This window comes from Ancylomarina salipaludis, assembly GCF_004122035.1.
In the GTDB taxonomy this organism is placed as follows: domain Bacteria; phylum Bacteroidota; class Bacteroidia; order Bacteroidales; family Marinifilaceae; genus Ancylomarina; species Ancylomarina salipaludis.
Genome location: NZ_SAXA01000004.1, coordinates 1 through 57,671, shown reverse-complemented (window position 1 = coordinate 57,671; position 57,671 = coordinate 1). Strand labels below are relative to the sequence as shown.

Below are 57,671 nucleotides of genomic sequence, written 5' to 3'. Positions count from 1 at the left end.
TACAGTCCATAAACGGTCATAATTTGATGGTGCTGTCTCACGGGTTGAAGCGTACAATACCCGTTTGCCATCAGGTGTCCAGCCACGTACATTCGATGCTGCAGGATACCATGTCAATTGTTTAAGCTCTCCTCCCGTAACAGAAACCGTATAAACGGCATCCACACCCGAACGGTTCGACGTAAAAGCAATGGTTTGGCCATCCGGTGAGAAATGCGGATCGCTTTCAACAGCAGGTGTACTGGTTAAACGCAGAGTTTGTCCTCCATTGATATCGGAGACCCATAAATCGCCTGCATAGGTATAGGCAATATGTGTTTCAGATAATGTGGGCTGCCTCAAAAGACGCGTACCCTGCGCCTGTACATAGGCCGTAAACACTATAAAACAGACAAGAAACAGACTCAGTTTCTTCAAATAATTGTCATTCATATCAATTAATTTGGGTTCGTATAATATATGTAATCAAAATATCTATTAGACAATAAAAATAGTCTTTGAGTTACAATCAAAAACCCAAAATAGACCAATTATTTGAGCATTTCAATTCTATTCTATATCCTATAGGCCTTTCTCGTTATACGCGACAAATCACAGGCTTATCATTATTATAGATCCTCATCCAAAAAAAATAGAGTCACAATAATTGCAACTCTATTCCTAATTTCTTCAAACTTCGCCTAGCTCTTGGTATCCACCTCCGCCAAGAGATCAGACTTTAAAAAATCGTCGTAATATATAATCAATGTTTCTTCCATTTCAATTATTGATGAAATAAAAACTTGTCGCTTTACAAGTAAATCTTTTTTATTTTCTTCAGGGATAGACGTCATCCTTTCTTGAGAATAAACTTTTATTAAACTATCGTAATACTTTTGATATTCATAAATTCCGGAAATCTCTGTAACTAAAGCAAGATTCATATTAGCTACAGCTTGTGTTATTTTTGCTGTCTCCCATGATGTCGAACTTAGTAAGCACAGATCCATATTCGCTGTTCGGTTTGTTACCTTTATTGAGTCTTTTATTTCAAGTATTAAGCTATCCACTGTGATCAAAAGCTCTTTATGGGCTTTTAAAAGTTTAGCGACTTCTTCTTTGTTATTTAATATTTCAGTTTTTATATTTTGTACTGATTTTTCGGCAAGTTCAGAGTTATCTCGTGCTTCTTTCCATGTATTCAACATCATACCTAAAAATACCGCAAAGCTTATCGATACAAATTCAAAAAGAACTCTTTTATTGATGATTTTTTTTCTCATAAATATTTTGTCACGTTTAATATTACTGTATTAATTATTTAAAATCTCACCATCATTTGTAAGATGTGTATCAGGAAAGGTCTATTATCAGACTTGAATTAATGTTTTAATTGATAATACAAAACACCCGATTCAGGTTTTTTAATGACACCTTTCTTTATTAATTGGTTTGTTGCTTCCGTATAAATCAAATGATAATACCAGATAAAGAACTCCTCAAAACTAATTTTCCCCGAATACCCATAATCAATGTAGAGCTTCTGAAATTCCGCCCTGTTCTTCTCTAAAATATCAATGAGTGTTGGAAGAAACTGTTTATTGAATTCATTGAACAGGATATTGAAATCGTTCTTGCTAAAGCAATACATCTCTTTGTTTTTATAATCGTCCCAATCAGCTTTCTGAAATCTTGTATTTCCATAAACCCCGATATAAATAGAGTCATTATTTACTAAGCCTTGATTTCCATATATGCCCAATGCTTCTTCACCTCTCGTTGTATCCTTTTCCATGATAGAAAAATAGTACTGCTTACCATTTCTCAAGGGTCTTTCTTTTTTCAAATAAAGCCTTTCCACATCTCTAATCTGTCCCATATCCAATACAATATCACTCAAGTAAAAGAATGACAAATCGTGAAATGAATATTGTTTCGATATATCCATTTTATCATGCAAGGCTTTAAACCTGCCTAATTGGGCAATCATACCATCAGCAATTTCCTTAGCAATTGAGTTGGATTCTTCCATTAAGGCAAGCCCCTCTTTCAGTGGTAAAACAAAGACAGTTGGTGTATAAACGCCATTCTTCTCGCTAAGCATCCCATTCTCTATAAGCAAGTTTGTTGTTTCGGTCATTTTAGAATCATCCCATCCTAAAACACGATTGATCTCTTTAAGTGTTTTTCCATAAAACAAAGAAACCATTAAAGCATCAACATCATCCTCGTAAACAATCCGATTCGGATTATTGTCACCTCTTGATATCTGTTTCTTATCAAAACTCGCATTCCGAATGTCTTCGATACTTCTACCATTATGATGGCTACAAGCAGCAAATACCAACATAAGGCATAATGCCATTAAATGTATTTTTATCCTATTCATTAAGTCAGTCAATTATTTATTTTTATACTGGTAGTCCCAAAGTGAACTTCAGCGACACGATTAGCTGTAGCTTCTATGCCTTGATAAGCCTTTGTTGATTCCTGATCCAAAAAGGCTTTATCATTTTATTGTATTTACGACACAAAACGAATAACACAAGGCTTGCACATAAACAAAACAAGGTCGCCTGCACGGAGCCTTCCGGTCCAAATGCTCCACCGGTAAACCATTCGGCACCAGTTATCTTTGTATTTAACAAGGATTTGCTTAGTGAACCTCCTGATACATTTGCGCCAAATATACCTGCTTGTGTAAAGTTCCAGGCAAAATGTATCGCGATAGGAAACCATAATTTTCGTGTATAGATATAGGCTATACCCAACAAGAGCCCTGCCTGTATAGCAATTCCCAATGATGCAACAAATGAGCTGTGAGGATTAGCTAAATGCATTAAACCAAATAATAATGCCGACAATGCTAAAGCCAGATAACTGCCCAGTTTTTCTTCCATAATTCTAAACACAATTCCTCTCAGTAAGAGTTCTTCTAAAACTGCTGTCGAAAATGCCATCGTCAAACCCGGAATTACAAAAAGAAAGCTGTTAACCGACTCAACAACAAAACCACCCTTTAAATAAATTACCCCAATGGTTAGAGACTGCAAAACAGCCCCCAACAAAACACCCAGAGCTAAGTCGCGACCTATTCTGTTTACCGATAATTCAGTTACTTTTCTTTTCTCATAAAACCTGTACAAAAACAGATAGGACAAGACAGCTAATGCCGCAGGAACGATACCAATGCACAAATAAAAAAATTCACGACCTAATGGCGTTTGGTATAATACCTTTGAAAGGAAAGCTTGCGATAGATTAAACAGACCTACTACGAATACAAATCCGATGACAATACGTGTCAATGGGAAGTTTAAAATCCGATATCCTATATTTTTCATCCAATATTTTATTTTAAGTTATATATTACTGTATCAGGCTGCCTTATCTGTTAGAACTTTGAATCACGTCTATGGCTTTTTCGAGGATTAAATCTTTACCCTCTTTCATCGATTCTTCCGTATTTGTTACCAGTATATCTGGAGCAATGCCCTGATCTTCGATCAGCTGATGCCTTGCTGTTGTTGCCTGCCAGCTCGACACCCGATATTTCCATCCATTGGCTAAGGTAAACTCTTTAGGATTGGCCGTAGCACCTCGTGTTGTATCACCAATTAAAGTTGTATTAGGCAACACCATCATCATGCTAACAAAACCTTCACCCGAGCTTACAACAAAACGATTGGTTAATACCGTAATGGGTTTGTTAAAGTCAACGGGATTATCAGATATCAGCTGTCGGGCCTGCCATGCTCCAAAATCATCTCTCCCCGCCCCGTTTCTGACACGTACATAGCCGTGAATCAAATTTTTATGTGTGAGCCGATTTACAAATTGCTTCGCGATGCCATCATTCCCGCCATAATTATCTCTAAGATCGAGAATTAAGCCATCCTTCGAGGGCAATTCGGTTAAAACCGAATTCAGAGGATTAAAATCGCCTGTTGGAATCAAGTTTTTCACTCTCACATAGGCAATATTGGTGTTTTGAATATCGCCAATAGTCATTGTTTCGGAGTTGACACGAACTGATGTCAGATACCGGTTTGCATTTGTCGGTGAATTTCGATCAAACAAATTGCTGTTAGAATAACTATGCGTTTGCGTATCGGTGATTAACCGAACATGAATATCCCTAAACGAAAGAATAATATCAGCAAGCAAATTTTCAAATTCGGCAGGAGTCGTTTCGGAGTTTATCTTACTCTTACTTGCATCATAAACAGCATCCCAATCGACTTGTTTCAGACTAAAGTATGAATACGTTTGATCAAAATCTTTCCAAAACTGCTCAAAATAATTATCATACTTTGATTTAATAACTGGCTCATCAACCTTTTGGCAACACGTAAGGACAATAAAAAGGAATACTATAAGGTAGTTGTAATATGTTTTCATCTGGATTTAAGAAATTCTTTTTTGTTAGTGAGGGACTATTTTGTGTGGTAATTAAAAAAGGAAGGCAAAGCCATCCATTGAAAGGCGTCCAACGAAACTAATCGCGCACCATTGGACGGTCGTTTTCTATCCTTTTTATCTTCTTTCTTTTTTGCATAAAATAAACAAACCAACTTACGACAAATGCAATAATAATTAACCATAGAATAAAATTACCCTCAAGTAATTCGACCCTTTTTTCAGCTGTTGATAATCTCCACATTACGATCATCGTCATTAATACTGGTTGCCATATAGTTCCTTTCATAATTAAATTTTCTTGTTAATTCGTTTTCTATCAATATTCAAAGACCTTGTTTAGGTTCCTAATTCTCCAGGTTATTTTGGTAAGCTGATCAGAGCATTGTCAAAATCAAAAGTCTTAAATTTAAGTTTAAATGCTTTGTCAAGCTGAATTTTGTCATCTGAAAATGAAACCAATCCTGTGTTAAAATGCCACGTTCCCAAGTAATTAATTCTATTTTTCTCAACAGTAAATTCATATTGCAATAAATCCTTTTCGAGTATCCCATTACTTTCCTTTTTTTTCTTAAATGTCTTTGTCGATGTATCAATCCCTTTAAATATAGCCTCAGTAAACACCTTACCGCCATACCATTGACTTTTTGTCCACCAATAATTAAGAATTTTATAATGCCCTGCCGGAATGTGAAAAATAAATGGATTTTCTTTTTTTGACTTATAAGACGCTTTAGTTTCTAAATTCTGAATACTAATATCCTGAGGAAATCCACCACTACTAAATCCTAAGCGTTGTATAAAACTCCCATAAATGATTGCCTGATTTTGATTCATAAAATCATCCCTTTTCAACTTTTTTGAGAGGCATAAAGGCTTGTCCTCTCACACATAAAAATGTGACTCCTAATACTAATGTTAAAAAATATTTCATACTAATCTTCTTCTATTTAAACCCTCCCTTTCTACCGCACGATTTTATCATGTGGGTTTTACTTTATCTAAAGAAACGTGATATCATCGAGCACCAGCGGTGGGCTCTATCACCAACCTCCTTACAATACCTTAGCCTTAATTTAAAGATATCTGCTATCTGTGTTTGAAATAACTACCACCCTCTTCTCAAAATACTATTAACCAACTTCAGTCCATAAATTGTTAAATCCATGTCATAAGTCCAATTATACCATTGCTAAAAAAGTAAACTGTAAATGCTAAATTAAAAATAGCTGCTAAGGCGGAATGATAATAGAATAACTTAGACATTTTCACATTTCGATTCTTAAAAATGTAATAAACAGTCCACAACGAAGTCACTGCAAAACCAATAGTTCCAATGAAAATTAATATTGAAAGTGAACTCATGTTTCCTAATAAGATAAAAGTATCTAATGGGGTTTGTAGACTTATAACAATTGCTAAAGCAATTACTAAAATAATAGCAGTGCTGACCATTGGCCAGAGGCAAATCCACAATGCAATTTTATCTTTCTTCTTACCCAAAAAGTAAATAAATAGTCGTAGTAGCACAAAAATAAGCACACTAACAGGAACAATTAAAAATGCACAAAACAGAGTAAGCAGTGTGTAAGCATAGATAGGCGATATCTTTTTTAACATGCCCATATTTCCGTTAATAACTTCTCCTTCTAAAGGATCATTTGTTTGAAATATAACAAACTTATCTGAGTATTCAGATACAAATTCCTTGTTCCCATTTGAATAAAACTTATAAACATAAGGTGCTCCTAACATACTTTTCACATACAAAGTATCTTCTTGATGCCAGAATTTTTGAATGCTTTTAATTTTTTTTAAAAACTTAATGCAATCAAATTTAGCTCCGACAGATATATAATACCCCGTAAGATCCTTTGCCGATTTATGGATACTTCTTTTTCGTTCAGCAATGTCTTGAACTAAATCCTTTGTTTGGTATTCTTTTATTAAATTGGATATTTCATTTAATACGCTTTCATTATTGTCATTTATCATGACTGCAAAGCCCATATTATATTCTGGAAGATAACAAAAGTCCGTATTGCTACCAGGAACAGAACCTCCATGCCCGCGATAAATAAAACTCTTGTAAGGTGAGGCATAATTTGTTAATCCATTACGATTAAATAACTCCGATTTCTCAACATGTAAGCTTTCATTTCTTTCCATTCTCTCTAAACTACTCTCTGATAGTAACGGGGTACCATCTATCTTTCCTCTATTAATAAAGAAATTGAGCAGGCCAACCAGCTCTTTGGGTGAACCCGTAAGCGCTGCCGAAGGTCGATACAGTACATGTAAATATGGCATCGGCACACCATTATCGTATCCTTTTGCCCCTATCTTTTTGTATTGTTCAGACTCACGAAAGGTCATATTCCTCATCCCCATAGGCTTAAAGAAATATTTAGCTACATAATCCTCATAGGTCATGCCCGAAACTGTTTCCACAATATATGCGGCTATACTAACAGCAAGATTGCTATATTGAATCCGTGTGCCTGGAACAAATCTCGCCACTCGGCCTTTCGGATAATACTCCAGTGATTCTTTCAGTGTTTTAGGTTTGGAATCATTACTACCTAGCTCAGCCAAACTCCAATCATTTAAACCTGATGTATGTTCTAGAAGATTCTCAATTCTGATTGGATATTCCGATTCCCATGGATTTACTATTTCTAGATTAGGTAGTATATCTACAAGTTTATCTTTTAAATTTAAACGCCCCTCTTCCTGTAATTTTAAAATAGCTAAACCAACAAATAATTTTGAAACTGAACCAAGTCGAAACATGGTGTTTTCATCAACATCGAGATTTCTCTCAATATCAGCTTTACCTATCCCTTTTAAAAAAACAATAGAATCGGCCGCAACCATTACAACACCTGCTCCAGGGGTACTTGTTTTAGTTAATACCTTCTGAATTGAAGCTTCTAATTCGCTTAGCGTTTGCGGCTTGTTAATACAAGCTTTATTTTGTGCAAAAATTAATGATTTGCTTATAATCACAAATACTAAAATTGTAAGTATCTTTTTTAAAAATTTCATATAGTTTCCAGTTCTGGTTTAATAATTATCCCATCCTTTTGGCAACTAATGAGGCCAATAAAAAGGGATACAATAAGGTATTCGTTATATGTTTTCATCTGGATTTAAGTGATTCTTTTTGTTAGTGAGGAATTATATTATAGGCTTATATTTTAAAAAGTATTCAACAGAATTTCATTTCTGATGTCTGTATACGCTATCTCTTTTAATCTAAAACGCTTATGATTTGCTTGCAAATAGAGTCTCCTCTTAAAATCGATTTTTCCAGGTCGATTCTCACCTTTTTATCAAATAAGGTCTCGAATAAGTTTTTAGAGTAGCCAACTGTACAGTTGCACAGGAATGCATCATTCACTCCATTTTTGACCATAGGACAAGTACAGGATTCAAATATCAAGCTTAGGGTGTTCCCTCTTTTGTAAAATTGTCTGAATTGTAATAGTCCGTTTTAAAGGCATTGAAAAGAACATCCATATCCGTTTCAGAGGCATTTTCATTTCTGACTTTACAAGCCCCCTGATAAAGATCGGACGATTCACAACAAGCCCCGCCACACTTATGCAGTATATCAATCCCTTGTTTATCCTTAAGCTGTGCGAGCTCTTTCAAATTAGAATTTATCCAATTGCTTATACGTGTCATATCATCCATCATCAAATCGCTTTAATCTGTTTTTTTTAATTATGAAACCATACCATTTTAAAATAAAGCTCATGATTCATTTCAGCAACTTGCTTATATCTATTCTTATTCAAGTGCTCTTTCAACTCATCAATGTTAATAACAATCCAATCTTTGTTATGTAACGTTTCTTATTCAGTTCTAATTAAAATTTCTGTATTATTTTCAAACACCTCATCATAACCGTAAACTATCTTATATAAATTGTTGTTCAGTACATCAACTTCGTCAATTTGTTTAATGAGTTTACCATTGTAATCTGAGGAAATATCATCAATTATATTTTGGCTACATATCAGCTCAACATCAAATAATATAGGAAAACCTATACCCTTAATTAAGTACAATAATGGATTTTCAATATTTGTGTTATTATATTTTGATGACAGATTGAAAACATTATCTGATTCTGAATTTAAACCCTGAACATCTTTTCTATAATTTAATGTCCTCAAATTCCCAAACTCATCATATTTTAATTGTTTTTCATGAGTAATAAGTGATCCTCCCATGGGTTTGTAATAACTACTATCGATGATCTGAACAGGTAAACCCGATTGAAATTTAATAGTTCGGGATATTTTTTCATCAGTATCAGATCCCCATAAAAAACTAGAATCAGTTTCAATTCTTAATTCATCAGCTGATCTTATAACACTACAAAAATCGGTTCTACTGGCAAATGCGTTCTCACAAATATGGATGTAACTTGTAATCTCATTATTGGTATAATTGAATCTATAAAATTCATGCAAATATTTTGATTCATATGAATAGTAATAAAATCCAAGTGCCTCTTGATTTTCATAACCATATCCTTTTCTAATTAAGGGTTTTGAAGTAATAAAATTTAAATCAAGCGTAGTATCTGATGAAATAGCTATAACTTTATCATCATCATAAATGAATTTATAATTAAGCGATAGGTTTTTGCAAACTCCTTCATTACAACTGTTAGAGATTTGAATTGAGACAATTTTATTTAAAGAGTTAAGGAAAGAAAATTGTGATAAAGGAGTTTCACTAGTTTCTTTAGTACAACTTATATGAGTTATTATAAATAATAGAAAGATTAGCTTAGTTACTTGCCTCATAAATTATATTTATTAATATGATTGTTTTTTTTATAATGTATTTAACATCAACTGTAGAGATTTAATAGTATGCTTGCTGTGTTTATTAATTAAACTAACTCTCAGATGATACGCCACTGGTCATGCTGGTCTGTGCCTTTCACGCAAGTACTTAGTTGTTATAGACTATCTTGCCTTTTTATTCATCCATATTTTCATCGTAAAACCAAAACCCAAGCCCCCTATAAGCCAGATAGGAATGCCTATTAACATACTCTTCTGCGTAATTTCCTCTTGCATAATAAATGGAAATATAAAAACCATAGTCAGGTACATAAATAAGCCCCAGGCTAAGCCCATCTTCAACCAATTCTTAGTTGTCATTTGGGGTGTTACCAGTTCCAGATTTAAATTCTTATACCTTTCTGGTTGTTTATCTAACCAACTCTGCTTTAGAGAATTTCTGAACCAGCCCCAAATCGGGAACGTCATTATCAAAACGAGTAATGAGGTCAGATTCCTCTGTACAGGAATTATTTTGGTACACTTATCACAATAGAAACCAAACCAGTTTTTTATAGCCGTCTTGTTTTGAGCAGAATATTTCAAACCTGAATGTAGTTCTCCACAGTGAGGACATGGTATTAATGAACGTTGTATAAAAGGTTTATCTCCTTCCCGCTCAATCAACATCACTTTAGGAATTGTTTGTCCCAAAATCAATTCATTAATCACCAAGCCAGGATTAATAATCCAATGTAAAATCACAGGGCTTTTCCAATTCCAAATTTTGTATTTTTCCTTATCGTATATCATTCTACTGTCTTTTTTTATATTGTCCATAATAATCTTTCTAAACTTCGTGGGCGATTAAAACCAATGCCCTACCCACCGACCTGTATCTATAGCAAGCAAGTCATATTTAATCTTTATAATACCAAAATGGAATTTTCTGAATCGTAACAATTGAATCTGTACCCGGATGTTTACATCTTGAAAAAGTCAGAACATGTTTTCCCTCTGCCAAATTCTTTGTCCCCAGATAGCTTTCAAAACCAATGCTACGCATCTTACCATTATTCTCTTTAAGTATGGAAAAATTTGATTGATAAGGAATAGAATCGATTTTAATCGAATAGATTTTCTGAAACGTATTTAAGTATTCATGTTGTAAACTATCTGTTTTTCTTAACAAAGTCGTGTTTTGACTGCTTCCAATTGTTATAATCTTGCTGAAATGATATCCACGTCTGTCTTTTTTAGGTCTCAAACTTTCATTAAACTCATAAATTTGGTCTTCAATCGCATACGAGAAGGGGATTTTCACTTTTATAAAAGAATCACTGATTACTTTTGATTGTATGGCTATTACATCAATAAACAGGTCATTTTTTTCCACTAAATCTTCATAGTTTTCACTATTGGATACAATCGTACTTAAGGGATTCGTTGAGGATAAACTGAAATAATTGGATTTGACATTGTATGTGGTCGATATAAATAGAATCGTAAAGTAAAAAGGCAATAAAAGGATACTGACTCGTCGTCCAAACTTGTTGTCGATAAGATTATAATACAGAGGCCGGTATAAAAACGACAGGGTGATATAACTGAATACCCAATAAAAAGGAAAATAGACCAGAGCGACCCATTTATTTTTTTTAAGGAGTCCCTGGCTTAAATAATCGAAAAAGGTAAGTACAGCACCTATCAATAAAAAAGATTGTATTGCTCCCGCAAGTAGAAAGAGCAATATCGAATCATTATCCGGATATAACAATTCAACAGCATCTATTAATAGATAAACAATGAAAAATGCAGCGACATAAAAAATGAGCAAAAAGGAAATCGCAAAAATAATACTGCAGAATTTTTCAAGTTTTTCGATATAGCCATCAAACGAACCAATTTTTTTATTCAGATAATTTCTAAAACGTTCACTGTAATTTAATTTGTCAATTTCAACTTCGCCAGATACATAGCGCAAGCCCAAGGCTCCAATCCATATGCTACGTAAGATGACATGCAGAATTAAGTTGAAAATTAAAATTAAGATAGCCATGTATACTATTTGATAGACATATTCAAGCATACCACCTTCATACACTTCTATATCATAAGCATTTCGTACAGCCTCAAGTGCGTAGAACAATCCGAAAATGGTAAAGCCGGAAACCAGCAATTCCAATTGCCAGGAATCTTCCTGTAACCTATCAAGGAGTTTTTTTAATAAATTTTTGTTGTTAGTTTCTTCCATTTGCTGCTCTTATGGGGATATTCAATTTTAAGACTTACTGAGGTTCCTGTGCGATTTCAAAAACTTGCTTTACCCACTGTTTAAAAGGTATTCACCAATCTTAACTTTTAAAAAGGCATTCTTATGCCTTTAACAAAAGCGATTTAAAGCTTCTAACGGTCAAAGCCAGAAAAACAATTGATCCTAAAATTTTAAGCAAATAACCAAACATTTGTCCGGTCGATCGACCAAGCTCGAATGCTGATTGATAAGTGGGATAATTGTCGATAAGTGAATATATAAATGAGAAAATAAATAGTGCGAACACCACATTTACTAGTCTTGAAATCCTATTGTTTGTCTCGATTGATCGATTCATTTTTTTAATTCTATTTGATTGATTTTTTTTTTGGAAACGAACTTGACTATAAAGCCTGGCTTGCATTGCGCCTGCGGCAAGCCAGGCTTTATAAGCCATTGTTAAGCTTTGTTTTTTAGCTATTATAGCTGCGACACGAAATGTTGATTTAGTTTAGTCTTTAAGAATGCAACTTGCATAATTTTTAGTCTTCTCAATCTTTTTCTTTTTCAAATCCATGTCGTAATATGATTCATCTTTCAGGTAAGTTCTAATAAATTTAATGCCCACTTCTTCAATTTTCTTCAATTGTTCTTTTGTAATTGGGTAGGTCATTGCAAAGCCCGAAAATATTTGACTGCCTGACACAAACGACTGAGGCGTTGCATTTTTAACAGAAATGAGTTCCATTACCGACTTATCGCCTAATTTCAAATTCAATTTGCTCCCTTCAGGAATTAAAAAGGCCTGGTCTCCAGGAATGTTGACATAGGATTCTAACCTAAAATCATCGCCTGACCTGTAAAAAGCAAACTTAAAATAGAAATTATACTGCTTAGCGATTCTTCTTTCCACTTTCCCGGAAAATTCATCTACTTTATCATAGGTATACTTGCAATCTTGTGCCTTTGTAATAGTGGTAATCGATAATAAAAGGAAGGCTAAGGGTAATAAGAATTTTGGTTTCATTAAGTGTGTAATTATGGGTTAATAAATGTAAGGTCACTCTTGTTAGGCTGATCCAACTGGGGTTTTTGTTTATATATCCTTGTTAATACTCAAATGATCATCATTGCCATTTTGTATGCATTTCGTTTTTAAATTAACTCTAACGGTCACTTGTATGTGGTCGGGCGGGATTTCTGGAAGAAATCATGTCAAACTCACAGGAAAGTGGGCGCAAGGTCTGACTTGTCAGACCGCTAAAACCACCACCAGCCATATACAATTTGTTGGTGGTAGTTTTTTAATTTATTAATTCAACTTTATCTACTGCATCGAAGCCTTTTGTTTTACTAAATTTCATATTATGTACAAAGTTTTGCATACTATCAGATGGGTCAATTGTTTTTAAATTTAATTTTTCAATTGTCACAGGTGGCAGAATAATTGATAATATAGGCTGATTTTCTAGATGTCCTGTCGCACTGTTTAATATTTCAGCCATTGCATTAACTCGAATAAACTCAAGAGGTAAATAAGCAAATATTTCTCTCGCAACTCTGATTACAGAACTGCAAATATGGTCTTGATATAATTCATTAAATTTACCTTTTGCCATATTTTTCTTAGAAAGTTTACCTGTCGCCGTTTGTCTAAGTTCATAGTTAGGAATAACTTCGTCGCTATTGACACTTAAATCTACATCCAAATATTTACTTTCGAAATTTATGTTTAGGTGAGTGCCTAGTTCTCCGATTTCTGAGAATAGGTTATAATATTCAATCGCATTTTTATATGCTTCAATTTCTCCGTTTTTGACTCCGTCAGCAATTCGCTGAAGTTCTTGCCAATCTTTCAAATCTTCTTGATACTGATTGTGTCTTGATTCGTTATCTGTTTCGTCTTTACGCCTGGCTGTTTCTATTTGTTTTTTTAATTTATCTATCTTTTTTTCGGTTGAACCGAACAACTTGTCAAAGAATGATGGTTTGAAACTATCTAATTTTTCTTTAGCGAATTTCTCATTATCAAATCTTTTCGTTGGTTCTTTGGGAGGTTGAGTTTTTTGAATTTTATCCCAATCTATTGTTTCACAGCAATCTTTATGAACAGATTGAATCATATTTACGTAATTTTCCCAATCTTCTACAGCTTGCCTGGCATCGTCAATTTCTTTTAATTTTTGTTGTTCTTTAAATCTTTTTGCAGCTTCTCTGGCTTGTCTCTGTTGATCGCGTTCAATTCTTCGGACAGCAGCACCATATGAACGCATTACTCCTTTTACTGTAGTCATTTTGTTCGTTTTTGGTTTAATTATTTAGTGTCTTATTTTCTCAAAATATTGTCAATGATTATGCAGTTTTCAAAATTACCGCCAACGGTTGGTACTTGTTGCGGAGCGGATTTCGGAGAGCGTTCATGTACGCTAGGACTGAATTGTGATGCGAAAATCCGCCGTTTCTAACCGCACCGAGCCCGCTCTGAAATATGTACTTTGTTATAGCCCCGTTATTTATAATTTCTTTTTTCATATTTCAAAAACCAATCATATATTTCAGTTTCTGGATAAACTAACCAATGAATTGAATGTCCAACATCTTTTTCTCTTGTATATTTGGTTTGGTTATTTATTTCGGATAGTTTATTTATCAAATAATCAGTTTCTTCAACTGGCACGATATTATCTGATTCTCCATGAAAAGCCCAAATTGGTATGTTTTTTAAATTTTCAATATTTTCAGAAATATAATCCATATGTCTGGTAAAACCACTCATTGGGGCAATTGCAGTAAATTTATCAGGATATTTTGTTGCGAGATACCAAGTTCCAGAGCCACCAAGACTAGCTCCTGTTAAATAAACTCTGTTAGTATCAAATCTGTATTTTTGTTTCAAGTCGGAATAGAAATTATCAAACCAGTTTTCAGTCGACCAGCGAATATGTTTTGGACATTGTGGGGCAACAACTATAAAAGGGAAACTACGTCCTCTATAAATTTGGTCAAATGGGCCAGCATCATATAAATCAAGAGTATCTGTCCCCCGAGCAGAGCCACCATGTAAGAAAATTAATAAAGGATATTTTTTAGATGAATCATTTGTATAATCGGTTGGCAAATAAGTAATGTAATTATATGATTTTGTTTCTGGAGATTGATTAATGCCATTTTTGAATTTTATTTCAAATTCCAAATCGCCTTTCTCACTCCAGTATTTACAAACATTATTTAATTGTCCATTCTTCCATGTTTTTTCAGATTCTTTAATTCCAGTGTTGTACCATGAAACAGCTAATCCGTCTCTTAATCCATTATTGTAATTTGCATCGTAAATAAGCTGTCCATTCTTTGACCACTCTTTGTAATTTCCTTGTTTTGTATTTGATCGGTAATTACATTGAAGCTCTTCTTTTACGTTTTTATCGAAATTCGAGTAAGTGGCATCCATCTGAATCTGTCCGTTTGCATAAAAATCACGAACATGAATCAAGTTATTTTTATCCGATTTTTCAATTATTCTTTTGTAAACAACTGTATCATATTTTGAAATCGGAAATTGCAAAAGAAATGTGTCAATCGTTTGGGCTTGTACACCAATCGAAGTCAAAATCATGATTAATATAGTTGTTCGTTGCTTCATTTATAATGGGCTATAACAACCATATGGCTGTTATTTCTTATATATCTTCTACCAAGGTCTTTTTACACCCTAAATTGAAGGGATAAGAACACCTCTAAATTTGGCTCACTAAAATTAAAAATTATCTGAACTAAACAGTATTCTGAGCTGAAGTAAAACTATAAACAAGTGTAAAATAGAATCACTCTTCATAATAAAAGCGTTTTTGTCAAATTGGGAAGGGGGAAAATCAGAAAATATAGAGCATTTTACGTTTTAGTTTGGGCTCAAATCGTTTTGCAAAAGACCCGTTACGTTTTGCAAAAGAGAAAAATGGACTCAAAAAGGGTCTTTTCCGTCTTGAAAAAGGTCCAAAATGAATTAAAAAGAGTCTTTTGCAAACTGTAACGGGCATTTTACAATTTGCAAAATGCCCGTTACAATTTGTAAAAAAACAAATTTTCTCAAAAAAACGCTGACTCAACGTATTTTACACCAAAATAAAACAAACACATGCAAGACTATGTTTTATGAGAGTTTCAACTCTTTTCAACCTTAAAACAAACTTAACGAAATAAATTATTTCTTATAAAACGTCAATTTATGCTCCATCCCCCACAAAATCAATTAATCACCAGATAATCAATCTGAAACAAACATTAAAAATCATTAGATTTTTTGTACACCTCCCATTTTACCTTTTCCAAAAACTTAACGAAATATTATTTTGCAAATTGCAACATAAAAAAACAGCACCACAAAACACTAATGTGCAGTCTGTCAATACAATACAATACAATACAATACAATACAACAATAAGTCAAAACACCAGTAAATTCGGGATGTAGGGTACATTAAAAAAAAATCAGTTCAAAATAATTGTTTTTTCAAAAAAAAAACTTCCATAACTTTATTATAGGATCCTAAACAATATGTTTTACCCATAAAATTAAAAACAATGGCACAAATAATTATTAAAAAGGATTTTATCGAATCTAACGAAGAAGGTTTTGCTCAGAAAAGAGATAACTTTCTGTTAAATGCCCCCCAAATACATCGAATCGGGGATTTTACCTAAAGAGGCCACAGAAACTCTAATCGCAGAATTGCAAGCCGACGAAACACGGCGCAATCAAAAAAACATAGACAGAAAAGTATCTTACGATTCCAGAAAAATATATGTAAGCGGGCACAATCAGGTAAGTAAAAACCTAAGAAATTATAAAAAGCTGATTGACAACACCCCTTTGGTAACGCCTGAGATTAAATTGGAACTGGGATTGGTTAATGAGGACCGAATAGAAAATACCAATAATAAGAAACCCGATTTAAAAGGAAAAGAAGTGGGTGGAGTTCCCCATCTGAGTTTTACAAAATTTCCTTTCGAAGGCATCATGCTTTACGGCAAGATCAACGACGGGGACTATAATTTCCAAACCAGCGTGAGAGCATCTGGTTTTGACGACACGCGTCCGCGATTGAACCCAAAACAGACAGAGGTCAGAGAGTATTATGCCTACTACATATACGGTGGCAAAAAGGTTGGTAAACAATCAGAAATTATTCGGGTGGTTCTGAATCCAATAGAATAATGATGATGAGTAGCGAAACGAAACAAGCCCCGCAATGCGAAATACACTATGGGGCTTGTTTTATAATTTGAGGACCTCTCCTGAAAGGGCGAAAAAAACTAGTTTCTTGTACGAATAACAAGCGTATGAGATCCGCCATAACTGATACTGCCATCAGCATATTTGGCGTAAGGTCTAAAATGATAATCGGTATTTGGAGTTAGATTGGTAGCATCAGCAAAATAACTGGTCTCAAAAACATTGCCTTCCAAATTATCAGCAAGCAAGGTCACTGCATCGGTAAAATCGCTGTTCATACTGTACTGCAATCCAAGTTCAACAGGCGACTCCTCTTCCAGTTCAATCACTTTTACGGCAGCATTAATAACTGTAGCTTCTATAGCAATGGATTTAGGTGTGATCACCTCCATAACTATCGATCGGCTTTGGCTGGCATCAACTTGGGTATTGGCTTGTATTTCGTTGCCATAAAAAAAGCTGCCATCGCTCATTTCTAGAAATCCTCTGATAAAATAGCGGGTATTTCGTTTCAGGTTTTCAAGCGTCGCACGAACATCTCCGGGGCCTACTGCTATAGCTGTATTACTTGTATTCACGACAGGTTTCGATGCGGTTCCATACACAAAGGCACGTCTGACCACGCTCCCCAGGTTCTGAGATCCATCATCAAAGGCGCCGGTCAGCATCACATCGATAGTTCCGTCACGATTGATAAAATAATCGACATCGGTATGCGTCACAAAACTTCTGTCATCCTTTACTACCGTATCATCACCCGAACAGCTAAAAAGTACGAATGCACTAAAACCAAGCAAAACTGCCATCAATAAATTTCTCATTGTCAAAACCTTTCTTTTAAATAAATGCATACAAATCAGAACCAGACTCTTAATTAATAAAGAATCGGCTGGCTTTTTAAAAGCGGTGCAAAATTATGGAAAAGAATGAAGCTAACAATCTTTCTCAAACGTTTAAACGTTAAAAAAGCCTAACTAAAACCCTAGAAACCAACACGTAAAACAAGCGTCACTCAAACAATTTGATTTGAAATAGCAATCGGTATTAGCTGTCAGATGAGTGGCTTTAGCAAAATAGCTGATCTCAACGCATTACTCCTTTTCACTTGCCAGTTTACACACCTCTCCCATTTTACTCATCATATATTCATGCGATTTTCGGGTATGCGGAATGGTACAGTCAGCACAATTTTTAAACCCATTGGTGTATTTAAAATTCCCCCCGCACTTATCTTTTAACATGTATAAGGGACAAAAACAAAACAGACAATTAAAATCCGCCTCGTTTTCAACTTTATGGCAAGGAAAATATTCACACTCGGTATTCTGGAAAAACTTATAATGTTCTGACATGAGATTCAGTTTGTAGTCTTTTATTAATGGGAACAAAGATAATAATTTAGAGCTTAGCATCCGGTATTTTCTACATTATAGTAAAATGCAATCGATCCTTATTAAGCCTGAGCTAAACGATGATTCCGCTCCTTTGGAGCTTAGCCAAATGACCATACATCTTAGCCTTATCAGACAAGGCTTGCAAACATCGCACCCTTGGTGCTATGCAGAAATGATGAGACAACAAAGGCATCCACCCCTAAGTCCCCTGAAGGGGATTTAAATGAAACCAAACTGTTTAAGCCCCTTTAGGGGTTGGGGTGATTGCTAAACATCTTAATTCAATGAATTCAACTTCCTATTATAAATAGTTCTCATCAGAATATTTCGCTCCCTTAGAGCTTACCTAGATAACCATACACCTTAGCCTTGCCTTATCAGACAAGGCTAGCAAACATCGCACCCTTGGTGCGACTTATAATAAAAAACACAACTGAAATCAGATACGCTTTCCTCAATGCATTATAACAGAAAAAACTAGCACCGAAGGTGCACAATCATAAAAACATCCACCCCTAAGTCCCCTAAAGGGGATCTGGATTAAACCAAGATATTTAAGCCCCTTTAGGGGTTTGGGGTAATCACAACATTTAAATTTAACGACTCTGACGCCCTGTTAAAAATAGCTCCCAAAAAGATTTCGCTCCTTTGGAGCTTAGCCAAATGACCCTACACCTTAGCCTTGCCTTATTAAGACAAGACTATAAAATAACGCACCCTTGGTGCTAACTATTTTCCCAAACGTGCTATAATCATATACGCATACCTCAATATGATTTCAAAATGGGAATTTGCACCGAAGGTGCACAATCATAAAAACATCCACCCCTTAGTCCCCTAAAGGGGATCTAAATGAAACCAAACTGTTTAAGCCCCTTTAGGGGTTTGGGGTGATTGCTAAACATCTTAATTCAATGAATTCAACTTCCTATTATGAATAGTTCTCATCAGAATATTTCGCTCCCTTAGAGCTTACCTCGATAACCATATACATTAGCCTTGCCTTATCAGACAAGGCTAGCAAACATCGCACCCTTGGTGCGACTTATGATATTAGAAAATTTACACCAAAGAGCATAATCATAATGCCTAGTCCATTAGGGCTATACATAAATAATTGAATAGGAAAAGCACCGAAGGTGCATAATCATAAAACATAGTCCGTTAGGGCTATGCAAGAATCATAAACAATTCTAAGCACCAAAGGTGCGTCGTCACTACAAACTAATCCCACAAAAATCGCTCATCAAAATCTATACTATATCTTCTCAATATCATCCGATATTCCTCTTGAAATGATGCTTTACGATGATGTGCCCTCTGATTTTGAATATACGCAACCACCCTATCAACCTGTTGGGGATTAACAGAAAACCCACCATAACCATGCTGCCAATAGAAATTTGAAAATTTGGGATCTTTTAATTTAATCCATTTCGATGAATGTGTTTTTAGCTTTTCAATCAAATCCATTAAAGCCATCTTGCGGGAAAGGTTTACCAATAAATGAACATGATCATTGGTTCCGCCAACAATTAACGGTTGTGATTCTAATTTTTTGCAAATACCTCCTAAATATGCAAACAACTCATTCTGAATTGAATCATGAATTAAGGGCAGACGAGCTTTAGTGCTAAAGCAAATATGAATGTAGTTCTGTACTAAGGATTGAGGCATATCTAACAATTTTCTATTAAAGATAATAAATAATCCGCACTCCTTTGGAATGAATCCTCACAGTACCATAGCTTTAACACTATTTTATAAGCTTACTTTAATTACATTGAATCCATTAAAACTGCAATTGATTGGCTATAACCAATAAACTTTCTTTTGACATGGCCGACGGACTCATTATCGAAATAACCATTTCGTGCTGAGGGTATTCAATAAACAAAACATTCCCATCATCCTCGCCTGATTCCTCATCTCTCATTTTGCCAAAATACATCTCTCTTCCATTCTTCACGAATCGTTCGTATTCGTTGGCCTCAGTATTCAACATCTCTGATTGAAAACCTTGATTTGAAAGAGCCGAAATCATAAAACTTTCTTGCAAACCTTTCATAAAGGCAGCCATATACTGACCTCCCATTGGCATACACATGCTTTTTTTATAGCCTTGATATTGCACCTTATCAATCGCCATCTCAAACTTCTGGAAAGAATATGTTAATGGCACAATCTCCTCATCCGCATCATCATCCGAAAGGTCCAGGTCCATAGCATCTGTTTCCTGATTTAAATCCATCATCTCGATCCCGTCCGGAACTTCAAACAAACTGGCTGATACAGAAATGTTCTCCTCGAATAAATCTGCTATTTCGGTGGAAGTTCCCATAATCTCTGACTTCGTTTTCAACGGGATGCCTTTGTATGTACTCTGAGTCGTTCCCATAACTTCAATTATCTCGCACTCACGTCCCATAAACGTTTCTATCCCCATCATTTTACCCCCAAATGCCTGTAAGGTTTCAAGTGCTAATTTCTTTTTTTGCTGCTCATCCATCCCATCTACAAAATTCTGGAATTCGGCAGGAAGTTTAAAACGGTGTTTTGTTCCTGTTTGATTTATCAAATCAATATTATAAGAATTTACGCCATCAACAATCTTCAAGGTATGATCATCTTCCACACTTTTCATTCCTAATACATTTGTAGTTGTAGTTGCTTTCTTTTCCTCACGATACAAACGCCCGTAATCATCAAACCAAATCGAGCATGTCCCTTTAGTCATTCCCTCAAGTTTGTATTCCACATGTCCCGACTTAATCATAAATCGTTTATTCGAAACTTGTGCATTAATCGTACCAACACCCAGTATTAGTCCAATTACCAGTATTCCCAAGCTTTTTTTCATCACCTGATAGCTTAATTTATAGTTTTCATATTATAACGAAGTTAACCATTAGAATTAAATTTATATACGCCCTGTATTAAATCAACTTTATTTTTTCACGAAATATCTTTACACACCAAGCAAGTACATTCCACAAGAAATTCATTTACAGAGAGAATCAAGCCCAGAACAACTGATTTTTGAGCATGTTTATTTTACGATAAAAACACCTGAATCAGCTAACTTAGCTTCTGACAGACAGAACTTTTGCCATTAACAATGAAATAGTCATAAAATTAATTGCAAAGAAGCTGTAATAGTCCGTTTTTTGTAAAAAATTACAGGAGTATAACATGGAATACAAACGACTCAATAAAGCCATATCCGAAACAGGCTTCTGCTCGCGTCGGGCTGCTGACAGACTGATTGAAGAAGGGAAAGTTAAAGTAAATGGACAGCCTGCCGAAATGGGGCTGAAAGTAACAGCTGCCGATAAAATTACGGTTGATGGTAAAGTGATTACAAAAGAGGTGGGCAATATCTATTTGATTTTCAACAAGCCTGTGGGTATCACCTGCACAACCGACACCAGTATCAAAGGTAATATCATCGATTTCATTGGCTACCCCGAGCGTATTTTCCCGGTGGGGCGAATCGATAAACCCAGCGAAGGTCTTATTTTCATGACCAATGATGGTGACATCGTCAACAAAATTCTTCGTGCTAAAAATAATCATGAGAAAGAATATGTGGTACGTGTCAATAAACCGATTACACCTGATTTCATCCGAAGAATGAGCAATGGAATTCCGATTCTCGATACAGTAACCGAGAAATGCAAAGTGAAACAAATTGATACTTACACCTTTAATATTATCCTGACTCAAGGCTTAAATCGTCAGATCCGTCGCATGTGCGACTATCTTGACTATGAGGTTAAGGAACTGAAACGCATTCGAATTATGAACATCAAGCTGGGAAGTCTGAAACGCGGGAAATACCGTTCATTTACCGGACCTGAACTGAAGGAATTGAAAGCCCTAATTGAAGATTCAAGTAAAACGGAGGAAGCTTCCTTATAAATCTTCAGAACAGTTACAGATATTTAAACCTGATAATAAGCTCTCTTTTAGGACTCTATTTATCAGGTTTCTTTTTTTAAAAGGAAACAATCCTGACAAGTATAAAAACAAAAATTCGTAACTTTTATGAGAAACCAATGATTTTTCTCTTATGAATGCATCCCAGACAAAACCCAAGGCTTCGAAAGAAAGCCTGATTCTGCTGATTGCCATTGTTACGGCAATCATCTTAGGATTTATTCTGGGTGGCTTCTTCCCTTCCATTGGGATCAAACTTGAAATTTTCGGCCAAATCTTTCTCAATATTCTGATGCTACTGGTTGTTCCTATTGTGGTTCTATCCATGATTGTGGGTATCTCCCGCATTCAAAACTTAAGTCAACTGGGCACACTGGGCAGTAAAACATTGGCCTATTATTTAATTACCACAGCCGTTGCCGCAAGTATCGGTATTGTTTTGGTAAACCTGATTCAACCCGGCATCAATCAAGTAATTGCCACCAACGAACTCCCCGCCAATTCAGAATTTCTACCGGTTGATATTTTCACGGCTTTAAAAGAACTGATCGTAGGCAATCCCGAAAAAGAACAACAAGGATTAATAGGCTACAACCTCTTTCTCGCCATGGAAAAAATGGATATCCTGCCTCTCATTCTATTCTCCATTTTTTTTGGTGCTGCCCTCTCATCACTGGGCAAAAAGGCAAAGAAAAGCATTGAACTCTTTTCTGTGATGAACGATGCCATTCTCAAATTAGTGCATTGGGTGATGTATTTAGCTCCATTAGGAATTCTGGGATTAATTGCTGCTCGCGTTGCCCATTCCGGAGGATTTAAAGCCTTTATTCCCGAGCTCCTTTCTTTGGGTTTATATGCACTAACTGTGCTTATTGGTCTTGCTCTGCATGGTTTTCTCTTTTTAAGTTTACTGTTGAAATTATTCGGGAAACGATCTATTGCCAGCTATCTAAAAGGAGTGGCAACTGCTCTTCTGAATGCCTTTTCAACCGCTTCGAGTACTGCCACACTTCCTTTAACTCTACAAGGCGTGCACGAAGAAAATAAGGTTTCTGAAAAAGTCAGCAATTTTGTTCTGCCTTTGGGTGCCACCATTAATATGGACGGAACGGCCCTGTATGAGGCAGTCGCTGCCATTTTCATCGCTCAGCTATATGGCATTGAACTCTCTTGGATTCAGCAATTGATTGTTATTTTAACCGCAACTCTTGCAGCTATAGGTGCAGCCGGTATTCCTGAAGCCGGATTGGTGACCATGCTTATTGTTTTACGAGCCGTAAACCTGCCCATTGAAGGGATAGGCCTACTCTTAAGCATTGACTGGCTTCTTGATAGGTTCAGAACCACAATAAATGTTTGGGGCGACAGCGTGGGTGCCGCCATTGTTGAGAGATGGGACACAGAAAAACCATCTGAAAATGAAGAAGTTTAAAACAATTCAAAAACATGATTCTGTTTGCTACAAAATAAAGCCATAAACATTAGCTTTATGCCAATTATTACAGAAGGATAAAAATGGCAGAAATTACACAGGAAGATCTCACATTCGACAGAGAACATATTTGGCACCCTTATACCTCAATGGAAAACCCATTACCCGTTTACCCGGTTGCTTCAGCCGATGGTGTACGTCTGAAACTTAACAGCGGACAAGAGTTAATCGATGGCATGTCATCCTGGTGGTGCGCCGTACACGGCTACAACCATCCAGTTTTGAATCAAGCTGTCGAGGAACAAATCAAAAACATGTCGCATGTGATGTTTGGAGGCATCACCCACAAACCCGCCATCGAACTGGCAAAATTATTGGTTGCAATCAGTCCTGAAGGATTGGATAAGGTTTTCTTTGCTGATTCGGGCTCTGTATCCGTTGAAGTGGCGATGAAAATGGCGATGCAGTATTGGTTTACCAAAGGGCAGCAGAAAAAAAACAAATTTCTGACTATACGATCCGGTTATCACGGAGATACTTTTAATGCCATGTCGGTTTGCGATCCGGTTACGGGTATGCACGAAATCTTCACAGGGGTTTTACCGATCAATCATTTTGTCACAGCTCCGCAATGTGGATTCTATGATGATTGGGACGAGAAGGATATCCTCTCAATGAAAGAGGCCATTACACTATATCAACATGAATTAGCTGCTATCATTTTAGAGCCTATCGTTCAGGGTGCAGGAGGCATGCGTTTCTATCACCCTCAATATCTGAAAGAAGTGCGTCAGCTTTGCGATGAACACAATATTCTTCTGATTGTTGATGAGATTGCCACAGGCTTTGGCCGATCAGGTAAACTCTTTGCTTGCGAACATGCCGGCATTTCACCGGACATCATGTGTGTGGGCAAAGCGATTACAGGCGGGTATATGAGTTTTGCGGCAACACTTGCCAATCAAAAAGTCAGCGCTGGCATTTCGCAAGGTGTTCCCGGCTGTTTTATGCACGGCCCTACATTTATGGGCAATCCTTTAGCCTGCTCAGTGGGTGTAGCCAGTATCAATCTCTTATTGCAATCCGATTGGAAAAGGAAAGTTGATAGCATTGAAGAGATTCTAAATGAAGAACTGAAAGCTGCAGAAAAACTAGCCCAGGTAGCAGATGTTAGAATATTGGGTGCCATTGGTGTGATTGAGATGAAAGAAGCGGTGAATATGGCGCAGATCCAAAAACAATTTGTAGAAGCTGGTATTTGGGTGCGCCCTTTTGGCAAACTGGTTTATATCATGCCGCCTTTCGTGATTTCTGAAAAGGATTTACGAACTTTATGTCAGGCCATGATTGAAGTTGTGAAAAAACAGTAGGTCAGTTTAACTATATCTTGACTTTAACCTTTATACTTTTTCCTTGATACAATGAGCGATATTCTAAAATCCTATCAGGACGAGCTGGAAAAGCTAAACCAGACAGGCAATCTGCGTTATTTAAAGCAGATCGACGAAAGTCAGTTTAAGCTGAACCTGTCCTCAAACGACTATATGGGCATTGCCAAACTGGGCTTATCTCTTCCCGCTGAAACAGGTATGGGATCGGGTTCTTCCCGTCTGCTTACAGGCAACTTTCAGGCCTATCAGGCACTTGAAGATGAGCTTGAAAAGCAATTCGGGGCTCCGGCACTCTTCTTTAACTCAGGTTATCATGCCAATATTGGAATTCTACCTGCTTTGGCACAAAAGGGTGATCTCATTTTATCCGACAAACTCAACCATGCCAGTATTATTGATGGTATTAAGCTGAGTGATGCTGATTATCATCGTTACAAACACCTCGACACCCAACACCTGACACGCTTACTCAAAAAATACCGCAGCAACTACAAACGGGTATTTATCGTAAGCGAATCTATTTTCAGTATGGATGGTGATGTGGCCGATTTACATGAACTCATCAGGATTAAGAACAAACACAAGTGTTTTCTTTATGTGGATGAGGCTCACGCCCTGGGAACCCGAGGTGAAAAAGGCTTGGGTATAGCCGAAGAACAAAACTGCTTATCGCAAATTGATCTGTTGGTGGGAACCTTTGGAAAAGCCATGAATTCAGTAGGGGCTTATCTCATTTGTAATGCGATTATCAAGGAGTATTTGATTAACAAGATGCGTTCGCTGATTTTTACCACAGCTTTGCCTCCTATCAGCATTGCCTGGAACCTTCAAATTCTTAAACAAAGCCTTGGCATGCAAAAAGAGCGCTTGCATTTGCAAGAACTTTCGAACCAATTCAGAACGGCTTTGCAGGAGCTCGGCATACAAACCGGTGGCGACTCCAATATTATTCCCATCATGATTGGTGATAGCGAAAAATGCAAACAATTGGCCGAACAATTACAAGACCTGGGCTATCTGGTCTTCCCCATCCGACCACCATCGGTACCACCCAATACGGCCAGACTTCGACTGTCACTTTCAGCTGATATGCAATGGGAAGACTTAAAAGAACTTCCGGTCATGATTAAGAATTTACAATCGAAATACAATTCGTGATTATCGATTAGTAATTAATTCAAATGCCAATTAAGAAATGGAATTTAGATATTTACACAAAAACAATTCACCAAAACTCATCCTCTTTATGAGCGGTTGGGGCTGCGACGAACTGCCATTCCTTAAGATTGAGGCGAATGAATATGATGTACTGATGTGCTACGACTATCGTGATTTAAGCCAGATTCAGAAATTAAAAGAAGAGATTCAATCCTATCAGGAGTGCCATCTGATTGCCTGGTCATTGGGTGTATTTATCAGTTCACTTTTGTTTAAAGATGATAAGGAATTATTCAAAAGCCGTCTCGCAATTAATGGTAGCTTATCTCCCATTGATGAGGAACAAGGCATTCCGCCAGCCATATTTCAGGGCACCATTGACGGGCTAAACGAAAAAGGCCGCGACAAATTTTTCATGCGTATGTGCGGAGGCCGCTCGGGATACGCAGACTTTTCAGAACAACTACCCAAACGCCAGCTTGGCGATCAGAAAGAAGAGTTGATCTGTTTGCAAAACATGATTTTGAACCAGCCAATTACTTGGGATATTTTCGATAAGGTATTACTTTCGTCACGGGATATGATCTTTCCCTTTAAGAATCTGGAAAAAGCCTGGGAGACTAAATCTCAAAAACTTATTTTCGATCTGCCCCATTTCTGTTTCGCAGCCTGGAACAGTTGGGATGAGATACTAAAACTTGAAAAGTCTTAAAAAATCAAACGATCAAAGAGACAAAAAGTCAATAAACAGAGGGTGAACAAACAACAGGTAAATAAAGATAAGGTGCAGAAGGGATTTGTGAAGAGCATCACAACCTATCGCAAACACGCTATTGTACAGGAAGCCATTGCTTCCCGTTTGATTGCTGAAATGAGGTGGCGTTGTCCTGAGCATCACCATTCGGTATTGGAAATTGGTTGCGGCCCGGCTGTGCTGACTGAAAAGTTTTTCCAATTCTTTGATGCAGATACTTACCTGGCAAACGATATTGTGGAAGAATATGCCCCCGTTTTAGAATCTCTCAATCCCAAAATTCAGTTTATGGGCGGGGACATTGAAAGCTCCGATTTACCTCAAAATCTGGATCTCATTTTATCGGGATCAACCTTTCAATGGTTTCACGATTTGGATACATTTCTTGAAAAATGTCATGCTGCCCTTTCGAAAAATGGCTTTCTGGCATTTAGTAGTTTTGGACCTGAAAACTATCGCGAAATCAGAGCCGTTGAAGGCAGTGGGTTAAATTATCTATCCTTTAACGAGCATTTGGAACTCCTCGAAAAACACTTTGATGTGATTTGGAGCGAAAAAGAAATCATCACCCGTCACTTTCCTGAACCCATCGAAGTTCTGCATCATATGAAACGAACCGGTGTGAATGGCTTACCCGGTAAAGTATGGACCAAAACCGATTTAAAAAACTTTGACGAACGCTATAAGGATCTTTTTGGTATCGAATTGGGAGTTCCATTGAGCTACCAGCCTATCTACTTTATTGCAAAACCGAAAAATAAGGATAAAGGTTAAAGAGAGAAGGTCAAGAAATTTTACTCGGATCATTTCCAGAGGATGTGTTGATATGATGATGTGGTAATTTCCAGATTGACAGAATCAGCACATCAACAAATTAACACATCAACAAAATCATCAATTATGAGCACTTACTTTATTACAGGAATTGACACGAATGCCGGAAAAACATTCGCTACGGGCTTAATGGCTAAATACCTTCTCGACAAAAAGGTAAATGTCATGACTCAAAAGTTTGCTCAAACGGGTTGCGTGGGTGTTTCAGAAGATATTCTGGCTCATCGCGATATTATGGGTGTTCCCCCCTACAATGTGGATAAGGACGGAACCACTTGTCCTTACGTATTCACTTATCCGGCTTCGCCTCATTTGGCAGCCAAGATTGATGGTCAGGAAATCGATATGAATGTGATAAATGCCTCAACCAAAAAACTTCAGGATCAGTTTGAAACGCTTTTGATTGAAGGTGTGGGCGGTATTCATGTTCCCATTACACTGGAATATTCTCTCCTGGATTATCTTGAAGAAACCAAACATCCCCTGATACTGATTACCTCATCAAAATTAGGAAGTATAAACCATACCCTAATGACCCTGGAATTGGCTGCAAAGAGAAAACTCCCAATACAAGGCTTAATCTACAATCACTATCCGAACAACAGCGATGTGATTTTGAAAGATTCCATTGAGGTTTTCAGAACTTATTTAAATAAATATGGCTACAATTGCCCGATTGTCGAAATTCCTGAATTCAAAATTGGAGAATCACCTTACGTCGATTTTTCACCTTTATTTCAAATTTAAAACAACCCAGCACGTATTTACAACCCCTGATTTTTCTGTTTTTCAGACTTTAGGCCTTTTATGACATTCTTATTTTGTTAAAAGATGTTGTTAAACTGAAAGCGTATTATGAAAAAACTGTAGGTTTGCAGTCTAAACACAACAACACAAAACTCTATAAGTAATGGAAAGATTATATGTTCCCAACAGGGGCCATGTCGTTTTTGAGGATATTGTATTTGATGAGAAGCTTGGTGCTGAAATCAATCAGTTTTTACGCGAATATGAACATTGCGATATCCTGTCAAAATACAATCTCCCTTTAAGTAATAAGCTTCTGCTTCACGGAAAAAGTGGCTGCGGTAAAACCATGACGGCACGTGCTATTGCCCGCAAACTGGGTAAAAAAATCAAAGTCATCAATCTGGGAGGAATCGTTTCTTCTAAATTGGGTGAAACCTCTGCCAATATCGCTTCGGCTTTCCGTTTGGTAGAGAGTCAGGAAGCTGTTCTCTTTTTCGATGAATTCGATTCGCTGGGCAAAGAACGTGACTACGACAATACCGATAGTAATGAAATGAAACGTGTGGTCAACACCATGCTTCAGTTGATTGACTCCTTGCCTAAGCATTCTATCATCATTGCCGCAACCAATCAGATTGATATGATTGATTCGGCTTTGCTTCGTCGTTTCGAATTGAAATTGGAATTCAGAAACCCTAGCAAGGAATTACTGGATAGTTTCTACGACAAGCTGCTGGCTAAATATCCCGAAGAATATCGCGATGTAACGAGACAATACGATATTTCATATGCTGAAGCACAAGATATTGTCTTCCGAACAGTAAAAAACAATATTATTGTATCTGAACTCAGTAAACAAGACAGGCTGGAAACAAATCCTTGTCTGAACTAATAACACAAAAAAATCCCAAACCTCTAGGCTTGGGATTTATTATAAAATTTACATCAACTAAACTGAAACAATCTCGTCTTTCATACTAAAAAGAACATAGAGAACTTCTTCTTTCTCTCTCTGCCCAATATTATTCTTATCGAGCGCTTCTAATACATCCGATAGAACTTCCACAAATTCGGTATTACTAATATTCATACCCCTGTGTGTGCCCATCATATCCTTTCCTTTATAAACAGATGGACCTCCTGTCCCTACAATAAAAAAAGTCGCTGCACCATGCTTCATTTCTTCTACACTGGCCTTCGCATTCTGAAAGCGGGTTGCTATTCGTGGATTAGCCAAATGAAAATCTACAGCATCACTCGCAATCTTTGTAATTCCTTCGGTTCCTCCTAATCTCTCATACAAAATTTCACTCATTTTCTTCCTCCATTTAGTGAATAAGCAGTAAGATAAGCTTTTCTGTACCCAAAGTCAACAGCAGGCTCCCAAACAAACATTTATAAACGAAGCCTTCCATAAAAATTACACTATCGATATGTGATGAAAAAGTCTTTCATCATTTCCATTACAGAAAAGTAGCCCATTAGTCTGAATAGGTCTGTTTATCTTTAATTTTTTCTTGTATCAAATCAATTAATTCATAAGTGTTTCGTTTAACCGAGAGCTCAGGTAAGTTTTCTAACTTAAAAAAGCGGGATTCTTGTGTTTCATCACTTCCTCGTAATTCCCCATCAATTTTATCACAAAGAATCACTATTTTATAAAAATGGTATTCAAGAGGAGGAAAATTGTGTTTATTGGTATCAATAATAGCAAGAGTACGATTAGCTTTTACTCGCAAACCAGTCTCTTCATAAACCTCCTTCTCAGCAATGGTATTGGGAGAATAATTCACGTCGGCATAACCTCCTGGCAAGGACCATTTATCATCCGACTTTTCTTTAGTTAATAGAATTTCTCCATTTTCAATCACAACAGCCCTCACATCAACCTTAGGCGTTTGAAATCCTGTTTCACAGGTAAATAAGTCTTTTATCTTTTCAATCTTAGCATCAGTCACCTGAGCGACTAACTGAACACTTAATTCCCGCAATTCCTCAAAGCGTTGCTTATCAAAATGATCTTTAGTAAATCTGATTCCACTTTGTGAGATAGCCTGTATCTGCTTGGCTATTTTTAAAATATTATTTTCCAATATGATTCGTTTTAGATTTGCAACTGTTAAGCAATATGTTCTCTCTTTTTCATTGATACATTTATCAAAATACGGAGACTGCAAGATAAATTATTTCCTTATAAGTTTCCAAAATCGACAAGCAGTAGTAAGGGGATGTCTAAATTGTAATTTATATACCCGGTTTAGAGATTCCTCATAAACTGCTGCCAAATATTGAATGATATAAGCAAAGGAATGGGGTAAATTTCAAATACGCATAAGTCGTGGATGATTGATACACCCCTTCATTTTGCCCTCCGGTACATTTGGGGCTAACAAGGCTTCAGGCTACAAAGCGACCAGACCTTTCGAATCAAGGCATTTAGGATGTTAAGACCAAATTCTCATAATGGAAATAATTTTTCAAACACTTTTGTTCTGTGATCAAATATCTGCTTTAACATTTTTTCAATGAATAGTGTATTGACAATGCTACCAAGAAAACCCAATGGAGGTTTATAACTGACAATATCTCTCATTAACACTCCCTCTTCAGTCTGTACAATTCTATGTTGATGGTGCCAAAAGGCATAAGGACCAACTCGCTGCTCATCCACAAAATACGATTTATCAACGACGTGCGTGATCTCTGTAACCCAATTGGTATTAATACCTAATAAGGGCCGAACCGTATAACGAATGATCATTCCCTCGTATATTTTGTCTGCAGCATTGGGAGTGCGAATATCGAAGCCCATATACTCCGGAGTAATTTTCTTTAAATTTTGAGGTGAACTTATAAAATCCCAAACTTCGTCCATGGAAGCATGAATGATCTGTTCTCGCTGAAATTGAAAAAATCCCATATATTGAGGTTTTAAGGCTTATGAAATGAGTTCTTTATTCTTTAATAAACGACCAATATTTTTGATGTGCATCATGATAATCAGAAAACAACAAATGCATAAATAATAAAATGTTGATGTTAAACCGTGAATAATAAGTTCAGTAATTGGTAGTGAAATTCCCAATAGAATGGAACCTAACGAAACATATTTAAACTGCCATTTCACAAGAAAATACACCATTACCGAAATCAAAACAGAATAAGGAGCAAGTAGTAAGGATGCGCCCAAACTAATATTAACCCCCTTACCTCCTTTGAATTTTAAAAAGAGACTAAAATTGTGTCCCATAATTGCAGCTATAGCCAAAAAATAAATAAAATTTGAAGAAGCTGACGCTTTATCATCAAAGCACATAAACAAAGCAATGGGTAAAAGCCCTTTTAGCATATCCAGAACTTGTGTTACAATCGAAAGTCTTTTTCCGGCTATGCGCCTTACATTTGTTGAACCTATATTCCCACTACCTAATTCGAGTATATTCTTCCCTGCAAATCGCTTAGTTAATAGATAACCCATAGGTATTGCTCCTAGTAAATAGGAAAATAAAACGAATAATATTTCATGACTTAAACTCATCATAATTCTTGTAATATGCGTAAGGCTTCATCAATATGTTTCTCAGCTTGTATTTGAGAATTAAACATATAAATTACCTTCCCTTCCTTATTTACGAGATAAGTCACTCTTCCGGGAATCAATCCGAATAAATTACCAGGAACACCAAAAAGTTTACGCACTTTGTTTCCCTTATCGCTAAGCAGCGTATAGTTCAGCTTGTATTTTGTTGCAAAGTCCAAGTGACTCTCAACCGACTGTCCACTAATTCCAATAATCAGAGCATCGGCTTCTTCAAACACTTCAAATTGATCTCGAAAAGCGCAAGCCTCCTTGGTACAACCCGGGCTATCATCTTTGGGGTAAAAATAAATCACCAGATTTTTCTTCCCCAATACGGATTTAAGCTGAAACAACTCCCCGTTTTGATCCTTTAATTCAAAAACTGGTACTGAACTTCCTATTTCAATTTTTTTCATCTTCTCTGTATTATCTTTAAAAACTACAAAGCTTGTACTCAAAACAAAATAAATGGATAAATAAAACAAATAGAAGTTTCTAAACTTCTTGTATTTTTTATTATCGGGGTAAATATTACCGAAAAGTCCTTTAAGTTCTTTCATGAAAACGGGTTTGATATTGATTGTCCAACTATCGGTTTGGTATACGATTTTACGAAACTTACTTCGATAGAAACCTAAGGGCAGCCCCCAAACGAAGAAAAGCACAAACCAAATATTCGAACTCAAATAATCAAGCATAATTTATTTTTTAGGGAACCAAGGGAAAAATGAGTTGGTTTTCTTAATGTAGTTGTGGTATTCAGGTTTCGTATTATTCAATGTTTTTTCGAGCAAAGCAACTCCGGAAACCTTAATAATAATCACAGTCATTAAAACAGAACCAACAATAGGCCAATAAGCTCCGGCAGCTATTGAGAATATTGCATATGCCCACCAAACAGCCGAATCGCCAAAATAATTGGGATGACGGGTATACTTCCAAAACCCAGTATTCAATACCTTCCCTTTATTTTTAGGATTCTTTTTAAACCTAGCCAACTGAAAGTCACCTCCTGCTTCAAAAAGAAAACCGATACACCAAACCACAATCCCCAAATAATCTAACCAGATTAGCGTATCGAATTGTTCCCAAAGATTAGTACCCATTAAGGGTAATGAAACAAGCATTATTAAAGCACCTTGCAATAAAAAAACCTGAAAATAACTAAACCACCAATAGCGTTTCGGGCCATAATCTTGCCTAAATTTTTGATATCTGAAATCTTCACCCTTACCGATATTCCGCCACGAAAGGTAAATGGAAAGTCGTAAACCCCAAATTGTCACGAGAGTCAGTAATAGTATTTTTCGTAAATTAAAATCCTCAGAAACCAAAAAATAGAAGGCATTTACCACTACAAAACCAAATCCCCAAAACAGGTCAACAATACTTGCATTTGTTAGCATAACACTTAATACCCATAGCAGTGTTACCAGAATAAAAATAATAAGCGATCCTTGTAAAAAGATAGTTAACATGGGTATCAAATTAGTGATTAAACAACACGGCGATGGCAATGGCTCCATTTCCTGCATGCATACCAATTACCGGAGAAATATCCATAACCGAAACGGGTTTCTTTCCTGTAATCTCAAACATTTTGTCCTCAGCATTTTGCCCCCCCTCAGGATTGTGAGCGTGAAGAATAATATAGTTCCAAACCGATTTTCCATGTCCGATTTGTTTTATATGTGAATATATTTTTCTCAAACTGGCTTGTTGGCTAAACGTTTTTCCAAATAGAAGTGATTTTCCATTTTCATCCATCGAAACAATCGGATTTAAACCAATCAAACGGGCTATGAAACCTTTAGGCTTGGAAACGCGTCCTCCCCTGATCATATGCTTTAAATCTCTTACGCTGACAAAAATTTTTGTCGTGCTAACATCTCGCTCAAGCGATTCAATAATCAATTCAAGCGATTCTCCAGCTTCAATATTTTGAGCCGTTTTCAGAACCAATAAGCCGAGTGCTCCTGATAAATTCTTCGAATTGATAACATGAACGGGTTTATTAAATTCTTTTTTTATTCGCTCGCTTGCCTTTAAACTATTCGAACAAGTGCCACTAAACTCACTGGTTAAGTGTAGGGCGATAATGGCATCGTAATGTGAAGCCAAATGCGAATACAAATTGGTAAATGTCTGTTCGTTTATTTGAGATGTTTTGGGAAATTCTGAACTGGACTCAAGCAAATCGTAGAATCGATTGGGTTGAATGGTGACCTTATCCAAATAATGATAGTCGCCAAAATTTAAATTAAGAGGCACAACATGAATCTGATAATAATCGATTAGATCCTGCGACAAGTCACAAGTCGAATCCGTAACAAGAGCAATATTCCATTTACGTTTGGTAAGCACCTCGTGTTGACGAAGCATATCATCCACCTTTTGATATGTGATAATTCCCTTATCTTTCAAATGATGGAAAAGTTCATCTGGTTGATTGGTGTGCAAATGAATTCTACAAATACTTTCCGACCCTGCAACAACAACTGAATCACCGCGATCAGTCAATATCTCCTGAAGTTCTTTTTTAGTAATATTGACATTCTTTAAAATGGCTTCGGTACAAAAACGGTGAGTCATTTCTTCGTCTGTCATTTTATCAGAATGCACGAGAGAAATCGTTTCGGTTAATTCAACTTTCAAGGTCCGGATATTCCAATCGCTTATGAAATCAATAATCCCTTTTACAAAAAGAACAAAACCTTTTGCTCCCGCATCAACAAAGCCCGTTTTATTTAAAGCCTTCAATTTCAAAGTCGTTTCAGCCAATGATTTCTCCAGGACAACCAGAGAGTCTATCATTATTTTCTTGAAATCAGAAATGATCCCTTTTTTACAAGTCAGGAATTCTGCCCAGTCTTTAATCACGGTCAACATGGTCCCCTCAATAGGAATGGCAATAGCTTCATAAATGTAGGGGATCGACTTCTTTACACTTTCAACAAATTCAAAAAAGGTAATACTCGCTTTATTTTGAGTTTCACGACTCAAGCCATGTAAAAATTGGGCAAAGATAACACCCGAATTTCCTCTGGCCCCAGTTAATGCGGCATCAGCAATATTATTTACAGTTGTTTTATACGACTTATGGGGTTTGATATTATCGATAACAGAACGAACTGTGGAGGCAAGGTTAGTGCCTGTATCATTATCATTTACAGGGAAAACATTTATCGCATTTAATTCGACTTGATTTTGAAGAATTTGATTCCCTCCAGCAACAAAAGCATAGTAAAGAAATTTTCCATTTATTTCAAAAGTGTCAATTTTAGACATACATATAATCTTAATTAAACAATTTGGCTCCCTCTAAAACCAACACTATAAATAAACTTAGAGTCAAACAAACTCAACGATACAACCAAACCAAAGAATCAAAACATATTCAAGCCCTATAAAAACACTCTTAATCTTTAATATTCGTTTGTTGCTCAACCTTCAATAATTTCGAAATATCATAGCCACGCCTTTTCAGGTTTTCAAGCAAAGCTGTGTACAAGTCTTTGTCAATTTGAGGCGTACGACTCAAAATCCAAAGGTATTTATCTGAACTGCTCCCAATAATGGCCCATTGGTAATCATCATCTAATTCTAAAACAAAGTAATCACCATAAAAAAACAAGAAAAATGACACTTTTAACTTAGCAGGCTCATTCTCAGGATCGGGAATCTTGGCCTTACCTATTGCCTCTGAAAACGCCCCATCTAAACGATTTTTATAGCCACTATTAATCACCTGTATTTTGCCATCATCGCGCATACTGTAATTCGCTGTAACTCCAACAAGTCCTCGTTCAAAACGATGATCGAATCTTGCAATTTCGTACCATGTGCCCAGGTACCTGTTAATATCTAATTCCCGGACTACTGTATTGTCAACCATTCCCTTCTGAGTTTTACATCCTGTAAAAGCGATGCCAATAAGGATTACAACAATTATAATTGAACGACATTTTAATATTCTTCTCATATTGCAAAAAATCAGCACCAATAAAATAACATAATGAATAAATTATCTTAAATATAATAAAAATATATCCTTCTTCATCAACCAGATAAATAAAATTATCAATCTAATTCTGACAGATACGCATCTGTTTTTCGCACCCTTGAAAAATAGGTAACAAACTCAATCTTAAGGCTTCTTGTAGATTTCACCCTACCAGGCTAAAAGAAACTTTTATATTCGACGAAATATTTCTGCCCAAATTATTTAAGAATATTTTATCTCACAATCTATTTCAAATCCTATTATTTTTTGTACTTTGATTCGATATATATTGCTTATCTATACTGATAAAATAGACTATTCAAAAGGTTTTGAGATCAAAACATCTAAAAATCAGCAACTATGAAACATCGTCCTCTGCTTATATTTTTCTTACTTCTTACACAGTTCTGTTTTGGTCAAAGCAAAACAGATAGCCTCCAGAGCCTTTTAAAAAAATCTGACGAAAAAAATCAAGCGTATCTCTACTTTTTATTAGCCAAAGAGATGTTATACAAAGACACGCATCAACTTATTGCCTATTCGAAGAAAGCAGACTCCTTGGCTGAACATTATCAAATTGACAGCATTCAGGTAAATGCCCTTAATTATCTATCATATGCAGCCATTAATGCAGGTCGACTTGACGAGGCTATAGCCTACAATAAAAAAGCAACAGACATCTCTGAATCAAAAAACTTAAACAACGAAAAAGCTTTATCAAACTATTACAGGGGCTATATTCTTTACGCCACAGGACAACCCGATAGTTCATTAAAAGTTTTAAATCAGGTTTATGAGAAAGGGATGCAGTTCAAAGATTTAAGTTTACAACTTAAATGCCTCAACACAATTGCCGCCAATTACCTCACTCAGGGCAAGTATAAAGATGCTTTGGAGAAATTTACAAGGGCCTATCATCTGGCAGATAGTTTAGTAATGAAGGACAAGCTCATTAACCTGTCACTAAATATTGGGACCACTTTTTTATACAACGAAGAACTGGATAAAGCACTAGAATATTTTGAAAAGGTAATCTCAATTTCCGATACAGCAAATGTCACTATAGCCTATGCATCCGCTTTAAATAATATAGGAGCTTGTTATAGCCGAATGGGAAAACATAAAAAAGCATTGACCTATTTTGATAAAGCTCTACCTGCTTATATCAAACTAAATAACAACTACCAAATTGCACAGGTTTACACCAATTTAGGACAATCGAACTACTTTATTGACAATGTTGAACTTGCATCAAAATACTTAAAAAATGCAATCAACCTAAACCGAAAAAACCAATCCCAAAATCAGCTTATTGTTAATTTAATTCTACTTGCAAAACTCAATATCGAAGACTCAAACTTTAGAGAGGCTAAATACAATTTAGATGAAGCTCTAGGCCTGGCAAACGAATACAATATCAACTATAACAAAGGTGATTTATACCAAACCTACAGTTATTATTATTCTGAAAGAAAACAATTTGAACAAGCCCTAGAATACAAACAAAAAGAACTGAATTTAAAAGACAGTATTTTCAACGAATCACGTCAGCAACAGATATCTGAACTACAAACCAAATTCGAAACAAAGCAAAAACAGATTGAAAATGAGTCGTTACGCAAGGATATTTCTTTAAACAGGCTACAGATAGAGAAACAAAATCAAGTTAGGGATCTCTTAATTGTCATCACTCTCATTGTTATTGGCCTGATTTTTATCTTACTTAACAGGGCCAGGCTCAAGAAAAAGTCGCATCAAATTATTGAGGCTCAGAAATCTGAATTAGAAATACTCAATAAAACCAAAGACAAATTCTTTTCAATCATTGCACACGATTTAAGGTCCCCCTTCAATGCACTAATTGGACTCAGCAACCTATTATCTTCATCCTATGATCACCTGAGCGATGAAGAGCGAAAAAATTTCATTCATGATTTGAATACAGCATCTGAGAGTGCATTTAGCTTACTCGATAACCTGCTAACATGGGCCAGAGTACAACAAGACAGTCTAAAAATCCAGAAACAAAAAGAGGATATTTCCTTACTTATTAAAGAAAGTATTGAGCCACTCGAGGCAACAGCAAAACTTAAAAACATTTCAATCGAAAATACAGTAAACCTAAAATCAAAAGTCTTAATTGACATGTTTATGATTAAGACCCTTATGGTGAACCTGATTAATAATGCACTAAAATTTACCAATGAAGGTGGCTCCATAAAAATTTCCGGTGAAGAAAAGGGAGGCAAAACCATTATCTCCATCAGTGACAATGGTGTCGGTATGTCTCAAGAGCAAATGAATCAGCTTTTCAAACTAGGCAAGAACAAATCAACCCTTGGAACGAATAACGAAACGGGAACAGGATTGGGACTCATTTTGTGTCAGGAATTCATTGAAAAAAACGATGGCCAAATTTGGGTCGAGAGTAAAGAAGGAGAAGGTTCAACATTTAGATTCTCACTCGTTACAGCAAGTCCTGATTAATAAAAAAGCCATCAGTATTCATAACTAAAGCCACAGCTTAAACAAAATCAAGCTGCGGCTTTTTAAATTTTAATAATGGGATCACGCTATTTCTTTTGAAGCTTCTTCAAAAGAATCTCTGCCACAAGAGCCGATGAGGCCGGATTCTGACCTGTAATCAGATTACCGTCTTCAATGGCATAAGCTTCCCAGACTTTACCTCTGGAATAAATTCCCCCTTTAGATTTGAGTATATCCTCTACCAAAAATGGGACAATGGTACTGAGTTGAACAGCGTCTTCTTCCTCGTTGCTAAAACCCGTTACCCTCTTCCCTTTTACCAAAAATTCGCCTTCAGCATTCTTAACGTGGCGCAATGCAGCCGGTGCATGACACACAAAAGCAATCGGTTTATTGGCTCCATCAAAATCCTGAATCAACTTTGCAGAAATAGAATCTTCAGCCAAATCCCAAAGCGGTCCATGACCTCCTGGGTAAAATACGGCATCGTAATCCTCAAAATTAATATCAGCTAAAGCCAGTGTTTCATTAATCTTTTTCTGAGCTTCGGCATCATTCTTAAAACGCTCGGTATCTTCTGTGCTGTTTTGTGGCAAATCCGAAGTAGGATCGATTGGTGCTACACCCCCTTTAGGCGTGGCAATGGTAATGTTCGCTCCTGCATCAAGAAGTGCATAATAAGGATTGGCAAATTCTTCAACCCAAAAACCTGTTTTATGTCCTGTATCTCCCATTTGTGAATGAGAGGTCAATACAAATAGAATATTCATGATTCCTGTTTTTAATAACATCTGAATTAAATTTTATAATTATTTATTACTGTTAATATCAACTCTTAATAAGCCATTTCGACAATTTTCGCCACATCATCCGGACTTAAACTGCCTCGCTCACCAATTCCCATCCAGCCTCGCTGAGTAAAACGTTCAGATATTAATTCTGATGTTCCTTTATAATCTTGTGTATACTCTGAGAGCCTTGTTTTAATTCCCAAAGAATGGAAAAAGGATTCTGTGGCATCGATAACTGCAAGTGCTTTTTCTTCAGTACTGCCTTCGTTGATGTTAAAAACACGCTCGGCATACTGAGCCAGCTTTTCCTGCTTGCTATCCATATTGTACTTATAATGACTAGGAGCAATAATGGCTAATGTACGAGCATGATCGATTCCAAAAAGAGCGGTTAACTCATGTCCCATCGCATGCACAGCCCAGTCAGAAGGCACACCCTGTGAAATCAAACCATTTAGAGCCATGGTACAGCTCCACATAAAATTGGCTGCAGCCTTATAATCACTCGGATCTTTTAAAACCTTTGGTGCCACTTCGGTTAGAGTTTGCAGAATGCTTTCAGCAAACCGATCCTGCAATAAAGCCTCAGTTGGATAGGTCAGATATTGCTCCAAAACATGAGTAAAGGCATCAGCCAAACCATTTGCGATTTGTCTCTCTGGAATTGATTGAATAACCTGAGGATCGAGAATTGAAAACTGAGGAAACAAAGCAGGACCTCCCATAGCTAACTTCTCTTTAGTCTCATTTCGTGTCACTACAGCTCCGGAATTCATCTCCGAACCCGTTGCCGGAAGTGTTAATACAGAAGCAAAAGGCATGGCTTTCAGTACCGGTTTTCTACTCGTTAAAATATCCCAGGGCGTTTCGCCTTCGTAATAAGCCGCAGCTGCAAGAAATTTCGTTCCATCGATAACCGATCCTCCTCCAACAGCTAAAAGAAAGTTTATTTCATTCGATTTAATGAAATCCAATGCATCCATCAAAACAGCATACTCAGGATTTGGAGGAATGCCACCAAATTCCATCACATTAAAATCAGCCAAAGCCGCTTTAACCTGATCGTAAATACCATTGCTTTTAATGCTCCCTCCTCCATAAAGGATCAGAACCTTTGCCTTTGCAGGAATTTCTTTTGCCAGTTCAGCAATCTTATTCTGTCCGAAAATGATTTTGGTTGGGTTTTTATATTCGAACTGATTCATTTTTTACAATTTAATAATGGATAATAAATAGTTAATAATTTATAAGATGATCTAATTAGATTTTCACAAGCATCTTGCCCTTATTTTTCCCTTCAAAAAGATCGATAAATGCCTGAGGCGTATTCTCAAATCCTTCTACAAGCGTTTCTGTAGATTTTAATTTCCCTTCAGCTAACCATTGGGCCAATTGAGGAATTGCCTGAGCAAATTTTTCCATATAATTGGAAACAATAAAACCTTGCATCAAAACGGAATTCTTAATCAAAATTGGCTGAACACGCGGTCCCATAGGTACTGATGTTGCATTATAAAGCGAGATGGCACCACACACTATGATTCTGGCAAAACGGTTGACATTCATCATCACAGCATCCGAAATTTCGCCGCCCACATTATCAAAATACACATCCACACCATTGGGACAGGCCTCAGCAATGGCCTGACTCATATTCGACGTGCTGTTGTAGTTGATCGCCTCATCGAATGCATATTCCGACTTCAATTGCTCCACTTTCTCGTCGCTACCCGCGATACCCACAACACGACAACCTAAAAGTTTTGCAATTTGACCGACCACACTACCAACTGCACCTGCTGCACCCGAAACCACAAGGGTCTCTCCGGCTTTAGGCTTTCCAATTTCAGTCATTCCTAAATAAGCCGTTAAACCTGTCATGCCCAACACACCTAAATAAGCCGATAGAGGTGCTTGACCAGCATCCACCTTAATCAAACCTTCACCATTTGAGCTTTGGTATTCTTTCCATTCCAACATACCCGAAACAAAATCTCCTTTGCTAAAGTTTTCCAGATTCGATTCAATCACTTCAGCAATCATACCAGAACTCATAGCTTTATTCAATTCAAATGGAGCGATATATGATTTTGCATCACTCATACGCCCCCTTAAATAAGGGTCAACTGAAATATAGCTTGCCTTTAAAAGCATTTCACCTGCCTTTATATCAGGTTTCTCTTCAGTTGCTAATTTAAAATCGGATAACTTAGGTGTTCCAACCGGTCTATTATTCAATAGTATTGTTTTCATATCTTAGCTTTTTATTTATTAATGAACGTTCATTCTTTACTAAGGTGAAAAAAAGTTTTGCCTTAGCGTCTTCTTTATTTATAATCTTTGTCCAAATTCCTGTATCCGGTCTGATTCAAAAATCTGATCCTCAGGTTTTATTTGATTCAACTGATGCATAGCAGAAGCAATAGTTTCAGCTTCAATGACTCTGTATTTTCTATATCTACCTACCAAAAACACCTGAATCAGATTCATAAAACACGAAGCGATAGCTTCACCCAGACGCTTTTCAATTCGTAGTCCTTTTATTAAAGAAGGTCTTAAAATATAAGTGTTCCTTATTTTCAGATTCAAAACCTCCTGCTCCATCTCTCCCTTAATTCTGTTGTAAAAAATTCGACTGGACGCATCTGCCCCCAAAGCTGATACAACCGTAAAACTTTCAACACCATTCTTCTTACAAAGTTTAGCTGCAGCTACAGGAATGCCATAATCAATTTTCTTATAAATGGCTTTATCTTTCGTTTTCTTTGCTGTAGTCCCTATGCAACAAAACAATTCATCTCCCGTAAAATCGGACTGAAAATGTTCAAGTTTTAAAAGATCACCTACATACACATCCAATTTAGGATGTTCTAATCCAAAAACTCTTCGTGAAAACACTTTAACCGTTTCATAGCTTTCATCAGCCAATAAACGATTTAAAAGTAATTTTCCTGTCAGCCCTGTGGCACCTAATATAATCGCTGTTTTTCCCATTTTTCAACCCATTAAATTCGAATACTATCCCAAGCCGCTTGCAAAGCTTGCTCCAAACTTTTATCATCCAAATGATAATACCCTCGCTTTTGGCTATTCATCAAAAAAGCCAATGGATAAATGGTATAAGCATATAATAAATAGGGTGACATCTCTTTGATAATTCCCTCCTTCTGTCCTCTTTCCCATAAATCGAGAAGAGGTTGCAATTGTTTCAAACCTTCTTCTCTACTAGCCTCATCAATCATGATGGTGTTATCACACTGGGATAGAAACCAGGCTTCATCAACTTCCTTGAGTTTGTAATCTGCTATATTGTGCCAAATATAATCGAAAGCTTTCTTAACAGGCATCTCGGAACAATAGCCTTTAAAAGCATATTGCGTGAAAGCCATTTTAACCTCCAGGTATAACTGATTAATTAAATCTTGCTTGTTTTCGAAATAGATATAAATGGTTGCAGGTGAAACTTTAGCCATCTTAGCAATTTTCGACATGGGCGCATCATGAAAACCATTATTATTAACCAAATTTAGGGTTGCTTTTAATAATGCATTTCGCTTATCCATACTTTTTACTCGTGTTGCCATGCTTTGCTATTGTTTCTTTGATGCTACTTGATAAATTTTCCAGGCTATTGCCATAAACAGGAATTGAAAAGGTAAACGAATGAGTGCGGCCTTATGACTCCCAATTGCCGGTGTATCAGAAAATACATCTCTAATATGAATTGGCAAGAATATCAGCATGAGAATGAATATTCCCAAAGAAGCAAGCTTTTTATACTTAGGAAAAATAAGTAAAGCTCCCAACAAAATTTCAACCAGTCCCGACAGATAAATAATTGCCATAGGAAATGGCATAAATCCCGGAACAAATGGCAAATAGAAATCTGGTTTTAGAAAATGCTGTACCCCACCCATTATCATGAAAATGGCAAAAAGGATTCTCACTGCTAGCCATATTTTGTTTGTACTATTCTTCATTATTCTCAATTCGTTTAATTATTCAACACATCAGATTGTCTTTACACATGCAAATATAGATAAATATTTTAAAAATGAATGAACGTTCACTTTTATTTTGTCAATTTCACATCTATATATATATACAAAAAGGACCGAAACTAAGGTTCCGGCCCACAAACTAAACTTGAAAAACTAAACTTGATCTGAAATTAATTAGTTTGATTGTTACAAAAATATTTTAGTATCAGAAAACCGATTAGACCTGACAGCAGTGATGCAATCAGAACAGCCACTTTTGCAAGACTCAATACACTGGCATCGCTGAAGGCTAGCTGTGATACAAAAAATGACATGGTAAAGCCAATACCTCCTAGAAAACCAATTCCTAAAATTTGTGACCAACAAACGTCAAGTGGCTTCTGAGCAAATCCCAAACGAACTCCCACAAAAGAAAAAAGAAATATCCCAAGGGGTTTACCAAGAAAAAGCCCCAATATAATTCCCAGTGAAATCGGTTCGAAAACCTGATTTAAAAGTTGATGATCGATAAAAATACCCGCATTGGCAAATGCAAACAAAGGCACAATAAGATAGGCAACCCAGGGATGAAGTGCATGCTCCAAACGTTGTAAAGGAGAAATAACTTCCTTACAATTATCCTCTATCGTTTCAATTGATGATTGAATGTGCTTGTCCTTTTCAGCTACCGTACTGTTGGCCGGCATTGTACTCATTTGTGTTAGCAAAGAAGTACCTGACTTAATAAATTCAAGCACATTACAATTAGCACGAGCCGGAATCGTTAATGCCAAAAGGATACCCGCTAAGGTAGCATGCACACCTGATTTTAATAATGCATACCATAACAAAAGCCCCAGAAACAAATAGACAGGTATACTTCTTATTTTCAATAGGTTTAATCCCCATAGCAGAACATATATTCCTCCTCCATAAATCAGATACATCCAATCGATCTCAGACGTATAAAACAAAGCAATCACAATTACAGCACCTATATCGTCAACAATAGCGATTGAAGTTAAGAGAAGTTTCAAGGAAACAGGAATTCTATTCCCCAGTAGAATCAGAATACCCAAAGCAAAAGCAATATCAGTGGCCATGGGAATTCCCCAACCATGAGTTCCTGCACCTTCTCTATTGAAGAAAACATAAATAAGTGCAGGTATTAACATACCACCAACAGCTGCAAAAATAGGAAGGGTTGCATTTTTCAAAGAAGACAAACCTCCCGTCAACATTTCCCTTTTTATTTCAAGTCCTACAACAAAAAAGAAAATTGCCATCAAGCCATCATTAATCCAGTGAATTAATGTTTTACTCAGCTCCCAGTCGCCAAAATGCAAACCAACATGCTTTTCCCAATAGGCTATAAAAATATCGCCCAAAAATGAGTTTGCCAACCCTAAGGCCAAAAGAGTAAAAGTCATTAAAACTATTCCTCCAAAGGCTTCAAGTTTAACAAATTCAACAAGTGGATCTTTTATTCGATCGAGTGGTAATTTCTTTTTTAAAAATTGTATCATCATTATTCTTTTTTAGTCAAAATCGGTCTTCTGTACGCTTGCAATTTTGTTTAAAACCCAATTGCTTCAATGAGAAAATAAAAAGGCGGCTCCCTCTGTACGTGGCAAAATTACTAGGCTAATCGAACTTTATAAAGGGGGAAATCCCTACTTCGAAAAACCTCTTCAAAACAAGCTTGCTTAAAATCACGTCCTCACTATAAAATTATAATGCATGCTTAATTACGGATTTACAATCTGATTTTTGAAGGCATATATAACCAGATTAACCGTATTGAACGTATTGGTTTTTTGAAAAAGACTACTCTTATGCTTTTCAACTGTTTTAGTGCTTAAAAATGTCTTCTCAGCTATTTCCTTGTTACCGTAGCCTTTACAAATTAAATCAATAATTTCCTTTTCTCTCTCGGTGAATACGGGTAAAACAGCTTGTTCCTTCTTACGTTTTCTAAAACGATTCAGTTTATCCGACAACAAACTAACAATCTCACCAGAAAAATAGTTGCCACCTGTGTGAACCTTCATGATCGCTTTCTCAAATTCATCCAATTCAGAATTTTTAAGCATATAAGCCTCTACACCAGCCATAAGCATCTGTTCAAGATAATCCTCATCGAGAAAAGTCGTGAGAGCAATAATTTTAATATCAGGGAATTGCTCTACGGCTCGTCTACTGGCCTCAACCCCATCAACCTGAGGCATATTAATATCCATAAAGACAATTTCGGGAACTTGTATTTTTAGTAAATCAAGAAATTCCTGTCCATTTGACGCTTCCCCAATAATCTCTACATAGGGAAAACTCTGCAACAAAAGACGAAAACCATCTCTAAAAATCTTATGATCGTCTACCAAAACTATCTTTATCTTTTCCATCTTATTGCTCTTTAAAATCCCTTTAATTAAACTCAATTTTTATTGTAAAACCGTTACCCGGTGAGCTTTCCAGAACACAATGCCCACCTATAGACTCGACGCGTTCAACAATATTGGACAAACCCATTTTATCATTACCATGCATGGCTAATTTACTTATTTCAAAACCAACTCCATTATCATGATACGAAAGAATCACATGACTCCGGATTCGTGATAGCTTAATTGTAGCATGATCAGCATTGGCATGTTTCAAACTATTATTCAACAATTCACCTGAAATACGATAAAGCATTACCTCCTTACTTTTGGTCATTTCTCCGCTAAACTGGCTACTATCAAACTCAACTGTCATTTTCCCAATGCTGTTCATTTTGGCACACAATTTCTCCAAGGATTCAACAATATTATATCGATTCAGAATAGAAGGATTCAGATTATTAATAATCTCACCAACTGCCTGCAGTGCCTGATTGGAAAGATTTGTTATATGTTTCAGTTTTTCACCCGCATGCTTATTGTCTATAAGTTCTTTCTCGAGAATTTTGCTGTACATGCCCACACTCGATAGAATAGCACCTAAACCATCGTGTAGATCCATGGCAATTCTTCGTCGCTCTCTTTGTTCTACATCCATGGTATTACTGAGAATTTGTCGATCAGCCTTCATCAACGAATCCATTAATCTGGCTATAAGTAACAGACTAACCAAAAGAATAACAAAAATAGCCCCCAGCAGAAGGAATATCTTTTTTTTAAGCCTTGAATTACTCTCATTGATATAATTCTGAAGCGTTTTTTCGTACTCGGTAAATATGCGATTAAAATCAAGATAAGCCCGCAACATGGTACTATCCAAGCTTTGTCTCTTATGATAATGCCCCGACATTATTAACTGCTCCAAATGCTCTATTGAAGTTTTGGTTTCGGAAAGTTTTTGTTCAAAAATCTGATTACTATCAGGAACATCCCTTTTGGTTTTATTTGCAATCTCAGCCAATCGATTGACATATAAAATGGCTTTATCAAAACTTTTTTTAATTCCAATATAAGCTAAGCTATCTTTCTGAATCAGACCATCATCCATTTGAATTCTACCATTGAAAACTTCAACCTCTACATTTTCAGAGTACTCAACCAGCTTTATGTGCCTGGCATCTATTATTGAACTAATTCGAAAGGTGTAAATAATTCCGGCAAAGGCAAAAAAGCTAAATAGTAGCAAAACAGAAATTACCTTTTGCTTGGTATGAAAATTCTTTTTTGAAAGCATAAATTGAAATTCTTAGGATTGTATTGTACACGACTCTAAACAAAATTACAATTATTAACGAGCTCTAAACCTATTTGATAAGAAATTTGAGCCAAAATAGGGAAAACTTCCTTCTACAAATAAAGAAAGTTTCCCTAATGGTCAACTACTGCGATTTACCCCAAACTATCGCACATGATTGTTTCAGTTAATTGACCTTTATGATAATTTTAACTCATTATGATTCTACCTCAATCTGATCTGAAACAAGCTGCTCAACTGTCAAACTAAGAGGTATCTGAGCGCCTAATAAGCCTTTCAAATAACGAGCCCTAACAGACCCCAACCTTAAAACCGGTTTTATAGAATCATGCAATAATCTGGACGTAAAGTTTTCTGACTCGGAATCACCAAACAGAACTTCCTGTGCAGCTTGCGCTAATACCAAATCGGCTTTTTCCTGCTTAGCATATTGCAGTAGACTTTCTATTTTATCTTCACCCTCATTTTCAAATATTCTGGCTTCACAAATGATCCCTTCTGCACTAATTGAACGTTCGAGCAATTTGGCTTTTTTATAAGCTAAACTCTTTTCAAGTTCAATTTTCACGCTTAATACCGAAATTAAAGTGATCTTTGCATTTAATATCTTCCCAAAATAAACTGACCAATTCAATAAATCTCGTGATTGACGTCTGACGTCAATCGGCACCAAGATATTTCGAACACCCCTATATGTCCATCGATCTTTCACTGACAAAACTGGACATATAATTTCCTGAACAATCTTATCGGCACTGTGCTTTTTAAATTTCCCAACCAGACCTTCTATACGCTCATTCTTTCGAATAATTACCAAATCGTAATTCTCTTTATTAGCAATTTCAATTATTCTTGATACATGCTGACCAACTTCAACTCTTAAATCCACATAATCAGGAATTCGTCCCTTAAAGTGAATTTTAGCAAATCGAATCAATCTTACCATAGCCCTTGCCTGAAGGCGTTTGTTAAGTTCCGTTTGAACCAAGCTCTTTAAATTTGAAGCCGCTGGTGTTACATGAATCAATGTCACTTTAGAACCCATTTTTTTCTTAAAAAAAACAGCTTGCTTCAAGGCATCTTCCCCATCACCACTTAGACTAACAGGCACAAGAATACGTTCTAGTTTAATATCTTTCATATCAATCTCCTAATAATTTCAAATACGAATACCTTTACTTTTTAAAAACCAAACGTCCAAACACGATCTCATTCCATTTTGAAATCGACGTTGAGAATTCTTCTCAAACAGAATCAGTTTATTCCCCTTAGACCTCGAAAATTCTTTCAACTCTTTCTGACCTTCTCCATTTTCAATCATCGAAAAATTTATCTTAGCACCCTTACAAGCTTCGATCAATGGCAGTGCCCTATTTCTTCTTGCTTCAGATGAATCAAATCGCTGAGATAAACAAACATGAATATCAGGTTTTTCACTAATTGCGATTTTTTTCAATAAGGATAAATTTGAAGTTGCGGTCTGATCTGTATCGGCAAGCATAAAAATTTCTGAAATCGTGTTATCATTAGCAAATCCTGCCAAGACAAATAAATCTTGAGATACCTGATTGATTAACTCATTCATCCTATACTTATGAGCAAATAAGTTTTCGTAGTCATGCGATCCCAGAACAAGCGTCCAATCCTGAGATTGATAGGTATCAGATTTAAAAAAAGACGATAAATCTCCTTCAAAAGATATTAGACGAATCTGGTCATCAGGCATCGAATAGCAATCTTTCAAGTGTAATCTCAAATTCTCCAACTCACTATTGGCGATTCCCTCAAGCATGGGTGTTAAATCCCGAACCATCGAAGATCCAAAATTCGGTTTATGCCAGGTTTGTATAAAATGAAATAATGAACCCGGACGATAGAGATATCGCATTGCAAAATGAATTGCAGCTCTATTGCCTTCTGAATAGTCGGCTAAAATCAAAATATTCAATTTTTCCCTTTTAGATTTGTCAAATTTTTCTGTTGGCATATCACAATTTTTATTGGACAAATGTATGGGCTCTCCCATATTGGGGAAACAGGGCTAGTCCTAAATCGAATGGGGGAAAACCCTACATTTAAGCCTGTTAAAATAATTTAACAATTATACGCGCAACACCTAATGTGCTCGCTAAGAATACATTAAGAAGATAACTCATCTGTTTTCCCAATTAAAACCAGTCCCGGATTTCTTATACCATTTTAGACTTCTGTTTTTTGTTTACATTTACGCGATCAGAAAAGAATATGAAAAAATTTAGCATTCGTCTCATACTAATAATCGTACTTATTGTTGGAGGGCCAGTCATTCAGAAGATGCTTATGGTAATTCAACAAAAAGAACATATCAGTATCCCAATTTCTGATACAGACCAAACCTCCCTTGATGAAGACACAGAAGAATGTGAGTCATGGGCCGCATCTCCGGTTTTGAAACCTATAAGATATTTCTCATCAAAAATTTCAGTTACTTTTCAGACCTCTGCTCTATTCTTTAGCAGACTCAATATTATTGTTTTACCCCCACCCAAATTCAGGGCCTAGGAATCTAAAATTCACCCTTATAGATCAGTCCTATCAAGGCAATATACCTATACAATTATTGGTCAGTAAACCATATGTAGAATACTGTATCCGAATAAATAGGACAGTCTTTGTAATTCCTTATTTTCAGGACTTACACGCTACATTATCAATTAAAAAAAGAAGATGATGAGACCTCAATCAGCACAAAAAAATCGAAAATCAAAACTTCAACTTATTCATCAATACTATGCCTATACCGGTTTTTACACTTTTATATGGGGAAATATTAAAAAAGCAATTCTGCCATTTATTCTAATTGTAAGCGGACTTATTATACTTGACAGATTTGTTATCGATTTCAACTATTTTTTTGAATTTATTACAAAAAATTACTCATCAGCAAGTCTGTTTGCTCTGTTTTTTGCTTCCGAATCATTTCTGGGTTTAATTCCTCCGGAACTGTTTATTGCATGGGTTAAAACTCTGGCTAATCCATTTATGAACCTTTCATTATTGGCCCTATTATCCTATTCAGGAGGTTGCGTTTCTTATTTTATTGGGAAAAGTATTCTTACTATCCCCAGGATTCAGACTGCAATGGAATCCAAAATGGCAAAACATATTAGTAATATTCGAAAATGGGGCGGTTTTCTAATTATTGTAGGAGCCCTGTTACCAATCCCATTTTCCATGGTTAGTATAGCCTCAGGCATCATTAATTATGACTTCAAAAGATATCTCATGTTTGGACTTTTCAGATTTCTGCGATTTTATCTATACGCACTGGCTATCTTTTCATTGATGAGTAACTAATAAACAAACAACGCCCAATCATATGATTGGGCGTTGTTTGTTTAGAAAGACTTAACTACTTTAAATTATCAATAACAAGCTTAAGTTTGTGTTGAATTTCAACAGCAATTTCACCTAAACTATCGTTTTCTACTGTAGCCATTGATGCAATAGGATCGACAGCCGATACTTCAATATCTCCATTCTCATGTTCCTCAACAATAACATTACAAGGCAGAAATACACCGATCTTATCTTCCCTTTTCAGTGCTTTGTGAGCGTAGTGAGGATTACATGCACCCAAAATCACATATTTCTTAAAATCAGCGTCAATTTTCTTTTTAAGCGTTGCTTTAACATCAATCTGAGTTAAAACACCAAAACCTTCTTTTTTCAATTCGTCTGTAGCTTGCTCAATTGCTTCATCAAAATTCTTTGTTTTCAAAACCTTATTAAAATAGTAGCTCATCACATCAATTTTTATATTCTGTAAAACATATTTATCTGAAAATGACTGGTTATTACCAGATCTTTAAAGCTTTCTACTCTTCCAAAAAAAATTACGAATAAACTAAAACTAGTTCTTTGTAAAAGTCACTTTTGCAATATCCTTTAATAAATTTGTTCCGTCTCCCAGAGGATCAGCCACAAATAAAGAAATTGTTCCCTGAGGATCAGTATCAAGATCAGCTGCCTCATATGTTGTTCCGCTATCAGTACCTGCATCGTAAACTTTAGCTGTCACCGTTTTGCTGGCGGCAAAATGGCTTCCGTCATACAAATTCACATTAAGCGCTCCAACATACCAATCCGGACTTGGTGCAAGCATCGAAACCAAACTTACAGAAGGATTTGCGGCATTAACAGCAACTTCAACCGTAAATTCACCCGTACCACTTGTCAAGCCATCCTGACTCAACACAAAATTTAAACCCTCATTATTCGCAATTTTTGCTTCCAATTCAGCTTGTAACACTTCAATTGCTCCTGTTTCAGCCATCAATTCAATCCCCTCTGATGCTGTCATTCCTTCTTTAAAAAGATTAGTCGTTGATGGATGACTCCAACCTATTAACTTCGAGAAATGTGCTCCTGCAGGATAATCCTTTGGAAAATCTGTACTATTCCAATTCATCTTAAATGTAACAGTATATGTTGCTTCAGTTTCGATCCCATATTCAATTGGTCCATCACTTTTACTGCAACTCATCAACAGTAATGCTAAAAATAAAAAAATAGAATTCTTCAATATCATCTTATATCCGGTTAAAAATTATTTTTCTTAATAAAGATAATCATTACCCAATATAATCACGGCTCTTAAGCACTCTATTAATATAAAAAAGTCTCATAATAGGACGAGACAGTCTTATCATAAATTTCAAACTCTATTTTCTATACCTCAAACGAAGCAATCTGTTATTTGTAAATTTATGCATATACTCTTCAATAAGCTCAAAACCATACTTATCGTAGAAGGCTCTGCCCACAGTGTTTCTTTCAAATACCTCTACTTCCATCACATCGTGATAAGCTGCAACAAAATCCATTAGTTGCCGTCCAATCCCCTTCCCATGCATATCAGGTCTAACAAAAATAGCGCCCACTTCATTTCCCATCATGGAAATAAAACCCAAAATAACACCCTCTTTTTCATACACCCAGGTTGTGGTATTAGGAATATAAACATCCCGAATATTCCGTTTTTCCATTCCCATGAAATCAGCATCTAAAAAAGGATGAGCCATTCTTGAAGCCTGATACCAAACCTCAAGAATTTCTTCAATATCACTGTCCTTATATTTTCTTATCATCGGTCTTATTTCCTCTCAAAATTCAAACTTAAGCTTACAAAATCATTTTGTGCTCAAACACCAAGTCATAAACTATGAAAAATCAACTCTTTAAGATACGAATCCTAGCCCTAAGTTTCAATCCCATTGTTCTTTTTTTTCGTAGATCATTTGTTTTTAATAAAAAAATGCGATAACATTGCTGCATGAAAACATGTATGACACAAAATAATTTTTGGTGGAACTTCTCAATAATAAATATCGAGAAGGGTTAGCCATATACACATAATTCATATACCAAAGGCCTGCTTCTCGCAGGTCTTTTTTTTTGCTCTAAATCGTAGATTCTAATTTTAAACCAAAATACCATGACATTTAAAAACTACTTTAAAAATTACCCAAACGAAAAAGGTTACTTCGGTGAATTTGGTGGCAGCTTTATTCCTCCTGTCCTCGAAGAGGAAATGAAACGTATAAACGAAGCCTATTACTCAATCAGTAAATCGCATGAATTTATTTCAGAACTCAGAAGTATTCGAAAACACTTTCAGGGACGTCCGACACCCGTATACTACTGTAATCGTTTATCCGAGAAATACGGTGGTCGCATTTATCTGAAGCGTGAAGACCTCAACCATTCAGGTGCTCATAAATTAAACCACTGCATGGGTGAAGCTTTGTTGGCTAAATATATGGGAAAAAAGAAGCTCATTGCTGAAACGGGTGCTGGCCAACACGGGGTTGCCCTAGCCACTGCAGCAGCTTACTTTGGATTGGAATGTGAGATTCATATGGGAGAAGTTGATATCGCAAAGGAACATCCCAATGTCATGCGCATGAAAATACTTGGAGCAACCGTTGTTCCCGTAACTCACGGATTAAAAACGCTGAAGGAAGCTGTTGATTCTGCATTTCAAGCCTATCTTCAGGATCCAATCAATACCATCTACTGTATTGGCTCTGTCGTTGGTCCACACCCCTTCCCCATGATGGTTCGCGAATTCCAACGTGTTGTGGGAATCGAAGCCCGAGATCAATTTGAAGAAATGACAGGTGAATTACCTGACAATATTGTTGCTTGCGTAGGTGGTGGCAGTAATGCTATGGGTATTTTCTCGGCTTTTCTCGATGAAAAAAACATCAAACTTCATGGTGTGGAACCTGCCGGGAAAGGAATTGATAAAGAAGGTAAACATGCTGCCACTCTTAGCCTGGGAAGTCCGGGTGTGATTCATGGGTTTAAATGTTATCTCCTCCAAGATAAAGCCGGTGAGCCTGCACCTGTCTATTCGGTAGCCAGTGGGCTGGATTACCCTGGTGTCGGTCCAGAACACTCTATGCTTAAAGACTTAAAACGAGCAGAGTACCATCATATCAATGATCAGGAATGTATAGATGCCTTTTTTGAATTAAGCCGATTAGAGGGAATCATTCCTGCTTTGGAAAGTTCACATGCCATTGCTTACGCGATTAAATTGGCTAAAGCAAATCCCAAACAATCCATATTGGTGAACTTAAGTGGACGTGGCGACAAAGATCTTGATTATGTGATTGACACATATGGTTTACCTGAAGACCGAAAAGCTTAAGCTGATTCTATTTGAAAAACAAAAATGGCGACTTGTCAGTCGCCATTTTTTAATATATATGTTGAAAAGATTAGTCTTCATTCAAAGACTGAAATCCCTTACCAATAATTTCATTAGCTTCTGTAACATTAACAAATGCTTCAGGATCTACTTCCTTAATGTGCAATTTAAGAATCTCAAGTTCTCTACGGCTCATTACAGAATAAACCATTTTTCTTTCCTCACCAGAATAAGCTCCTGTTCCTTGAAAAATCGTAGCACCACGCTTAAGATCATTCTTAATTTTTGAAGCAATAGACTCGTAGTTATCAGAAACAATCATTACTGTTTTGTGGTAACTAGCTCCACTTACAACCATATCGATAATTTTACCTTCGATATAAATAATAATTAGTGAATAAATGGCAAACTCCCATCCAATTGCACCAGTTTCAGTTGGCTGAACAAGAGTGAATAGAACAATGATACCATCTACAATCATAACCAATTTACCCAAAGATATTTTAGTAAACTTAGCTAAAATCATGGCGATAATATCAGACCCACCTGAAGTCGCACGCGACTTAAAAATCAAACCAATTGAGATACCATAGAATACACCTGCAACAATAGTATTCAACATTGGATCAGCAATTACTTTTGCATAATCAGGAGAGATAAAAGTTTCCATCACCCAAACTGTCACCAAAATTGTAGTGATACTCACAATTGTTTTAATCCCGAATCGTGGACCCAAAATAATTGTACCAATTATGACCAACGGAATCTCCATTGCAAAAGTACAATAACTAATTTTCCAGCTAAACATTGTGTTTAGAACTGTTGCAATACCATATACACCCCCTGGTGCTAATTTGTAGGGTACTACAAATAAGATGTCGGAAACAGCAAAAATAATACTCCCTACAATAAGGTAAGTATAAGCAGAAAGCCATTCGTTCGACAAAAATTTTTCTTTAGTAATAAAAGCCATTCTATTTTGTTGTTAAGTAACTAAACACTCCAGTACCTGCAATGTTTAGATATGTTTAAAATCGGCGACAAAAATAGTCGGCTTCCGCATAATAACAAGCACTTACATAAAGAAAATAACATGTCGAAAAACACTATTTTATTAGGCGTTGTCTATTGTATATAAAGATTGTTTATTTCAACATGAAAAGACCTCTATACATCCTGTATTTTAGGACTTTTAAACCATTTGTAACTCATAGAATTTCCTTCATTTGATGTTCAATTCAACTTTATCAGCAAGTCATGGCTATAATTTGTCGAAATTTGCCCAAAAACTAAGACAAAAAAAGGGTCTCAGTTAAAAAACCAAGACCCATTTTGTACATTAAACTCTGTTTATTTTAAGCCGCTGCGCTTTAGCAAAGGCTCTATAGAAGGTTCCTGACCTCTGAATCGCTTATAAAGTTTCATTGGATGTTCACTTCCTCCCTTTTCAAGTACTTCAACTCTAAAAGCATCAGCCATTTCTGAATTGAATATTCCTTTTTCTTTGAAAGCAGCAAAAGCATCAGCATCGAGAACCTCGGCCCACTTGTAGCCATAGTACCCCGCAGCATATCCACCAGCAAAAATATGTGAAAAAGCTGGTGACATACAGGAGGTTTCCAAACGTGGAAAAAGCTCCGTGGACTGCATGGCTTCCATTTCAAAATCAGACACCGACTTATCAATTTCTTTCTCAATAGAATGCCAGGCCATATCATTCAAACCAAAGCTGATCTGACGAACAAAAGCATACCCCGAATGAAAATTGCCACTATCGATAATTTTCTGAACCAAATCTGCCGGAATTTTTTCACCGGTTTCGTAATGCTCTGCAACCTTATCCAACCACTCTTTTTCAAAGGCGTAGTTCTCCATAAACTGAGAAGGTAGTTCCACAAAATCGCGATACACACTGGTTCCCGACAAGCTTGGATAAGTACAACGAGAAAGCATCCCATGCAAAGCATGACCAAATTCGTGCAAGAAAGTTGTCACCTCTGAGAAACTCAACAAAGAGGGTTTTGTTTCTGTTGGACGTGTAAAATTACACACAATAGAAATGTGAGGTCGGTTATCTTTCCCGTTTTGTAAGAACTGTTCACGATACGAGGTCATCCAGGCCCCACCTTGTTTTGAATCACGGGGATGAAAATCAGCATAAAATACAGAAAGGAAATCGCCCTTTTTATCAAACACTTCATAAACATCAACTTCATCGTGATATTTATCAATTTCAGTGTTTAATTTAAAACTCAAACCATACAAATCGGTAGCCAAATTGAAAATTCCCTGTTTCACTTTCTCCAATTCAAAGTAAGGACGAGTCAGCTCATCGTTCACCTGAAACTTTTCAGTCTTCAATTTCTCAGCATAATAAGCCCAATCCCAACGCTGCAATTCAAAATCAGCGCCTATTTTTTTAGCATAGGCTTGTAGCTCATCAAATTCCTCTTTCGCCTTTGGCATTGATGCTTCGAGCAATTCATTCAAGAATTTCACCACCTTATCCGGAGTCTCAGCCATGCGCTCCTCCAAAACAAATTGAGCATAGTTTGGGTAATCGAATAGTTTCACTTTCTCTAAACGTAAAGCCACAATTTTTCGAATGATTTCCTGGTTATCGAATTTATCGTTGAAACAACGCGACGAATAAACCTTAAACATTTTCTCACGCAATTCGCGATTGTCAGCATACTGCATAAAAGGCACATAAGACGGGAATTGTAAAGTAAAAACCCAGCCTTCCTTATCTTTTGCTTTTGCCGTGGCTGCAGCAGCTTCCAAGATACCATCCGGCAAACCAGCCAAATCTTTCTCATCTGTAATGTTCAACTCAAATGCATTGGTCGCTGCCAATACATTTTCACCAAACTGAAGGGTGAGTTGAGAAAGCTCTTTTGAAATTTCACGAATTCGCGCTTTCTTATCGCCTTCAAGATTCGCTCCGGAACGTACAAAAGATTTATATCGCTTATCCAAAAGCATGCTTTGTTCCGTATTCAGACTCAATGATTCCTTATTATCATGAACCGCCTTCACTCTTGCAAACAAAGCCTCATTCATCACAATATCATTGGAGAATTCGCTTAAAAGCGGTGATACTTCACGTGCTAAAGCTTGCATTTCGTCACAAGTGTCAGCATGATTCAGATTAAAAAAGACAGAGGAAACCTGATCCAGTAATTCCCCAATAAATTCCATCGCCTCAATGGTATTTTCAAAACTGGCAGCCTCAGGATTATTCGCAATCAGATCAACATCTTCTTTTGCAAGCTTAATCCCCTCAACAAAAGCGGGCATATAATGCGCCATTTCAATTTGACTAAAAGGAGCCGTATGGTGAACCGTAGCAAAAGGATTTAGTAAAGGATTCATATTTTTTGTTCTCATTCTAATTTTCTTATTTAAGATAAATCCTGAGGGAAGTGAAACATTCACTTTTCTCAAAGAATAACAAATATAGGAAATATCTGATTCGGGTTAACCAGAAAATGAAGGATCAATTTCAATCAGACCCATACCAAATCGATTAAAAAACAAAAAAAGAGCCTTCATTTAGTCAAATCTCCTAACTTTAGGCCATCCTATTCATTTTATAATTTAGACATGATTAAGCATATAGCCCTTTTTAAGTTTAAAGCCTTTGAGTCCGAAGAGGCCAAAGAGAATTATTACAATCGAATCAGAGACATTTTTGATGGACTTGACAAGCGAGTGCCGGAAATAAAATTCCTTCAAATTGGATTTGATGAATTACAAGGCGAATCTTCCTACGATTTTGTTGTGAATGTAGTGTTGGATAATATTGAGGCTCTGCCTGCATATATGAATCATCCTGAACACGTTAAAGCCGCCCATATTATTAAAGAAATGGCGATCGACAAAAAGACGATCGATTACTCTTTTTAAAAATTTAACCTTAATATTTAAATAGATAATCCCCTTAAATAAACTCCTGTATCTCGCATAGATTTGTAATACCCTGAAATAGCTTGACACAAAAAGTCAAGGTAATGGAAAAAAGAAAAGAAGGGATGCTCACCAACGAAATGAGTGGATTTAAACGTGAAAGTATAAATTACAATAACTATGAAATAA

At 36.3% G+C, this 57,671-nt stretch carries 59 protein-coding genes (1 of these 59 running past the window's edge); 14 read left to right on the top strand and 45 right to left on the bottom strand.

The features are described from left to right. From EO244_RS05810 to EO244_RS05735, 17 genes are all read right to left on the bottom strand, one after another. A protein-coding gene (locus tag EO244_RS05810) for a S41 family peptidase (RefSeq protein ID WP_129253718.1) crosses the window boundary here: on the bottom strand, positions 1 to 432 show its beginning. The gene continues 2,841 nt to the left of window position 1, outside the view; 432 of the gene's 3,273 nt are visible here — the first part of the coding sequence; it begins with the start codon at positions 430 to 432; its stop codon lies beyond the left edge, outside the window. A 248-nt stretch (positions 433 to 680) separates the two neighbouring features. Beyond that, a complete protein-coding gene (locus tag EO244_RS05805) occupies positions 681 to 1,262 on the bottom strand; it encodes a hypothetical protein (protein ID WP_129253717.1) in 582 nt (193 codons plus the stop codon). Positions 1,263 to 1,360: 98 nt separating this feature from the next. Then, on the bottom strand, positions 1,361 to 2,344 hold the full coding sequence (locus EO244_RS05800) for a hypothetical protein (protein ID WP_129253716.1): 984 nt from the start codon (positions 2,342 to 2,344) through the stop codon (positions 1,361 to 1,363). A gap of 97 nt (positions 2,345 to 2,441) precedes the next feature. Then, a complete protein-coding gene (locus EO244_RS05795) occupies positions 2,442 to 3,323 on the bottom strand; it encodes a CPBP family intramembrane glutamic endopeptidase (protein ID WP_129253715.1) in 882 nt (293 codons plus the stop codon). A gap of 43 nt (positions 3,324 to 3,366) precedes the next feature. Then, a complete protein-coding gene (locus EO244_RS05790; RefSeq protein ID WP_129253714.1) occupies positions 3,367 to 4,380 on the bottom strand; it encodes a S41 family peptidase in 1,014 nt (337 codons plus the stop codon). 97 nt (positions 4,381 to 4,477) lie between these two features. Continuing rightward, entirely contained in the window at positions 4,478 to 4,687 is a 210-nt protein-coding gene (locus tag EO244_RS05785) for a hypothetical protein (RefSeq protein ID WP_129253713.1), read from the bottom strand. Positions 4,688 to 4,758: 71 nt separating this feature from the next. Then, a complete protein-coding gene (locus tag EO244_RS05780) occupies positions 4,759 to 5,235 on the bottom strand; it encodes a hypothetical protein (protein ID WP_129253712.1) in 477 nt (158 codons plus the stop codon). A 321-nt stretch (positions 5,236 to 5,556) separates the two neighbouring features. Next, positions 5,557 to 7,446: a serine hydrolase domain-containing protein gene (locus tag EO244_RS05775; protein ID WP_129253711.1), complete on the bottom strand. Its 1,890-nt coding sequence runs from the start codon at positions 7,444 to 7,446 to the stop codon at positions 5,557 to 5,559. Positions 7,447 to 7,651: 205 nt separating this feature from the next. Beyond that, positions 7,652 to 7,816 carry a DUF6144 family protein gene (locus EO244_RS17215; RefSeq protein ID WP_394343723.1) on the bottom strand — a complete coding sequence of 55 codons (165 nt, stop codon included), beginning with the start codon at positions 7,814 to 7,816 and terminating at the stop codon, positions 7,652 to 7,654. Between the two features lie 29 nt (positions 7,817 to 7,845). Next, a complete protein-coding gene (locus EO244_RS05770; protein ID WP_164977418.1) occupies positions 7,846 to 8,088 on the bottom strand; it encodes a hypothetical protein in 243 nt (80 codons plus the stop codon). A gap of 170 nt (positions 8,089 to 8,258) precedes the next feature. Beyond that, entirely contained in the window at positions 8,259 to 9,221 is a 963-nt protein-coding gene (locus EO244_RS05765; protein ID WP_129253709.1) for a hypothetical protein, read from the bottom strand. Between the two features lie 165 nt (positions 9,222 to 9,386). Next, a complete protein-coding gene (locus EO244_RS05760) occupies positions 9,387 to 10,043 on the bottom strand; it encodes a hypothetical protein (protein WP_206734499.1) in 657 nt (218 codons plus the stop codon). A 79-nt stretch (positions 10,044 to 10,122) separates the two neighbouring features. Further along, complete coding sequence (locus tag EO244_RS05755; RefSeq protein WP_129253708.1) at positions 10,123 to 11,457, bottom strand: hypothetical protein; 1,335 nt, start codon at positions 11,455 to 11,457, stop codon at positions 10,123 to 10,125. Positions 11,458 to 11,578: 121 nt separating this feature from the next. Then, a complete protein-coding gene (locus tag EO244_RS05750; RefSeq protein ID WP_129253707.1) occupies positions 11,579 to 11,914 on the bottom strand; it encodes a hypothetical protein in 336 nt (111 codons plus the stop codon). Positions 11,915 to 11,968: 54 nt separating this feature from the next. Next, positions 11,969 to 12,484: a hypothetical protein gene (locus EO244_RS05745; protein ID WP_129253706.1), complete on the bottom strand. Its 516-nt coding sequence runs from the start codon at positions 12,482 to 12,484 to the stop codon at positions 11,969 to 11,971. 277 nt (positions 12,485 to 12,761) lie between these two features. Next, positions 12,762 to 13,751, bottom strand: a complete 990-nt coding sequence (locus EO244_RS05740; RefSeq protein ID WP_129253705.1) for a hypothetical protein — start codon at positions 13,749 to 13,751, stop codon at positions 12,762 to 12,764. 215 nt (positions 13,752 to 13,966) lie between these two features. Next, positions 13,967 to 15,097 carry an alpha/beta hydrolase-fold protein gene (locus EO244_RS05735; protein ID WP_129253704.1) on the bottom strand — a complete coding sequence of 377 codons (1,131 nt, stop codon included), beginning with the start codon at positions 15,095 to 15,097 and terminating at the stop codon, positions 13,967 to 13,969. Between the two features lie 1,020 nt (positions 15,098 to 16,117). Here EO244_RS05735 and EO244_RS05730 point away from each other — a divergent pair. After that, positions 16,118 to 16,669 (top strand): hypothetical protein, encoded by a 552-nt coding sequence (locus EO244_RS05730; protein WP_129253703.1) that lies wholly within the window; start codon positions 16,118 to 16,120, stop codon positions 16,667 to 16,669. A gap of 98 nt (positions 16,670 to 16,767) precedes the next feature. Here the strand turns inward: EO244_RS05730 and EO244_RS05725 are convergent, their stop codons facing one another. From EO244_RS05725 to EO244_RS05710, 4 genes are all read right to left on the bottom strand, one after another. Then, on the bottom strand, positions 16,768 to 17,508 hold the full coding sequence (locus EO244_RS05725) for a hypothetical protein (protein ID WP_129253702.1): 741 nt from the start codon (positions 17,506 to 17,508) through the stop codon (positions 16,768 to 16,770). Positions 17,509 to 17,778: 270 nt separating this feature from the next. Next, complete coding sequence (locus tag EO244_RS05720; RefSeq protein WP_129253701.1) at positions 17,779 to 18,039, bottom strand: cysteine-rich small domain-containing protein; 261 nt, start codon at positions 18,037 to 18,039, stop codon at positions 17,779 to 17,781. A 1,266-nt stretch (positions 18,040 to 19,305) separates the two neighbouring features. After that, positions 19,306 to 19,758, bottom strand: coding sequence for an IS200/IS605 family transposase (gene tnpA / locus EO244_RS05715; RefSeq protein WP_129253700.1), 453 nt, complete (start codon positions 19,756 to 19,758; stop codon positions 19,306 to 19,308). 115 nt (positions 19,759 to 19,873) lie between these two features. After that, the gene (locus tag EO244_RS05710; protein WP_129253699.1) at positions 19,874 to 20,941 is read right to left on the bottom strand and encodes a DUF4367 domain-containing protein; all 1,068 of its coding nucleotides are present in this window, start codon (positions 20,939 to 20,941) and stop codon (positions 19,874 to 19,876) included. Positions 20,942 to 21,273: 332 nt separating this feature from the next. Between EO244_RS05710 and rluF the strand changes: the two genes are divergently transcribed. The 8 genes from rluF (at position 21,274) to EO244_RS05670 (ending at position 29,231) form a co-directional block, all read left to right on the top strand. Further along, complete coding sequence (gene rluF / locus EO244_RS05705) at positions 21,274 to 22,002, top strand: 23S rRNA pseudouridine(2604) synthase RluF (protein ID WP_129253698.1); 729 nt, start codon at positions 21,274 to 21,276, stop codon at positions 22,000 to 22,002. A gap of 151 nt (positions 22,003 to 22,153) precedes the next feature. Continuing rightward, positions 22,154 to 23,452: a dicarboxylate/amino acid:cation symporter gene (locus tag EO244_RS05700; RefSeq protein ID WP_129253697.1), complete on the top strand. Its 1,299-nt coding sequence runs from the start codon at positions 22,154 to 22,156 to the stop codon at positions 23,450 to 23,452. An 83-nt stretch (positions 23,453 to 23,535) separates the two neighbouring features. Next, positions 23,536 to 24,822 (top strand): adenosylmethionine--8-amino-7-oxononanoate transaminase, encoded by a 1,287-nt coding sequence (bioA, locus tag EO244_RS05695; protein ID WP_129253696.1) that lies wholly within the window; start codon positions 23,536 to 23,538, stop codon positions 24,820 to 24,822. Positions 24,823 to 24,873: 51 nt separating this feature from the next. Beyond that, on the top strand, positions 24,874 to 26,001 hold the full coding sequence (locus EO244_RS05690) for an aminotransferase class I/II-fold pyridoxal phosphate-dependent enzyme (protein WP_129253695.1): 1,128 nt from the start codon (positions 24,874 to 24,876) through the stop codon (positions 25,999 to 26,001). 37 nt (positions 26,002 to 26,038) lie between these two features. Next, the gene (locus EO244_RS05685) at positions 26,039 to 26,713 is read left to right on the top strand and encodes a DUF452 family protein (protein WP_129253694.1); all 675 of its coding nucleotides are present in this window, start codon (positions 26,039 to 26,041) and stop codon (positions 26,711 to 26,713) included. A 42-nt stretch (positions 26,714 to 26,755) separates the two neighbouring features. Beyond that, positions 26,756 to 27,529, top strand: a complete 774-nt coding sequence (gene bioC / locus EO244_RS05680) for a malonyl-ACP O-methyltransferase BioC (protein WP_164977417.1) — start codon at positions 26,756 to 26,758, stop codon at positions 27,527 to 27,529. Between the two features lie 126 nt (positions 27,530 to 27,655). Beyond that, a complete protein-coding gene (gene bioD / locus EO244_RS05675) occupies positions 27,656 to 28,336 on the top strand; it encodes a dethiobiotin synthase (RefSeq protein WP_129253692.1) in 681 nt (226 codons plus the stop codon). Positions 28,337 to 28,499: 163 nt separating this feature from the next. Next, positions 28,500 to 29,231: an AAA family ATPase gene (locus EO244_RS05670; protein WP_129253691.1), complete on the top strand. Its 732-nt coding sequence runs from the start codon at positions 28,500 to 28,502 to the stop codon at positions 29,229 to 29,231. A 57-nt stretch (positions 29,232 to 29,288) separates the two neighbouring features. On the opposite strand, the gene EO244_RS05665 is transcribed toward EO244_RS05670, so the two are convergent. The 8 genes from EO244_RS05665 to EO244_RS05630 form a co-directional block, all read right to left on the bottom strand. Beyond that, positions 29,289 to 29,654, bottom strand: coding sequence for a group I truncated hemoglobin (locus EO244_RS05665; RefSeq protein WP_129253690.1), 366 nt, complete (start codon positions 29,652 to 29,654; stop codon positions 29,289 to 29,291). Positions 29,655 to 29,820: 166 nt separating this feature from the next. Then, positions 29,821 to 30,432, bottom strand: a complete 612-nt coding sequence (locus EO244_RS05660) for an NUDIX hydrolase (RefSeq protein ID WP_129253689.1) — start codon at positions 30,430 to 30,432, stop codon at positions 29,821 to 29,823. Positions 30,433 to 30,797: 365 nt separating this feature from the next. Beyond that, positions 30,798 to 31,259, bottom strand: coding sequence for an SRPBCC family protein (locus EO244_RS05655; protein WP_129253688.1), 462 nt, complete (start codon positions 31,257 to 31,259; stop codon positions 30,798 to 30,800). An 18-nt stretch (positions 31,260 to 31,277) separates the two neighbouring features. Then, entirely contained in the window at positions 31,278 to 31,877 is a 600-nt protein-coding gene (plsY, locus tag EO244_RS05650) for a glycerol-3-phosphate 1-O-acyltransferase PlsY (protein WP_262707915.1), read from the bottom strand. Beyond that, positions 31,877 to 32,617 (bottom strand): peroxiredoxin, encoded by a 741-nt coding sequence (locus tag EO244_RS16995; protein ID WP_206734498.1) that lies wholly within the window; start codon positions 32,615 to 32,617, stop codon positions 31,877 to 31,879. Before EO244_RS16995 ends, plsY begins: the two co-directional genes overlap by 1 nt. A gap of 3 nt (positions 32,618 to 32,620) precedes the next feature. Further along, the gene (locus tag EO244_RS05640; protein WP_129253686.1) at positions 32,621 to 33,397 is read right to left on the bottom strand and encodes a DUF1295 domain-containing protein; all 777 of its coding nucleotides are present in this window, start codon (positions 33,395 to 33,397) and stop codon (positions 32,621 to 32,623) included. 10 nt (positions 33,398 to 33,407) lie between these two features. Next, positions 33,408 to 35,207, bottom strand: coding sequence for a DegV family protein (locus EO244_RS05635; RefSeq protein WP_129253685.1), 1,800 nt, complete (start codon positions 35,205 to 35,207; stop codon positions 33,408 to 33,410). A 130-nt stretch (positions 35,208 to 35,337) separates the two neighbouring features. Then, a complete protein-coding gene (locus EO244_RS05630) occupies positions 35,338 to 35,901 on the bottom strand; it encodes a lipocalin family protein (protein ID WP_129253684.1) in 564 nt (187 codons plus the stop codon). Between the two features lie 525 nt (positions 35,902 to 36,426). On the opposite strand from EO244_RS05630, the gene EO244_RS05625 reads away from it, so the two are divergent. Beyond that, positions 36,427 to 38,409, top strand: coding sequence for a tetratricopeptide repeat-containing sensor histidine kinase (locus EO244_RS05625; protein WP_164977416.1), 1,983 nt, complete (start codon positions 36,427 to 36,429; stop codon positions 38,407 to 38,409). A gap of 86 nt (positions 38,410 to 38,495) precedes the next feature. On the opposite strand, the gene EO244_RS05620 is transcribed toward EO244_RS05625, so the two are convergent. The 11 genes from EO244_RS05620 to EO244_RS05570 all read right to left on the bottom strand — a co-directional run bounded on the left by EO244_RS05620 (position 38,496) and on the right by EO244_RS05570 (position 48,863). Beyond that, complete coding sequence (locus EO244_RS05620; protein WP_129253682.1) at positions 38,496 to 39,179, bottom strand: type 1 glutamine amidotransferase domain-containing protein; 684 nt, start codon at positions 39,177 to 39,179, stop codon at positions 38,496 to 38,498. Positions 39,180 to 39,244: 65 nt separating this feature from the next. Beyond that, positions 39,245 to 40,405 carry an iron-containing alcohol dehydrogenase gene (locus tag EO244_RS05615; RefSeq protein WP_129253681.1) on the bottom strand — a complete coding sequence of 387 codons (1,161 nt, stop codon included), beginning with the start codon at positions 40,403 to 40,405 and terminating at the stop codon, positions 39,245 to 39,247. 55 nt (positions 40,406 to 40,460) lie between these two features. After that, positions 40,461 to 41,453 (bottom strand): NADP-dependent oxidoreductase, encoded by a 993-nt coding sequence (locus EO244_RS05610; RefSeq protein ID WP_129253680.1) that lies wholly within the window; start codon positions 41,451 to 41,453, stop codon positions 40,461 to 40,463. 78 nt (positions 41,454 to 41,531) lie between these two features. Further along, positions 41,532 to 42,194, bottom strand: coding sequence for an NAD(P)H-binding protein (locus EO244_RS05605; protein WP_129253679.1), 663 nt, complete (start codon positions 42,192 to 42,194; stop codon positions 41,532 to 41,534). An 11-nt stretch (positions 42,195 to 42,205) separates the two neighbouring features. After that, complete coding sequence (locus tag EO244_RS05600; RefSeq protein WP_129253678.1) at positions 42,206 to 42,784, bottom strand: TetR/AcrR family transcriptional regulator; 579 nt, start codon at positions 42,782 to 42,784, stop codon at positions 42,206 to 42,208. Positions 42,785 to 42,790: 6 nt separating this feature from the next. Beyond that, positions 42,791 to 43,180 (bottom strand): DoxX family protein, encoded by a 390-nt coding sequence (locus EO244_RS05595; protein WP_129253677.1) that lies wholly within the window; start codon positions 43,178 to 43,180, stop codon positions 42,791 to 42,793. Positions 43,181 to 43,371: 191 nt separating this feature from the next. Continuing rightward, positions 43,372 to 44,706, bottom strand: coding sequence for a Na+/H+ antiporter NhaA (gene nhaA, locus EO244_RS05590; protein ID WP_129253676.1), 1,335 nt, complete (start codon positions 44,704 to 44,706; stop codon positions 43,372 to 43,374). A gap of 222 nt (positions 44,707 to 44,928) precedes the next feature. Continuing rightward, the gene (locus EO244_RS05585; RefSeq protein WP_129253675.1) at positions 44,929 to 45,582 is read right to left on the bottom strand and encodes a response regulator transcription factor; all 654 of its coding nucleotides are present in this window, start codon (positions 45,580 to 45,582) and stop codon (positions 44,929 to 44,931) included. Between the two features lie 22 nt (positions 45,583 to 45,604). After that, positions 45,605 to 46,855, bottom strand: a complete 1,251-nt coding sequence (locus EO244_RS05580; RefSeq protein WP_129253674.1) for a sensor histidine kinase — start codon at positions 46,853 to 46,855, stop codon at positions 45,605 to 45,607. 217 nt (positions 46,856 to 47,072) lie between these two features. Next, the gene (locus EO244_RS05575; protein ID WP_129253673.1) at positions 47,073 to 48,017 is read right to left on the bottom strand and encodes a universal stress protein; all 945 of its coding nucleotides are present in this window, start codon (positions 48,015 to 48,017) and stop codon (positions 47,073 to 47,075) included. Between the two features lie 18 nt (positions 48,018 to 48,035). Further along, positions 48,036 to 48,863 carry a hypothetical protein gene (locus tag EO244_RS05570; protein ID WP_129253672.1) on the bottom strand — a complete coding sequence of 276 codons (828 nt, stop codon included), beginning with the start codon at positions 48,861 to 48,863 and terminating at the stop codon, positions 48,036 to 48,038. Positions 48,864 to 49,120: 257 nt separating this feature from the next. Here EO244_RS05570 and EO244_RS05565 point away from each other — a divergent pair, with 257 nt between their 5' ends. Together EO244_RS05565 and EO244_RS05560 are read left to right on the top strand one after the other, a co-directional pair. Then, complete coding sequence (locus EO244_RS05565) at positions 49,121 to 49,417, top strand: hypothetical protein (protein ID WP_129253671.1); 297 nt, start codon at positions 49,121 to 49,123, stop codon at positions 49,415 to 49,417. Between the two features lie 165 nt (positions 49,418 to 49,582). After that, positions 49,583 to 50,212, top strand: a complete 630-nt coding sequence (locus tag EO244_RS05560; protein ID WP_206734497.1) for a YqaA family protein — start codon at positions 49,583 to 49,585, stop codon at positions 50,210 to 50,212. A 55-nt stretch (positions 50,213 to 50,267) separates the two neighbouring features. On the opposite strand, the gene EO244_RS05555 is transcribed toward EO244_RS05560, so the two are convergent. The 3 genes from EO244_RS05555 to EO244_RS05545 form a co-directional block, all read right to left on the bottom strand. Continuing rightward, positions 50,268 to 50,660 (bottom strand): DUF302 domain-containing protein, encoded by a 393-nt coding sequence (locus EO244_RS05555; protein WP_129253669.1) that lies wholly within the window; start codon positions 50,658 to 50,660, stop codon positions 50,268 to 50,270. A 108-nt stretch (positions 50,661 to 50,768) separates the two neighbouring features. Continuing rightward, on the bottom strand, positions 50,769 to 51,401 hold the full coding sequence (locus EO244_RS05550; protein WP_164977415.1) for a spondin domain-containing protein: 633 nt from the start codon (positions 51,399 to 51,401) through the stop codon (positions 50,769 to 50,771). A gap of 178 nt (positions 51,402 to 51,579) precedes the next feature. Next, positions 51,580 to 52,005, bottom strand: coding sequence for an N-acetyltransferase (locus tag EO244_RS05545; RefSeq protein WP_129253667.1), 426 nt, complete (start codon positions 52,003 to 52,005; stop codon positions 51,580 to 51,582). A 347-nt stretch (positions 52,006 to 52,352) separates the two neighbouring features. Here EO244_RS05545 and trpB point away from each other — a divergent pair, with 347 nt between their 5' ends. Continuing rightward, positions 52,353 to 53,573 carry a tryptophan synthase subunit beta gene (gene trpB, locus EO244_RS05540; protein ID WP_129253666.1) on the top strand — a complete coding sequence of 407 codons (1,221 nt, stop codon included), beginning with the start codon at positions 52,353 to 52,355 and terminating at the stop codon, positions 53,571 to 53,573. Between the two features lie 70 nt (positions 53,574 to 53,643). On the opposite strand, the gene EO244_RS05535 is transcribed toward trpB, so the two are convergent. Together EO244_RS05535 and EO244_RS05530 are read right to left on the bottom strand one after the other, a co-directional pair. Next, positions 53,644 to 54,546, bottom strand: coding sequence for a YitT family protein (locus EO244_RS05535; protein ID WP_129253665.1), 903 nt, complete (start codon positions 54,544 to 54,546; stop codon positions 53,644 to 53,646). A 377-nt stretch (positions 54,547 to 54,923) separates the two neighbouring features. Beyond that, positions 54,924 to 56,963, bottom strand: coding sequence for a M3 family metallopeptidase (locus EO244_RS05530; protein WP_241687946.1), 2,040 nt, complete (start codon positions 56,961 to 56,963; stop codon positions 54,924 to 54,926). A 216-nt stretch (positions 56,964 to 57,179) separates the two neighbouring features. Between EO244_RS05530 and EO244_RS05525 the strand changes: the two genes are divergently transcribed. After that, positions 57,180 to 57,482, top strand: a complete 303-nt coding sequence (locus tag EO244_RS05525) for a Dabb family protein (RefSeq protein WP_129253664.1) — start codon at positions 57,180 to 57,182, stop codon at positions 57,480 to 57,482. Positions 57,483 to 57,671: the final 189 nt, after the last annotated feature.

Excerpts from the sequence above, each read along its gene's own strand:
- EO244_RS05755 (WP_129253708.1), bottom strand. The coding sequence starts at position 11,457 with ATGGAAGAAACTAACAACAAAAATTTATTAAAAAAACTCCTTGATAGG.
- EO244_RS05655 (WP_129253688.1), bottom strand. The coding sequence starts at position 31,259 with ATGGGATTTTTTCAATTTCAGCGAGAACAGATCATTCATGCTTCCATG.
- tnpA (WP_129253700.1), bottom strand. The coding sequence starts at position 19,758 with ATGCCTCAATCCTTAGTACAGAACTACATTCATATTTGCTTTAGCACT.
- EO244_RS05710 (WP_129253699.1), bottom strand. The coding sequence starts at position 20,941 with ATGAAAAAAAGCTTGGGAATACTGGTAATTGGACTAATACTGGGTGTT.
- EO244_RS05555 (WP_129253669.1), bottom strand. The coding sequence starts at position 50,660 with ATGAGCTACTATTTTAATAAGGTTTTGAAAACAAAGAATTTTGATGAA.
- EO244_RS05620 (WP_129253682.1), bottom strand. The coding sequence starts at position 39,179 with ATGAATATTCTATTTGTATTGACCTCTCATTCACAAATGGGAGATACA.
- EO244_RS05665 (WP_129253690.1), bottom strand. The coding sequence starts at position 29,654 with ATGAGTGAAATTTTGTATGAGAGATTAGGAGGAACCGAAGGAATTACA.
- EO244_RS05690 (WP_129253695.1), top strand. The coding sequence starts at position 24,874 with ATGAGCGATATTCTAAAATCCTATCAGGACGAGCTGGAAAAGCTAAAC.
- EO244_RS05725 (WP_129253702.1), bottom strand. The coding sequence starts at position 17,508 with ATGAGAAATTTATTGATGGCAGTTTTGCTTGGTTTTAGTGCATTCGTA.
- EO244_RS05770 (WP_164977418.1), bottom strand. The coding sequence starts at position 8,088 with ATGACACGTATAAGCAATTGGATAAATTCTAATTTGAAAGAGCTCGCA.
- nhaA (WP_129253676.1), bottom strand. The coding sequence starts at position 44,706 with ATGATACAATTTTTAAAAAAGAAATTACCACTCGATCGAATAAAAGAT.
- EO244_RS05775 (WP_129253711.1), bottom strand. The coding sequence starts at position 7,446 with ATGAAATTTTTAAAAAAGATACTTACAATTTTAGTATTTGTGATTATA.
- EO244_RS05530 (WP_241687946.1), bottom strand. The coding sequence starts at position 56,963 with ATGAGAACAAAAAATATGAATCCTTTACTAAATCCTTTTGCTACGGTT.
- EO244_RS05600 (WP_129253678.1), bottom strand. The coding sequence starts at position 42,784 with ATGGCAACACGAGTAAAAAGTATGGATAAGCGAAATGCATTATTAAAA.
- EO244_RS05700 (WP_129253697.1), top strand. The coding sequence starts at position 22,154 with ATGAATGCATCCCAGACAAAACCCAAGGCTTCGAAAGAAAGCCTGATT.
- rluF (WP_129253698.1), top strand. The coding sequence starts at position 21,274 with ATGGAATACAAACGACTCAATAAAGCCATATCCGAAACAGGCTTCTGC.
- EO244_RS05570 (WP_129253672.1), bottom strand. The coding sequence starts at position 48,863 with ATGCCAACAGAAAAATTTGACAAATCTAAAAGGGAAAAATTGAATATT.
- EO244_RS05670 (WP_129253691.1), top strand. The coding sequence starts at position 28,500 with ATGGAAAGATTATATGTTCCCAACAGGGGCCATGTCGTTTTTGAGGAT.
- EO244_RS05800 (WP_129253716.1), bottom strand. The coding sequence starts at position 2,344 with ATGGCATTATGCCTTATGTTGGTATTTGCTGCTTGTAGCCATCATAAT.
- EO244_RS05605 (WP_129253679.1), bottom strand. The coding sequence starts at position 42,194 with ATGGGAAAAACAGCGATTATATTAGGTGCCACAGGGCTGACAGGAAAA.
- EO244_RS05745 (WP_129253706.1), bottom strand. The coding sequence starts at position 12,484 with ATGAAACCAAAATTCTTATTACCCTTAGCCTTCCTTTTATTATCGATT.
- EO244_RS05640 (WP_129253686.1), bottom strand. The coding sequence starts at position 33,397 with ATGTTAACTATCTTTTTACAAGGATCGCTTATTATTTTTATTCTGGTA.
- EO244_RS05560 (WP_206734497.1), top strand. The coding sequence starts at position 49,583 with ATGATGAGACCTCAATCAGCACAAAAAAATCGAAAATCAAAACTTCAA.
- EO244_RS05780 (WP_129253712.1), bottom strand. The coding sequence starts at position 5,235 with ATGAATCAAAATCAGGCAATCATTTATGGGAGTTTTATACAACGCTTA.
- EO244_RS05610 (WP_129253680.1), bottom strand. The coding sequence starts at position 41,453 with ATGAAAACAATACTATTGAATAATAGACCGGTTGGAACACCTAAGTTA.
- EO244_RS05750 (WP_129253707.1), bottom strand. The coding sequence starts at position 11,914 with ATGGCTTATAAAGCCTGGCTTGCCGCAGGCGCAATGCAAGCCAGGCTT.
- EO244_RS05545 (WP_129253667.1), bottom strand. The coding sequence starts at position 52,005 with ATGATAAGAAAATATAAGGACAGTGATATTGAAGAAATTCTTGAGGTT.
- EO244_RS05785 (WP_129253713.1), bottom strand. The coding sequence starts at position 4,687 with ATGAAAGGAACTATATGGCAACCAGTATTAATGACGATGATCGTAATG.
- EO244_RS05580 (WP_129253674.1), bottom strand. The coding sequence starts at position 46,855 with ATGCTTTCAAAAAAGAATTTTCATACCAAGCAAAAGGTAATTTCTGTT.
- EO244_RS05525 (WP_129253664.1), top strand. The coding sequence starts at position 57,180 with ATGATTAAGCATATAGCCCTTTTTAAGTTTAAAGCCTTTGAGTCCGAA.
- EO244_RS16995 (WP_206734498.1), bottom strand. The coding sequence starts at position 32,617 with ATGCTTGATTATTTGAGTTCGAATATTTGGTTTGTGCTTTTCTTCGTT.
- EO244_RS05625 (WP_164977416.1), top strand. The coding sequence starts at position 36,427 with ATGTTATACAAAGACACGCATCAACTTATTGCCTATTCGAAGAAAGCA.
- EO244_RS17215 (WP_394343723.1), bottom strand. The coding sequence starts at position 7,816 with ATGGTCAAAAATGGAGTGAATGATGCATTCCTGTGCAACTGTACAGTT.
- EO244_RS05535 (WP_129253665.1), bottom strand. The coding sequence starts at position 54,546 with ATGGCTTTTATTACTAAAGAAAAATTTTTGTCGAACGAATGGCTTTCT.
- EO244_RS05765 (WP_129253709.1), bottom strand. The coding sequence starts at position 9,221 with ATGAGGCAAGTAACTAAGCTAATCTTTCTATTATTTATAATAACTCAT.
- EO244_RS05740 (WP_129253705.1), bottom strand. The coding sequence starts at position 13,751 with ATGACTACAGTAAAAGGAGTAATGCGTTCATATGGTGCTGCTGTCCGA.
- EO244_RS05635 (WP_129253685.1), bottom strand. The coding sequence starts at position 35,207 with ATGTCTAAAATTGACACTTTTGAAATAAATGGAAAATTTCTTTACTAT.
- EO244_RS05550 (WP_164977415.1), bottom strand. The coding sequence starts at position 51,401 with ATGAGTTGCAGTAAAAGTGATGGACCAATTGAATATGGGATCGAAACT.
- EO244_RS05575 (WP_129253673.1), bottom strand. The coding sequence starts at position 48,017 with ATGAAAGATATTAAACTAGAACGTATTCTTGTGCCTGTTAGTCTAAGT.
- EO244_RS05565 (WP_129253671.1), top strand. The coding sequence starts at position 49,121 with ATGAAAAAATTTAGCATTCGTCTCATACTAATAATCGTACTTATTGTT.
- EO244_RS05805 (WP_129253717.1), bottom strand. The coding sequence starts at position 1,262 with ATGAGAAAAAAAATCATCAATAAAAGAGTTCTTTTTGAATTTGTATCG.
- EO244_RS05685 (WP_129253694.1), top strand. The coding sequence starts at position 26,039 with ATGGAATTTAGATATTTACACAAAAACAATTCACCAAAACTCATCCTC.
- EO244_RS05735 (WP_129253704.1), bottom strand. The coding sequence starts at position 15,097 with ATGAAGCAACGAACAACTATATTAATCATGATTTTGACTTCGATTGGT.
- EO244_RS05595 (WP_129253677.1), bottom strand. The coding sequence starts at position 43,180 with ATGAAGAATAGTACAAACAAAATATGGCTAGCAGTGAGAATCCTTTTT.
- EO244_RS05795 (WP_129253715.1), bottom strand. The coding sequence starts at position 3,323 with ATGAAAAATATAGGATATCGGATTTTAAACTTCCCATTGACACGTATT.
- trpB (WP_129253666.1), top strand. The coding sequence starts at position 52,353 with ATGACATTTAAAAACTACTTTAAAAATTACCCAAACGAAAAAGGTTAC.
- EO244_RS05760 (WP_206734499.1), bottom strand. The coding sequence starts at position 10,043 with ATGGACAATATAAAAAAAGACAGTAGAATGATATACGATAAGGAAAAA.
- EO244_RS05730 (WP_129253703.1), top strand. The coding sequence starts at position 16,118 with ATGCCCCCCAAATACATCGAATCGGGGATTTTACCTAAAGAGGCCACA.
- bioD (WP_129253692.1), top strand. The coding sequence starts at position 27,656 with ATGAGCACTTACTTTATTACAGGAATTGACACGAATGCCGGAAAAACA.
- EO244_RS05615 (WP_129253681.1), bottom strand. The coding sequence starts at position 40,405 with ATGAATCAGTTCGAATATAAAAACCCAACCAAAATCATTTTCGGACAG.
- EO244_RS05720 (WP_129253701.1), bottom strand. The coding sequence starts at position 18,039 with ATGTCAGAACATTATAAGTTTTTCCAGAATACCGAGTGTGAATATTTT.
- bioA (WP_129253696.1), top strand. The coding sequence starts at position 23,536 with ATGGCAGAAATTACACAGGAAGATCTCACATTCGACAGAGAACATATT.
- plsY (WP_262707915.1), bottom strand. The coding sequence starts at position 31,877 with ATGAGTTTAAGTCATGAAATATTATTCGTTTTATTTTCCTATTTACTA.
- EO244_RS05790 (WP_129253714.1), bottom strand. The coding sequence starts at position 4,380 with ATGAAAACATATTACAACTACCTTATAGTATTCCTTTTTATTGTCCTT.
- EO244_RS05630 (WP_129253684.1), bottom strand. The coding sequence starts at position 35,901 with ATGAGAAGAATATTAAAATGTCGTTCAATTATAATTGTTGTAATCCTT.
- EO244_RS05585 (WP_129253675.1), bottom strand. The coding sequence starts at position 45,582 with ATGGAAAAGATAAAGATAGTTTTGGTAGACGATCATAAGATTTTTAGA.